General features: G+C 64.4%; 39 protein-coding genes (2 of these 39 running past the window's edge). 11 read left to right on the top strand and 28 right to left on the bottom strand.

All coding sequences use genetic code 11. The annotated features are described in order from the left end of the window. Window positions 1-4897 carry the 5' portion of a DUF7507 domain-containing protein gene (locus R2N11_RS19260; protein WP_316682024.1) on the bottom strand. 563 nt of this gene lie to the left of the window's left edge, so 4897 of the gene's 5460 nt are visible here — the first part of the coding sequence; the start codon lies at window positions 4895-4897; its stop codon lies beyond the left edge, outside the window. A 1409-nt stretch (window positions 4898-6306) separates the two neighbouring features. On the opposite strand from R2N11_RS19260, the gene R2N11_RS19255 reads away from it, so the two are divergent. The 3 genes from R2N11_RS19255 to R2N11_RS19245 all read left to right on the top strand — a co-directional run bounded on the left by R2N11_RS19255 (window position 6307) and on the right by R2N11_RS19245 (window position 11922). Then, entirely contained in the window at window positions 6307-7140 is an 834-nt protein-coding gene (locus tag R2N11_RS19255) for a response regulator transcription factor (RefSeq protein ID WP_316682023.1), read from the top strand. Then, the gene (locus R2N11_RS19250) at window positions 7133-9457 is read left to right on the top strand and encodes a sensor histidine kinase (protein ID WP_430715457.1); all 2325 of its coding nucleotides are present in this window, start codon (window positions 7133-7135) and stop codon (window positions 9455-9457) included. The genes R2N11_RS19255 and R2N11_RS19250 overlap by 8 nt, the downstream gene beginning before the upstream one ends. Window positions 9458-9789: 332 nt before the next feature. Next, window positions 9790-11922, top strand: a complete 2133-nt coding sequence (locus tag R2N11_RS19245) for a TonB-dependent siderophore receptor (RefSeq protein ID WP_316682022.1) — start codon at window positions 9790-9792, stop codon at window positions 11920-11922. A gap of 52 nt (window positions 11923-11974) precedes the next feature. Here R2N11_RS19245 and R2N11_RS19240 read toward each other — a convergent pair whose 3' ends face one another. Further along, window positions 11975-12136 (bottom strand): hypothetical protein, encoded by a 162-nt coding sequence (locus R2N11_RS19240; RefSeq protein ID WP_316682021.1) that lies wholly within the window; start codon window positions 12134-12136, stop codon window positions 11975-11977. Window positions 12137-12230: 94 nt separating this feature from the next. Here R2N11_RS19240 and R2N11_RS19235 point away from each other — a divergent pair, with 94 nt between their 5' ends. Further along, a complete protein-coding gene (locus R2N11_RS19235; protein ID WP_199033261.1) occupies window positions 12231-13058 on the top strand; it encodes a crotonase/enoyl-CoA hydratase family protein in 828 nt (275 codons plus the stop codon). Window positions 13059-13073: 15 nt separating this feature from the next. Here the strand turns inward: R2N11_RS19235 and R2N11_RS19230 are convergent, their stop codons facing one another. Next, on the bottom strand, window positions 13074-13610 hold the full coding sequence (locus R2N11_RS19230; protein WP_199031798.1) for an Mpo1 family 2-hydroxy fatty acid dioxygenase: 537 nt from the start codon (window positions 13608-13610) through the stop codon (window positions 13074-13076). A gap of 152 nt (window positions 13611-13762) precedes the next feature. Between R2N11_RS19230 and R2N11_RS19225 the strand changes: the two genes are divergently transcribed. Together R2N11_RS19225 and fusA are read left to right on the top strand one after the other, a co-directional pair. Further along, complete coding sequence (locus R2N11_RS19225) at window positions 13763-14488, top strand: Crp/Fnr family transcriptional regulator (protein ID WP_316682020.1); 726 nt, start codon at window positions 13763-13765, stop codon at window positions 14486-14488. Between the two features lie 124 nt (window positions 14489-14612). Continuing rightward, entirely contained in the window at window positions 14613-16715 is a 2103-nt protein-coding gene (fusA, locus tag R2N11_RS19220) for an elongation factor G (RefSeq protein ID WP_199031800.1), read from the top strand. A 54-nt stretch (window positions 16716-16769) separates the two neighbouring features. Here the strand turns inward: fusA and R2N11_RS19215 are convergent, their stop codons facing one another. Next, window positions 16770-17675, bottom strand: coding sequence for a LysR family transcriptional regulator (locus R2N11_RS19215; protein ID WP_316682019.1), 906 nt, complete (start codon window positions 17673-17675; stop codon window positions 16770-16772). A gap of 152 nt (window positions 17676-17827) precedes the next feature. On the opposite strand from R2N11_RS19215, the gene R2N11_RS19210 reads away from it, so the two are divergent. Further along, window positions 17828-18661: an aldo/keto reductase gene (locus R2N11_RS19210; protein ID WP_316682018.1), complete on the top strand. Its 834-nt coding sequence runs from the start codon at window positions 17828-17830 to the stop codon at window positions 18659-18661. 4 nt (window positions 18662-18665) lie between these two features. Here the strand turns inward: R2N11_RS19210 and R2N11_RS19205 are convergent, their stop codons facing one another. From R2N11_RS19205 to imuA, 5 genes are all read right to left on the bottom strand, one after another. After that, window positions 18666-19856: an SLC13 family permease gene (locus R2N11_RS19205; protein ID WP_316682017.1), complete on the bottom strand. Its 1191-nt coding sequence runs from the start codon at window positions 19854-19856 to the stop codon at window positions 18666-18668. A gap of 160 nt (window positions 19857-20016) precedes the next feature. Next, window positions 20017-20493 carry a helix-turn-helix transcriptional regulator gene (locus R2N11_RS19200; RefSeq protein WP_199031804.1) on the bottom strand — a complete coding sequence of 159 codons (477 nt, stop codon included), beginning with the start codon at window positions 20491-20493 and terminating at the stop codon, window positions 20017-20019. A 560-nt stretch (window positions 20494-21053) separates the two neighbouring features. Then, window positions 21054-24290: an error-prone DNA polymerase gene (locus tag R2N11_RS19195; protein WP_316682016.1), complete on the bottom strand. Its 3237-nt coding sequence runs from the start codon at window positions 24288-24290 to the stop codon at window positions 21054-21056. Window positions 24291-24297: 7 nt separating this feature from the next. Then, window positions 24298-25872: a Y-family DNA polymerase gene (locus tag R2N11_RS19190; protein WP_316682015.1), complete on the bottom strand. Its 1575-nt coding sequence runs from the start codon at window positions 25870-25872 to the stop codon at window positions 24298-24300. Further along, window positions 25805-26749: a translesion DNA synthesis-associated protein ImuA gene (imuA, locus tag R2N11_RS19185; protein ID WP_316682014.1), complete on the bottom strand. Its 945-nt coding sequence runs from the start codon at window positions 26747-26749 to the stop codon at window positions 25805-25807. The genes R2N11_RS19190 and imuA overlap by 68 nt, the downstream gene beginning before the upstream one ends. Window positions 26750-26896: 147 nt before the next feature. On the opposite strand from imuA, the gene R2N11_RS19180 reads away from it, so the two are divergent. Both R2N11_RS19180 and dbpA read left to right on the top strand, forming a co-directional pair. Next, the gene (locus R2N11_RS19180) at window positions 26897-27082 is read left to right on the top strand and encodes a hypothetical protein (RefSeq protein ID WP_199031808.1); all 186 of its coding nucleotides are present in this window, start codon (window positions 26897-26899) and stop codon (window positions 27080-27082) included. A 14-nt stretch (window positions 27083-27096) separates the two neighbouring features. Beyond that, a complete protein-coding gene (dbpA, locus tag R2N11_RS19175; protein WP_199031809.1) occupies window positions 27097-28494 on the top strand; it encodes an ATP-dependent RNA helicase DbpA in 1398 nt (465 codons plus the stop codon). Window positions 28495-28523: 29 nt separating this feature from the next. On the opposite strand, the gene R2N11_RS19170 is transcribed toward dbpA, so the two are convergent. Together R2N11_RS19170 and R2N11_RS19165 are read right to left on the bottom strand one after the other, a co-directional pair. Continuing rightward, on the bottom strand, window positions 28524-29216 hold the full coding sequence (locus R2N11_RS19170) for a hypothetical protein (RefSeq protein WP_316682084.1): 693 nt from the start codon (window positions 29214-29216) through the stop codon (window positions 28524-28526). A gap of 132 nt (window positions 29217-29348) precedes the next feature. Beyond that, the gene (locus tag R2N11_RS19165) at window positions 29349-29921 is read right to left on the bottom strand and encodes a DUF4337 domain-containing protein (protein WP_199031810.1); all 573 of its coding nucleotides are present in this window, start codon (window positions 29919-29921) and stop codon (window positions 29349-29351) included. 584 nt (window positions 29922-30505) lie between these two features. Between R2N11_RS19165 and R2N11_RS19160 the strand changes: the two genes are divergently transcribed. Then, a complete protein-coding gene (locus R2N11_RS19160; RefSeq protein WP_199031812.1) occupies window positions 30506-31153 on the top strand; it encodes a response regulator in 648 nt (215 codons plus the stop codon). Window positions 31154-31255: 102 nt separating this feature from the next. On the opposite strand, the gene R2N11_RS19155 is transcribed toward R2N11_RS19160, so the two are convergent. The 3 genes from R2N11_RS19155 to R2N11_RS19145 form a co-directional block, all read right to left on the bottom strand. Then, entirely contained in the window at window positions 31256-33139 is a 1884-nt protein-coding gene (locus tag R2N11_RS19155) for an eCIS core domain-containing protein (protein ID WP_316682013.1), read from the bottom strand. A 61-nt stretch (window positions 33140-33200) separates the two neighbouring features. Further along, window positions 33201-34787 (bottom strand): eCIS core domain-containing protein, encoded by a 1587-nt coding sequence (locus R2N11_RS19150; RefSeq protein ID WP_199033152.1) that lies wholly within the window; start codon window positions 34785-34787, stop codon window positions 33201-33203. Between the two features lie 15 nt (window positions 34788-34802). Beyond that, complete coding sequence (locus R2N11_RS19145; RefSeq protein WP_316682012.1) at window positions 34803-37133, bottom strand: Ig domain-containing protein; 2331 nt, start codon at window positions 37131-37133, stop codon at window positions 34803-34805. 49 nt (window positions 37134-37182) lie between these two features. Between R2N11_RS19145 and R2N11_RS19140 the strand changes: the two genes are divergently transcribed. Continuing rightward, a complete protein-coding gene (locus R2N11_RS19140; RefSeq protein ID WP_316682011.1) occupies window positions 37183-37458 on the top strand; it encodes a hypothetical protein in 276 nt (91 codons plus the stop codon). Window positions 37459-37642: 184 nt separating this feature from the next. On the opposite strand, the gene R2N11_RS19135 is transcribed toward R2N11_RS19140, so the two are convergent. The 14 genes in view from R2N11_RS19135 to R2N11_RS19070 are tightly spaced (at most 52 nt apart) and all read right to left on the bottom strand, a layout consistent with a single transcriptional unit that may run on beyond the window. Next, window positions 37643-38998: an ATP-binding protein gene (locus R2N11_RS19135; protein WP_316682010.1), complete on the bottom strand. Its 1356-nt coding sequence runs from the start codon at window positions 38996-38998 to the stop codon at window positions 37643-37645. Beyond that, window positions 38982-43661, bottom strand: a complete 4680-nt coding sequence (locus R2N11_RS19130) for a contractile injection system tape measure protein (RefSeq protein ID WP_316682009.1) — start codon at window positions 43659-43661, stop codon at window positions 38982-38984. Before R2N11_RS19130 ends, R2N11_RS19135 begins: the two co-directional genes overlap by 17 nt. Next, complete coding sequence (locus R2N11_RS19125; protein WP_316682008.1) at window positions 43658-46207, bottom strand: hypothetical protein; 2550 nt, start codon at window positions 46205-46207, stop codon at window positions 43658-43660. Before R2N11_RS19125 ends, R2N11_RS19130 begins: the two co-directional genes overlap by 4 nt. Continuing rightward, window positions 46204-47037, bottom strand: coding sequence for a hypothetical protein (locus R2N11_RS19120; RefSeq protein ID WP_199027894.1), 834 nt, complete (start codon window positions 47035-47037; stop codon window positions 46204-46206). Before R2N11_RS19120 ends, R2N11_RS19125 begins: the two co-directional genes overlap by 4 nt. Continuing rightward, on the bottom strand, window positions 47034-51134 hold the full coding sequence (locus tag R2N11_RS19115; RefSeq protein WP_316682007.1) for a baseplate J/gp47 family protein: 4101 nt from the start codon (window positions 51132-51134) through the stop codon (window positions 47034-47036). The genes R2N11_RS19120 and R2N11_RS19115 overlap by 4 nt, the downstream gene beginning before the upstream one ends. 14 nt (window positions 51135-51148) lie before the next feature. Next, window positions 51149-51574, bottom strand: a complete 426-nt coding sequence (locus tag R2N11_RS19110; RefSeq protein WP_316682006.1) for a GPW/gp25 family protein — start codon at window positions 51572-51574, stop codon at window positions 51149-51151. Next, a complete protein-coding gene (locus R2N11_RS19105; protein WP_199027888.1) occupies window positions 51571-51870 on the bottom strand; it encodes a PAAR domain-containing protein in 300 nt (99 codons plus the stop codon). The genes R2N11_RS19110 and R2N11_RS19105 overlap by 4 nt, the downstream gene beginning before the upstream one ends. Before the next feature lie 21 nt (window positions 51871-51891). Next, complete coding sequence (vgrG, locus tag R2N11_RS19100; RefSeq protein ID WP_199027886.1) at window positions 51892-53679, bottom strand: type VI secretion system tip protein VgrG; 1788 nt, start codon at window positions 53677-53679, stop codon at window positions 51892-51894. A 3-nt stretch (window positions 53680-53682) separates the two neighbouring features. Beyond that, entirely contained in the window at window positions 53683-54372 is a 690-nt protein-coding gene (locus tag R2N11_RS19095; protein ID WP_199027884.1) for a CIS tube protein, read from the bottom strand. Continuing rightward, complete coding sequence (locus R2N11_RS19090) at window positions 54373-54558, bottom strand: hypothetical protein (protein WP_316682005.1); 186 nt, start codon at window positions 54556-54558, stop codon at window positions 54373-54375. 3 nt (window positions 54559-54561) lie between these two features. Beyond that, window positions 54562-55044: a phage tail protein gene (locus R2N11_RS19085; RefSeq protein ID WP_316682004.1), complete on the bottom strand. Its 483-nt coding sequence runs from the start codon at window positions 55042-55044 to the stop codon at window positions 54562-54564. 23 nt (window positions 55045-55067) lie between these two features. Continuing rightward, complete coding sequence (locus R2N11_RS19080; RefSeq protein ID WP_199027877.1) at window positions 55068-55526, bottom strand: phage tail protein; 459 nt, start codon at window positions 55524-55526, stop codon at window positions 55068-55070. A gap of 52 nt (window positions 55527-55578) precedes the next feature. Further along, a complete protein-coding gene (locus R2N11_RS19075) occupies window positions 55579-57138 on the bottom strand; it encodes a phage tail sheath C-terminal domain-containing protein (RefSeq protein WP_316682003.1) in 1560 nt (519 codons plus the stop codon). Between the two features lie 30 nt (window positions 57139-57168). Continuing rightward, window positions 57169-57671, bottom strand: partial view of a hypothetical protein gene (locus R2N11_RS19070; protein ID WP_316682002.1) — the 3' portion only. The gene runs 328 nt beyond the window's last position; 503 of the gene's 831 nt are visible here — the last part of the coding sequence; its start codon lies off the right edge, out of view; its stop codon occupies window positions 57169-57171.

Raw genomic sequence — 57671 nt, 5'->3', positions numbered from 1 at the left:
CCATGCTCAGGCGCCCTGACAGACTGCCCAGTGAGATGCCGTGCAGCAGCGGTGCGCTGGCATCGGCCTCGGGGCGCGGGCCGTCGCCGCGGTCCACCGTGGTGGAACCCGGTACGTAGGCGTCCGGATTGAAACCGCCCTGTACGCGCAGGCTGGTCGCATTGGCGCTGGCTTGCCAGCCGTCACCGTTGCGGTCGTCAAACACGGTACCGAAGACGCGGGTTTCTTCGAACAGCGGATCGGCATCGCGGCGCACGGTTGCCTGTGCCTGGTTACTGACGCGCATGCCGTTGAGCAACAGCAGCGCGGTGTTGACGTACTCACCGCGTGCGGAAGCCCCAGGCCCCACGCGCAGCATGTAGACCACCGTCATCGAGGCACCTGCGGACAGGTCAATGCCTTCGACACGGATCGGGCTGGAACCGACCAGACGGCTGTTGCCGTTGCCACCCGTCACCGTGAGCGAACTGGCGATCAAGCTGAAACCGACGGGCGGCGTATCCACCAGCACCGCGCCGTGGATATCGGTCTTGCTGGGGTTTTGCACGGTCAGCGTGTAGCGCACCACATCGCCGACGTTCACCTTCTGCGGTGCTGCCTGCTTGTTTACACGCAGCAGCGCGTCATCGCTCACGGCAAAGCGGATCGCGGCGTCGCTGCAGTTTGTCGGCGCCATCCGGTCGCAGATGCGATAGCGCAGGGTGTAGCTGCCGCCGGGCGTGCCCGGGGGCACCATCACGGTGCCGTCAGGACGCAGCGACAGGCCCGGCAAGCCGCCGTTGTCCAGCAGCGTCAGGTTGATGTTGGCCGGGTTAGCGATCGGCTTGCCGCCCTGGGTGTCGTTGCCCAGGATGATCCCGATCGGGCCACCGGTCGCGCCGTTCACGGGGGCTTGACGGTAGTCGTCGTCGGTCGCCTGCAGCGGCTGCGATGTCACCGTCACCGAAATGCTGGCCGTGGCGCAGTTGGCGGGGTTCAGCTTCTCGCAAATCTGATAGCCGATCGTGTACGTGCCAGCCGGCGTGCCCGGTGCCACGGATACCAAGCCGGTGTTCGGGTCAAGGCTCACCTTCGGGTTGCTCGACGGCGTTGACACATTTACGTTGACGTTGCCCGGCGTTGCCTTCGCGCCATTGAGCGTGTCGTTGTCCAGCACGTTGCCGACCTGCGGGTTGCCACCCGAGCCATCGACACCGGTGTAGCTGTCATTGCCCGCCGCAATCTTGCCCGGCGCCACCGTCACCGTTGCAGTCGCGTTTGCGCAGTTGCCTGCGTTCAGCTTCTCGCAAATCTGGTAGCCGATGGTGTACGTGCCCGCCGGCGTGCCCGGTGCCACCGACACCACGCCGGTGTTCGGGTCAAGGCTCACCTTCGGGTTGCTCGACGGCGAGGTCACGCTCAGGTTGACCGTGCCCGGCGCCGTCTTCGTGCCATTCAGCGTGTCGTTGTCCAACACGTTGCCCACGCTGCTGTTGCCCCTGTTGCCGTCGATGCCGGTGTAGGTGTCGTTGTTGGCAACGATCTTGCCCGGCACCACCGTCACGGTTTCCGTGGCGGTCGCGCAGTTGGTCGGGTTCAGCTTCTCGCAGATCTGGTAGCCGATGGTGTACGTGCCGGCCGGCGTGCCCGGTGCCACCGACACCAGGCCGGTGTTCGGGTCCAGCGTCACCTTCGGGTTGCTCGATGGCGTCGTCACGCTGACGTTGACGGTGCCCGGCGTAACCTTCGTGCCGTTGAGCGTGTCGTTGTCCAACGCGTTGCCAACGTTGCTGTTGCCGGCGTTGCCGTCAATGCCGGTGTAGGTGTCGTTGCCGGCAATGATCTTGCCCGGCGCCACCGTCACCGTGGCCGTGGTGTTGGCGCAGTTGGTCGGGTTCAGCTTCTCGCAGATCTGGTAGCCGATGGTGTACGTGCCGGCCGGGGTGCCCGGCGCCACCGAGACCACACCGGTTGTCGGATCCAGGGTCACCTTCGGGTTGCTCGACGGCGAGGTCACGCTGATGTTGACCGTGCCCGTTGTCGCCTTGCTGCCGTTGAGCGTGTCGTTGTCCAGCACGTTGCCGACGCTGCCGTTACCGGCGTTACCGTCGATACCCGTATAGCTATCGCTGCCCGCCGTAATCGGGCCCGTCACCACCGTCACCGAGGCGGTAGCGTTTGCGCAGTTGGCCGGATTCAGCTTCTCGCAGATTTGGTAGCCGATCGTGTACGTGCCGGCCGGTGTGCCCGGCGCCACCGACACCACGCCAGTCGTCGGATCGAGGGTTACCTTCGGATTGCTCGACGGCGTGGTCACGCTCACGTTGACGGTGCCCGGCGTGACCTTCGTACCGTTGAGCGTGTCGTTGTCCAGCACGTTGCCGACCTGCGGGTTGCCGGTAGCGCCGTTCGTCCCGGTGTAGGTGTCATTGCTTGCAATGATCTTGCCGGGTGCCACCGTCACGGTAGCCGTGGCACTCGCACAGTTGGTCGGGTTTAGCTTCTCGCAGATCTGGTAGCCGATCGTATACGTGCCCGCCGGCGTGCCCGGTGCCACCGACACCAGGCCGGTGTTCGGGTCCAGCGCCGCCTTCGGGTTGCTCGACGGCGAGGTCACGCTGATGTTGACCGTGCCCGTTGTCGCCTTGGCGCCACTGAGCGTGTCGTTGTCCAGCACATTGCCGACGCTGCTGTTGCCTGCCGTGCCATCGATGCCGGTGTAGCTGTCGTTGCTGGCCGCAATGGGCGCCGCGCCCACCACAATGGTGGCCGTCGCCGCCGCGCAATTGGTCGGGTGCACGGCGTCGCACACCGTGTACGGAATCTTGTAGGTACCCGCCGGCGTGCCGGGCTTGACCGTGATCGTGCCGTCAGGATTGAGCGTGAAGCCCCCGGTCGACGGCGTGGGCGTGGTGGTGCCCCAGGTCAACGTCACGTTGCCCTTGCCGGTTCCGCTCGTCGGCCCCACCGTGCTGCCCAGCGTGTCGTTGACGAGCACGCTGCCAAGCGAGCCCCCTGCCGCGCCGCTGGGCACGGTGTAGTTGTCGTTGTTGGCGGCGATCTTCGGGTCACCAATCGGCGTATCAACAACGCCCGTCGACGTGACGGGGCCACCGCCGCCCGAGGGCGTGGCCGTGACGGTCGCAACGTTGTGGATCGGCACACCGGCGTCCACATCGGCCTGCGTCACCGTGTAGGTAAAGCTGCCGCAATTTGCGGAGGCACCCGGGTTGATGGTTGTTGGCGTACACGCCAGTGCGGTACCGCCGGCTTTGGGGTCCGACACCGTCAGGCCGGTGAGCACGATGCTGCCGCTGTTGACGGCAGTGATGCTGTAGAGGATGGTTTCGCCCACATCCGCCTTGCCGTTGCCATTGGCGTCATTGAGCGAGGCCGTCTTGGTGACCGACATGGCGGGCGTGCCCTGCACGGTGGTTGATACCGTCGCGCTGTTGTTGCCCGTTGCGGGTTCCGCAACCGTGGTATCGGTGGCGGCCAGCTGCACGGTCGCGGTGTTGCTGATGTTTCCTGCCGCGCCAGGCGCATTCACATTGATGGTGATCTGTACGCTGCTGCCGGCCGGCAGGCTCTGCACCGCGCCGGCAATCACGTACCCCGCGGCATCGCTGCCGGTCACGCTGGTACCCAGCGCCCCGCAGATTGCGCCGCCGGTCGGGTTACCGCAGCTCACGTTGCCGGCAGTGACACCCGTAATGCCCACGGGCATCGTGTCTTTGAAGGTGGCGCCAGTGGCGGGGTAGGCGCCAGTGTTGGCGATGGTCAGCGTGTAAGTCATTGGCTGACCCGCCTGCACGGTGGCAGGCGCCGCCTTGGTGATGCCCAGATCCACCACACGCGGGATGTTGGTGAGCGTGCAGTCCACCCGGTCGGCCAGTTGCTGCAGGTTCAGCGTTGGCGGATTGGCCGGATCGAACGAGCCGCTGGGCAGCACCGTGCTCGAAGCCGCATTGCCGTTGGTACAGGCAATCGTTCTGTCGTACTGCGCCAGCGTGTAGCGGCTGCCCGGCGCCATCTGCTCGATCAGGGTGAGCACGTTGCCCGGCATGACAGCCTGGCCGCTGATGTACGGATAGTTGCCGGTACCGGTGCCCGATGTGGACGTGTTGATGATTTCGTTACCGCGGGCATTGAGCACGCGGTAGGTGAACTGGTCTGATGGGTCCAGGCGGCCGCTCGGCAGCGCCTTGCGCAGCCGCACCCCACCCCAGCGCACGCCAAACGCCATGCCCTGCAGGCTGGAGCCGTTGGTGTGGACTTGCCCCATCACGGTAAACGGGGAACCGGTGCGCGTGGTAGAGAACACTGCGGCGTTGGCGGTGCCGCTTTTGCCCACCAGTCGGACGCAGTCCACCATACCAATACAGGCGGATGCGGGCGTAGCTGAGACACCCGGCGTCACGCCCGGCATCCCATAGGTAAGGTTGTTGCTTGGCGACGCGCCCAGCCACTCCACCTGATGAAGCGTGCTCCCCCCGGACACCACCCCGAAATCGAGGTTTTCGCCGGTGTTCGTGCTCTCACCATCCGCCAGCACCATTTCGAAGCTGTTGGTCGCTTCCTGGCCTGCGGGGTTATAGATGTGAATGTCCTGCAGCGTGACCGTGGTGTGGTTCGCGACGCCGCCATTGTTCGTATAGAGCGCGGCCTTGTTCGGCGTATAGATGGTGTAGTAGCCGCTGGTGCCGCTGAACTGGGACCCGGTCCAGGATGGCGCCTGCACGCCGCTCAGGCCAGAACTGGTCCCGACGTTGCTCACGACCGCAGTCAGGGTCATGGTCGAGCCATCGGGCAGATCGAATGTCAGAGGTGTCGAACCGTCTGCCGTCAGTGAAACACCATCCAACTGCAGCCAGCAGATCTCATCGACATGGACCCCCTTCGAGTTCGGATCGGCCATGCGGCAAAGGTTGTTGGCAAATGCTGGCGATGCCAGCAACCATGCCAACGATGCCAGTAAGAACAACCCGCAACGCTTCCACCAGGCACGTCGAAAAGCGCTGTGCCGGCGATAACCCCCACCCTGATATTCCATCTTTGGAACGCCCCGTTATCAACAAACGACCGCCCGTCATGCGTAACCGTTTGATTTAAATATTTCGACGCATGCCCGACGCCGCCGCTAAATGAAATGACAGCAACAAGCAAGGTAAAAACGGGTAGAAACAAAAGGGGAACGGCGAGATGAGGTCTATAAAATGAATGAGCGAATGCTGCCCGCACGATAAAATCGTGCTTGCAAATACCGCCTTCAGATTTAGAACTGCGTTATGAGCGCATTTCGTGACAAAGCAGACAGGCCTGCCCGCGTGCGCGCAGCAATGCCTGCCATTGAGCGCAGACCAAGCACCCTGGCACGAAAGAACCTCTCATTTTGACTCGCTATGAAGGACTGGCGACAGCTCTTGACGATGGCCACACCCCGCCTCTCGCCAACCGCACCAACCCTGGACCGACTCCCGAACCCTTAAAAAGCAGTAGCTCAAGCCGGCTACAGTCAATTTCCCCTACAACCCGCAACGTCGCTTCTGTCTGTTCCTGCGCAGTTTCCCAAAAGACGCTGAGAATCTTTGCAGCCAACCCATTTTTTTACAGCGCTATTCGGCTCAACTTTTTTCTCTTGTACGTAACGCCAGCAGGTCGCACCGGACGGGTTTATGCAACAACACCGTACGACACCACGCTGACATGGCGCGCAATATTACCAATTAAGGAGCAATTAAGAACAAATTCTCCTCGTCTGAAATTTCAAACAATTGTAAACAACGTGGTCAGCGTGTTTTTGAGAAGCAAGAATCCATTCCAAGGAGGCACAACAAATCCCGCCTAAAAATAGACGCTGTGCATTTTGGGAGCATCCGGGTAGGCGCGTTTTTTGATCGGCGGAAAAATACTTTGCCCGAGCGGATGAATCTTCAAAGTTCCCACAAGATCGGATGCCTGCCGGGCTCAACGCTAGGCAAGGACGGTGCGCGCGAACCGGAGATGCATCAATAGAGAGTCCGCTGGACTACTGAGCACACCTCTCGCGTGCGCGGCTGATGTGCTTAGCCACAATAGCGAGGAGGTTATTGGCACAGTCATGGCGGCGTTCACCCTGTCCGGTGTCCTGTGCGGGGTATGGGGTCAGCTCAAGCGGTTGCGCTGTATGCCAGACAACGTTTTCTCCGAAGCGGCATCGCGTTTGGCCAACCGCGCGCAACCTCCCGCTATGTCACAGATGTCCGCTTATACTTGCGCGGAACCATGGCGCATGCGCGGACCACGATGCCCCTCGGTTTGCCCCCCCGTCTCCGCTTGCCCGTCGTCATGCCATCTCGCCCGTCAAATTCGACGTCGCTTCGTGCCGCCCCGGATCTCGCCGGCGCGCACATCCTTGTCGTCGATGATTGCCCGAACGAGCTTCAACTACTGATCGAGATTTTGCGTGTTGCCCGTTGCCGGATCAGTGTTGCATTCGATGGCGTCCAGGCTTATCACCGGGCACAGGCAGTGGCCCCCGACCTGATCCTGATGGATGTGCGTATGCCCCGCATGGATGGCTTTGCCTCGTGCCGGTTGCTTACTGCAACGCCTTCTACACAGGCCATCCCGATCATCATGCTGACGGCAGCGACGGATCTCGATGACCGACTCGAGGGGCTCGAAATCGGAGCGATTGACTATATCGTCAAGCCGTTTGAACCCGCAGAGGTCATTGCACGCATCCGGAATCATCTGAAGAAGGCGCTCAACAGTCGTTCCGAGCACTACCTGCCCGTGCTCCCCGACACGCCGGATGCGTCCTTGGTACGCGCAGCCAGCCAGCTTCTGCTGCGTGACGTGCGCAACCCACCCACCGTCGAAGATCTAGCCAAGCAGGTGGGCACCCACGAAAAGCGCCTGTCTCGGGTATTCCGCGACCATCTCGGAAAGACCGTCTTCGAATATTTGCGCGACACGCGGCTGCAGATGGCGCAGCGTTTTCTCGCTAGAACATCGATGGGCACCGGAGAGATCGCTGAAGAGATCGGTTTTTCCAGCGCCGCCAATTTTGCAACGGCGTTTCGCGACCGCTTCGGTACCACGCCATCCGCCTGGAAGCGGCAGCACCGCGAAGTCGACACCACCGATCCCATCCAGGTCCCGAACACCGATGCGTGAACGATGCAAAGCATGCGCAGTGTTGTTTCGCACTGCACTGTGCTTCCTGCTGCTTGCATGTATGCCCCTTCCGGCAGCCTGGGCCGCCACGGCCGCGGGCCCAGAGCTGCTGGAAGATGTATCGATATTCGAAGACACCACCGCCGCAATGCCGCTCGAAGCGATCGTTGCTCTGCCCAAGAGCGATCGTGGTGGTTTTGTACCGGCCACAAAGGCGAGACTGAATCCTGGATTCTCACGGTCTGCCTGGTGGGTCCGCCTCACATTGGTCAACCACGACAATGTCGAGCGCCCAATCGTGCTGGCGCTGCACGACGCACGTGTCGATCGGGCGGACTTCTACAGCCCCCGCAGCGGCCGCTGGACACTGGATGCCGTATTCCCAATCACCGGCATCGACGCGAATCAAGCACCGCCTCGGTATCCGATGCTCAACGTGACGCTGCATCCAGGCGAGAAGATCCCTGTCATCGTGCGAGTCACGTCCCGCAAGACATTGCAACTGGAGCCCATGGCCTTTGCCCAGGAGGCATGGCAGGCAAAGGAGATTCGCGCTGCCTTGTGGAACTTCGGATTCCTTGGTGGCCTACTGGCATTGGCGTGGTCCGCCTTGCTGATCGGATTCTTTTCTCGCAACAGCGCGTTCTACCTGTTGGCGGGGCTGACCCTGAGTACTGCGCTATTTGAGGCATCCATCCGCGGCTATACCCGTGCGTATCTGTGGCCGCATGCGCCCGAATGGTCGGCGCGTAGCGAAATACTGTTTGTGTATCTTGCCATTGCACTCTTCATTGCGTTCATCCTGAAGATTGCTCGCGGAGAAAAGGTCAGGATGCCAGTGCAGGTCATCTACCTGGCGATACTGTGTCTCGAGTGCATTGGAATGATCGGTGCTGCGTTCGGCGATCTCCTTGTCTTTACGCGGTTCTGCCTGCAACTGAGCGTCGCACTCGGCATCCTCAATATCTGCATTGCGCTGCTGTTCTCCAAGCGCGGTACCCCTACCGGCCGTCTGTTGCTGGTAACGGTCTGCTTTGCTCTGTTCAATTTGCTGATACGGACTGTCGAAGGGCTCGATGCGCTACCTTCGGCGCTGTCATGGCTCAAGTCCGACATTTACCCCAATCCCGTCATTGCGATCATCGGCCTTGCCACGCATCTCGTGGTTCTGGCGGCCTGGATCAACCATGTGGGCCGTCAGCGCACAGAAGCAAGGCAGCGGCTGGAACATTGGCAACTCACGGAACAGGATCGGCTGCGGGACGAAGTCGCCAAACGGACGGTCGCGCTCAACGAAGCGCTGGGCCAAGCGCAAACCAGCATGCAGCAGAAAATCGAAACCCTTGGGTATGTCAGCCACGACTTGCGCGCCCCCCTGTCCACGATCAACGGGTACGCGAAACTCCTGCTGGATAGCGCGACACAGAGTCAGGCCAAGCTGATCCAATCCATCGACCGAAGCATCCGCTACCAACTGACCCTCATTGATGAGCTGCTGGAATATACGAAGGCCGAACTGCAGCCACTCGGCGTTTCTCCCAGCCCCGTAGACTTGCCTGACCTTCTGGATGACATTGCCGGCTATGCCATCGCACTTTGCGCACAGCAGAACAACCAGTTCATCTATCGGCCGCTGACGCCGCTGCCGAAAACGTTGGAGATCGACGGAATCCGACTTCAGCAAGTCTTGCTCAACCTCCTATCCAACGCTTCAAAGTTCACGCGCAGTGGCGTTGTAACGCTAACCATCAAGGCACACAAGCAGGCCGACGGGTATCGCATCGGCCTTGAGGTTGCCGACACCGGCATCGGGATCGACGTCACGAAGAAGACAGACATTTTCGGTGCCTATCAACAAGTCCAGGCAATCAACGGTGGTACCGGACTCGGTCTGTTTATCGCACAGCGCATCGTCAAAGCCATGAGCGGCGAACTGCTTGTCTCCAGCAAACCCGGCGTTGGCACATCGTTCGCTTTCGAAATCACCGCACCGGCCCTTGGACATGCCCTGATCGATGTGGACGACCTCCCCCACCCAACACAGCCCAGGACCGAGCCCGCACGCTCCCGAACCCCAACGCTCAAGCCCCCAGCCCAGGACCTTGATGAACTTGCCCAGTTCGCCAGAAACGGTCGCCTGACAGACGTGGAAGACTGGATCAGCAGATTTGCGAATGTCCCCGGCTATGCCAGCTTTCTCGACGAAGTCCAAAAATGCGTCGATGCCTTGGATTTTGCGGCAATAGAAGCGCTTCTTGGTTCGACACAAGACCAGGTTGATCTGACCTCTGTTGATCTGGACCGCATCCTGACCTAGCGGGTGTAGGCCAATCGACCACGTCACGGTCATCCGGATGCCGTAACGAGGTTGGTGTCGCTCGCCACAGACCTCTGCGCGTCGCCCCGCTACAATCTGCGCGCGCCAATAGGCGTCACACCACCGCCTGCCCGCGGCGACGCGCCTCCACAAGGCCACGCCTGGCATCTTCCTGAACGCATCCAAGTAAAACGAAGCCCTCGTTGAAACTCATGAACTTGCAACCAAGCTCCGGTCAGCGAAATGCAGGGTATTCGGACCTTCGATGTACTTCACGGCAACTGTGCAGCGTAGCGCAACGAAAGAGCGGACGGGCGATCGCCGCTGGAGCCATGCTTTGCGCAACGGCCGCTGGCCATGCATACGCGCAGGCGGCGCAACCAGTGGACGCTACGCAAGCGCCGGTCGCCGCACTGCCGGAGATCGTTGTGAAAGGCGTGGCGAACGTGCCGTCAGTCGGCCTCGTTGGTCAGCGCACCGCAACGGGAACGAAGACCGATACGCCGGTCACCGAGATTCCTCAAACGGCCAACGTCGTCACTGAGCAGCAGATCGAGATGGCCGGCGCGACCGACCTCAACCAGGCACTGCGCTACCTGCCAGGGTTCGCATCGTATGGATCCGACAACCGCTCGGACCTGTATGCGACGCTGCGAGGCTTTAAACCTTCTCTGTTTGTCGACGGGTTGCAAGCGCCAAGCACGACGGTCATCGCGGATTGGCGCGTTGCCCCGTATGCGATCGATAGCGTCACTGTGCTGCGTGGGCCGACGTCGGTGCTGTATGGGGCCGGCGATCCGGGCGCGATCGTCGATGTGCAGACGAAGCAGGCCGACGGCCAGCGCGTGCGCGAGGCTGGTGTGCAGATCGGCAACTACGCGCGGAAGGAGACGATGCTCGACATCGGCGACAAGCTCGACGCCGACGGCAGAGTTGCCTATCGCTTCGTCGGCGTTGCAAGCGACGGTAACGCACTGACCGGCCCGCATGACGAGCAGCGCGTCGCCCTTGCCCCTTCACTGCGCTGGCGGCCAGATGCCGACACCTCGCTGACACTCACGGCGACCTACCTGCAGGACCGGAGTGATTTCTCACACAACTTCCTACCTGCGCAGGGCACCGTGCTGCCGAACCCCAATGGGCAGCTCACGCATGACGTCTACACGGGCGACCCGACATTCAATGACTACCGAAAGAAGCAGTGGTCGCTCGGCTATCAGTTCTCGCACAACCTCAATTCGACGTGGACATTGCGCCAGAACGTACGCTGGATGCACTTGTCGCTTGATGACGCATCGGTCTTCGGCGCCGGCCTCGCCCCGGGCAGCACCACCAACATCACGCGTTACGCAGGGCTGTTCCAGTTCAACTACAGCCGCTTCGATATCGACAACACTGCACAGGCGCGTTTCGGCACAGGGCCGCTCGAACACACCGTGCTGCTTGGCTTCCAGTACAGCCGGCAGACGACGACCGACAGCGAGTGGCTCGCGCTCGCGCCGCGGCTGAATATCTACAATCCGGTCTACACGCCAGTCACGACCGCAATCTTCTCGGGCCCGACGTTCCTGGGCCACCCCAATCTGACCACGGCGATGAGCACGGTCAGTACCTACGCGCAAGACCAGATCAAATGGAACCGCTGGGTCTTGACGCTCGGTGGCCGCGAGGATTGGGCCAACGTGCGCCAGGACGACCGCGGGGCCGGCACGCAGACCAACCAGGACGTCAGCGCGTTCTCGGGCCGCGTCGGCCTCACGTATCGCGGCAACTACGGGCTCTCGCCGTACGTCGGCTATTCGACATCGTTCAACCCGGTCATCGGTGTGAGGATGTTTGGCGGAGGATTGCCGCAGCCAACGCGCGGCACGCAGACCGAGGCAGGCCTGCGCTGGCAGCCGCTTGGCGAGAAGCTGATGTTGAGCGCAGCCGTCTACCAGATCAACCAGACGAACGTCGTGGCACCGGCGCCGAGAAATCTCGACCCCACCGGCATGTCCTCCGTGCAGACTGGCGAGGTGCGTTCGCGCGGCATCGAGTTGAGCGCGGTCGGCAACCTGACGCGCGAGTTATCGGTGATCGCGTCGTACATCTATCAGGATGTGAAGAACGTGAAGGCGAACGACGCGTCGCTGAACCACTGGCCGGTCGATATTCCACGGCCGCGCCAGATGGCGTCGCTGTGGGCTGACTGGACATGGCGTACCGGAGCCCTCGCGGGATTCGGCATTGGCGGCGGGATCCGCTACCAGAGCGCGTCGGCGGGTGCGCCGGACAATTCGCTGACGGTCCCGAGCTATACGCTGTACGACGCAGCGCTGCACTATGGCACGCGCGATTGGCGTTTTTCACTGAACGTGATGAACCTGTTCGACCGTCGCTACATCAGTGGTTGCCAGTCATACGCGGTTTGCGTATTCGGCAACGAGCGCACCGTGCTAGCCAGCGCCAAATACAATTGGTGACGGTTTGGGCCCACGCGCAGAACGACTAACACCTCAATACCCGCTCCGACAGCTAACGTTCCAGCGTCTTGCGAAACTCGGCTCCCCGGCGGACGTCTGCCTCGTGCAGCAGATGGCTACCGAGAGTGCAATCGCCCAACGCCGCAGCCTTGGTCTCCAGCTTCTCCAGCTCGGCCTCGGGCAATGCAGCCAGACTCCTCGACCAGCGCAGCATTCTGTACAGGCTCCGCAGGCAGCCCGTGGCCGCCTTTCGCCCGCGGCAGCACAGGCGATAAGATGCGGCAGTCCCAACTTCCGACATACCCACCATGACAGAACGCATCCTGCTCAGCATCGAGGCCGGCGTGGCCGAAGTCCGGCTCAACCGGCCCGAGAAGATGAACGCCATCGACCCGGCCATGTTTGAGGCCCTGGTCGCAACCGGTGAACGCCTGATGAATGAACCAGACTTGCGCGCCGTGGTGCTGTCCGGTGAAGGTCGCGCGTTCTGCGCCGGGCTGGACATGGGCAGCATGGCAAGCCTCGGCAAGGGCGAAAGCAGCTCAGACATCAGCGCCGGCCGGTTAGCCCGACGCACGCATGGATCGGCCAACCTGCCGCAGTACGCCTGCACGGTCTGGCGCGATCTGCCGGTACCGGTGCTGGCGGCAGTGCATGGCGTCGCTTACGGCGGTGGGCTGCAGATTGCACTGGGCGCAGACGTTCGCTACGTGCGCGCCGACACACGCATGTCCGTCATGGAGATCAAATGGGGGTTGGTGCCCGACATGGGCGGCATGGCCCTCACGCGTGGCCTCGTGCGGCCCGACCGGCTGCGTGAGCTGATCTATAGCGGGCGTGTCGTCAACGGTGAGGAAGCCTGCGCCCTGGGTCTGGCAACCCAGGTGGCTGACGACCCGCGCGCGGCTGCACTGGCGGCAGCACGAGAAATTGCGCAGAAGAGCCCGGACGCGATCCGGGCAGCCAAGCGCCTGATGCGCGTTGTGGAGGACGGCGATACCGCTGCCATCCTGCTGGCCGAATCGATCGAGCAGGACCGCCTGATCGGCGCAGCCAACCAGCGTGAGGCGGTGCTTGCCGGCATGGAGAATCGCTCCCCGGCGTTTCAGCCGGCCGCGAAGCACTCAAGCAATTAAGCCGGAGCGGCGTGCTCAGGCGGCGACGGGCTTGCCGCCGAGCGCCGCACGCATGGCACGCGCGCGGCTGGCCACCTCGTCACGCAGCGGCGCGCGCAGGCCCATCGCAAAGGCGGTCTCGGCCACCAGGAAGAGCGGGCCAACCACCAGCCCCACCAAATCATCGACAAAGGCCGGCTTGCGCCCTTCGTAGTAGTGGCCGACAAACTGGATGATCCAGCCGATTACGAACAGGCCGATGCCCGCCGACAGCCACGCCGCCACCGAATGTCCGGCCACCTGCTGGCCAATCCACACGCACAGGCCAATCAACACAAACATCACAGCGCCAAACGCTGCGTCCAGTCGCAGGTAGAACACCGTAACGGCCGCCAGCAAGAACAGCGCCGGCGTAACAGCCACGCCTCCGGGCAACGCTGCAAACACGGGCCGGGACAACAGAATCGCCACTGCCAGCACAATGGCTGGGATGCCGACAAAGTGCGTGGCGATATTGCGGCCGTCCTGGTGATAGGCCGCGTAGTTGGAAAGGTGGTCTGACAGGCTGCGCATCGTGGTCTCCGGTTTTTGTGCGTTTGCAGCATGGACGCTGCAGTTGCCCCCTCGTTATGATCCTTTCATCTTAGTCAGCGGATGGAACGGCGCTCTGTCACATAGCCGACAAATTCGCGCTTCCGAAGCCCTCTTCAGTTGCCGGCCCCATCATGGACCGCTCCGCGCTCCTCCATCCACCAGCAGATGCTGCGTCGTACCGTGAACGCCTACACGCCAGCAGTTGGTTCGGCTCGCTAGACGCATCGCTGCAAGACGCGTTGCTTTGCATTGCCGCCGCGCGCCGCCTGAGCGCAGGCGATGTGCTGTTCCGGCGCGGTGATCCGCCTGACGGGTTGTATTGCGTGGTGGAAGGCACGATCTGCATCGGCGCCACCAGCGCAGAGGGGCGTGAAGCCCTGTTGGCGGTGCTGGAGCCCGTCAACTGGTTTGGCGAAATTGGTGTTTTCGACCGCCAGCCGCGCACCCACGACGCCCGCGCCGACGCCAATACCACGCTGCTTCACATGCCGCAGGCCGCGCTGATTGCCCTCCTGGACAGCACCCCGGCACTGCTGCATGCCTTCGCCCTGCTGCTGACCCACAAGCTGCGTCTGACCTTCACGGTGCTGGAAGAAACCGCCCTGCTGCCCGCCTCCGTACGCGTGGCCCGGCGCCTGCTGTTGATGGCCGACGGCTACGGCGACCTGCGCCTGGGCACCCGCCGCGTGCTGCGCGTGCCGCAGGAGCAGCTTGCGCAACTGCTGGCGCTGTCCCGCCAGACCGTCAATCAGGTGCTCAAAGACCTGCAGGCACGCGGCATCCTCAAGGTGGCTTATGGCGAGATTGAACTGCTGGACTTCGCCGGATTGCGTGATCTTGCCCGGGGTGAGGGTTGAATCACCAACCAATACCCCTACATGCGGTGAGATAGGACCAATCCTATAATGTGTTCCCACTCGCACATTCGCCCTTCGCATGGTGCGGAGATGGCGATGCGAGTCTTTCTCCAAGAGATCCATCATGCCCCGCCAGACCCCCATCGAGCGCTATCGCAACATCGGCATCTCGGCGCACATCGACGCCGGCAAAACCACCACGACCGAGCGCATCCTGTTCTACACCGGGGTCAATCACAAGATTGGCGAGGTGCATGACGGCGCTGCCACCATGGACTGGATGGAGCAGGAGCAGGAACGCGGCATCACCATCACATCGGCGGCCACGCACTGCATGTGGCGCGGCATGGCCGGTAACTACCCCGAGCACCGCATCAACATCATCGACACCCCGGGCCACGTCGACTTCACCATCGAGGTGGAACGCTCCATGCGCGTGCTCGACGGCGCGTGCATGGTCTATGACTCGGTGGGCGGCGTGCAGCCGCAGTCGGAAACTGTCTGGCGCCAGGCCAACAAGTACAAGGTGCCGCGCATCGCGTTCGTCAACAAGATGGACCGCGTCGGCGCGGATTTCTTTCGCGTCGAGCGCCAGATGCGCGAGCGCCTGAAGGGCAACCCGGTGCCGATTCAGATTCCTGTCGGCGCCGAAGACGGTTTCCGCGGCGTGGTCGACCTCGTCAAGATGAAAGAGATCCTGTGGGACGATGCCTCGCAGGGCGTGAAGTTCGAGTACACCGACATTGACCCGGCCCTGCTACCCATCGCGCAGGAATGGCGCGAAAAAATGGTCGAAGCTGCTGCAGAGGCGGATGAAGAGCTGCTCAACAAATACCTCGGCGGCGAAGAGCTGACCGAGGAAGAGATCAAGCGCGCCCTGCGCAAACGCACCATTGCGGGTGAAATCCAGCCGATGCTGTGCGGCTCCGCGTTCAAGAACAAGGGCGTGCAAGCCATGCTCGACGCCGTGGTCGACTACCTGCCCTCGCCGGTCGACATTCCCGCCATTGAAGGCCACGGCGAGAAGGACGAGCCGCTGGAGCGCCACCCCAGCGACAGTGAGCCGTTCTCCGCGCTCGCCTTCAAGATCATGACCGACCCGTTCGTCGGCCAGTTGGCGTTCTTCCGCGTGTACTCGGGCAAGATCAACTCGGGCGACACGGTCTACAACTCGGTCAAGCAGAAGAAGGAGCGCCTGGGCCGCATCCTGCAGATGCACGCCAACCAGCGTGAAGAGATCAAGGAAGTGCTGGCCGGCGACATCGCCGCCGCCGTGGGCCTGAAGGACGTGACGACCGGAGAGACGTTGTGCGATCCCGAGAACGTCATCGTGCTGGAGCGCATGGAGTTCCCCGAGCCCGTCATCAGCCAGGCCGTGGAGCCCAAGACCAAGGCTGACCAGGAAAAGATGGGCATTGCGCTCAACCGCCTGGCGCAGGAAGACCCGTCGTTCCGCGTGAAGACCGATGAGGAGTCCGGCCAGACCATCATCTCGGGCATGGGCGAGCTGCACCTGGAAATCCTGGTCGACCGCATGAAGCGCGAGTTTGGCGTGGAAGCCACGGTCGGCAAGCCGCAGGTGGCCTACCGCGAGACCATCAAGAAAGCCGCCGAGGATGTCGAAGGCAAGTTCGTCAAGCAATCTGGCGGGCGCGGCCAGTACGGCCATGCGGTCATCACGCTGGAGCCGAACGAGGGCAAGGGCTACGAGTTCATCGACGAGATCAAGGGCGGCGTGATCCCGCGCGAGTTCATCCCGGCGGTGGACAAGGGCATTCGCGACACGCTCAACACGGGCGTGCTGGCCGGCTACCCGGTGGTGGACGTGAAGGTGCGTCTGACCTTCGGCTCGTACCACGACGTCGACTCGAACGAAAACGCATTCCGCATGGCCGGCTCGATGGCCTTCAAAGATGCGATGCGCAAGGCCGGCCCCATCCTGCTCGAACCGATGATGGCCGTGGAGGTGGAAACGCCCGAAGACTACATGGGCAACGTGATGGGGGATTTGTCTTCCCGGCGCGGCATGGTGCAAGGCACGGAAGACATTGCGGGTGGTGGCGGCAAGATCGTCAAGGCTGAGGTGCCGCTGGCCGAGATGTTCGGGTATTCGACCGCGCTGCGCTCCGCCACACAAGGCCGCGCGACGTACACGATGGAGTTCAAGCATTACGCTGAAGCCCCGCGCAATGTGTCTGAAGCGGTGATCTCGGCCAAGAGGACCTGACGCTGTTTGCTTTGTCCGCTGCGGCCGCCTAGTGCGGCCGCAGTGCTTTGCGGGCTAACCCGCGGGTAAGTTCTCAAGGCAGAAATCGATGAACGCATGCACCTTGGCCGGCAGGTGGCGCCGCGATGGGTACAGCGCGTACAGGGCGAAGCGTTCGTCCGGCCAGTCGGGAAACAGGTCGACAAGCTGGCCGCTGCCACGCAGCTCTTCTGTGCCAAGCGCCATCACCTGGGCAATGCCCGCCCCCGCCACACACGCGGCGTGCATCGTGCGTACGTCCGACACCATCAACCGCCCGGCGGGCCGGATCTCGATGCGCTCATCCTTGCGCCAGAACTCCCACTCGTAGGGGCGCCCCGTGACCGGGTTGTAGAACAGGATGCGCTCGTGTGACGGCACATCGCGCGGGTGCGCGGGTTTTCCGTGGCGGGCGATGTAGCCCGGGGAAGCCACGGTCACGATGCGCGTGTCGATCAATTTGCGCGCCACGAACGAGCCCACCGGCGGCGGCCCGAAGCGGATGGCCAGATCAAAGCCATCGGCCACCAGATCGCCCACGTCGTCGCGCATGATGAGCTCCAGCGACAGATCCGGATGGCGCTCCAAAAAGCCCGCCACCGGTGTCGCCAATGCCATCCGCGAGAAAAACGGATCGACGTTCACTCGCAGTCGGCCCTGCACGGCGCCCGCTGCGCCTGAAGCCATGGCAGCAGCTTCAGTAATGCCCATCAGGTGTGGCCCCACCTGCTCGTAGAGACGGCGCCCCTCGTCAGTCAGTGTGAGCGAACGCGTAGTCCGCTCGATCAGACGCACACCAATGCGCGTCTCCAGCCGGCTGACCGCACGGCTCACCCCGGACGGCGACAACCCCAGCGCATCAGCCGCGCGTACGAAGCTACCGCTTTCTGCCACGGCAGCCAGCAGCGTGATACCGGAGAACAATTGTCCATCAAACGTCATGCAAACCCCTTTTTCCCTTGCCTATTACGGGAGTTTTTTCACGAATGATTTGCATGTTACGCACTTTATTCAAAGCTGAGCGATCGGCACCATGGCGGCCTGTTCACCCGTTGGTCCCCCGTTCATCCATCTGGCAACCCAAGGAGCCGCACATGCAGCACACATTGAAGACGCAGGGTGTTTCCATCCCCCGACTGGGGCTCGGCACATTCCGCGTGCCCAACGAAGATTGCCAGCCCGTGGTCGAAAGCGCATTGGCGCTTGGCTACCGGCACATCGACACCGCGGCCATGTATGCCAACGAGGCCGCCGTGGGCGCGGCCATCGCTGCCTCGGGCCTGCCACGCGACGAGATCTTCGTCACCACCAAGGTCTGGCATGACCAGCTCGCACCACACGCCGTACCGCTGGCACTCGAACACAGCCTCGCCAAGCTGAAGCTGGATTACGTCGACCTGTATCTCGTCCATTGGCCGGCACCGGGCATGGACATGGCGGCCACCATGGAAGCCATGATGGCGCTGCGTGACAGCGGCCGCGTACGTGCCATCGGCGTCTGCAACTTCAATCTGCCAATGCTCAAGACCGCCGTCGACACCATCGGCGCGCCGATCGCCTGCGTGCAGGTGGAATACCACCCGTTCCTGGATCAGTCTGCGCTGCTAGCTTATCTCGGCGGCAAAGGGATTCCGCTCACAGCCTACGCGCCACTGGCGCAGGGGCGTGTTGCGCAAGATGCCACGTTGCAGGCAATCGGCCGCAAGCATGGTGCATCGGCAGCACAGGTGGCCATTGCGTGGTTGCTTGATCAGCCGAATGTGATGGCCATTCCCAAGGCACAGCGCCGTGAAAGCCAGCAGGCGAACCTCAATGCACTGAACGTGCGCCTGGACGATGCAGACCGCGCCGCCATCGCCGCCCTGCCCAAGGCACTGCGTTACGTGCAGCCGGCCTTTGCGCCGGATTGGGATGCCGCACCGGCCTGACGCTTCAGCGTAGCCAAGTCAGCCACGCGTACACGGCCCCGGCCGCAATCACCAGGAACGGGATCGAGTACGCGTGAAATGTGAGCCAGGCACGCCGGTCCCCCGCCATGCGCAACGCAATCAGGTTGGCCAGCGAGCCCACAAGCGTGCCAAACCCGCCCACGCTCACCGCGAAGGCGATCATCGGCCAATCGTGGGAATACTCGGCCAGCAGGATCGCGGCCGGCACGTTGCTGATGACCTGCGACACGCCAATGCCGGCCCAGTACAGATGCATCGGGTCGGCCAACGACAATGCGCCCAGCACCTGCCGCACCACGCCAAGCTGTGCCACCAGGCGCAGGTCGATGAACATCAGTACGAACACCAGCAGCAGGCCCCAGTCCACCCGCGCCAGCACATAACGCGCACCGATGAGATACAGCACGACCAGTCCAGCCAACGCTGCGAGCGGATACCCCAGGTCAGTCAGCACCAGAAACGGCACGTACAGCGCCAGCGCAGGCAGCAGCAGGCGCTTGTGCACCTCCACCTCACCGGTTTCGGCATGCAGATGAATTTCGTGCGATGGGAACGCCAGCCAAGTGGCCACCAGCAACAGCGCCATCAACAACATGACCATCGGCGCCATCTGCCAGACGAACGCGCCGAACGCCAACCCCGACTGGTGCCACAGGAAGAGGTTCTGCGGGTTGCCGATCGGCGTAAGCGCCGAGCCCGCATTGACGGCCAGCGCCTCAAAAATGACCAGCCGCGTAATGTGTGCCGGAGGCAGCTTCGCCACCTGCCGCAAGCCAACCGTCAGCGGCACGATCACGAACAAGGCGACATCGTTGGTCAACAACGTCGACAGCGCCGCCGACGTGCCCACCAGGCTGAGCGCGAGCACGCGCTCGCTGCTGACGGCATCAACCAGTCGCACACCAAGCAATTGCAGCATGCCGCTGGACTCGACCGCCTTGGTCAGGATCAGCAAGCCTGCCAGCGCGGCAATCGTGTGCCAGTCGACCAGTGATGGATAGCCGGCCATGCGCTGCGGCGACACAACCGAGAACGCACCGCAAACGAGCAGCAGCAGCCAGAAAAAGACGTCGCGTTTGAGGTGGTGCCAGAACGGCGGGTGGTGCGCGGCAGAGGCCGGTGGGGACGCCGGCACGGCTTGCGCCATGCGCGTGCGAGGCGAATCGCCGTGCATACGAGAAAATGGAAGGGAAACGTTGGCGCAAATGCGCACAAACCTGCCGGGCGCGGTTTGCCCAGCCGATTGTACGTGCGGCGGCGTCAGCCGCTCAACTCAAGCGCTCAACCGCAGACCGGGCACGCGGTGCGTACCCGATCAAGGCCCGTTGGCCCGCTTACGACTCGCGCGAGCCGCCGGAACCCGAGCCGCCCGGGCGATCCGAGCTGCCAGACGAACCCGCACCGCCAGCGCTCGGCCGATCGCCAGTGCCGCTGGCACCAGCAGGGTGATAGGTCGACTGCGGCGTACGCTCCGGGCCACGATACTGGCCTGCCAGGCCGTGACCGCCGGTCGAGCCACCCACTGAACCGGACTGGCTGGCCTCGGTGCTCGACACGCCGCCTTGCAGCGGCTGGGTCGGATGGCTGGCGATCACGCGCTCGATCTCGGCAACCGCCTCGCGCGGGGCCAGCACGACTTCCAGCCCCAACGCGCCGGCCACGGCCATCAGCGTCGACAGGCGCGGGTCAGCGCGACCGGATTCCGCGCGCAAATAGGCTTCGCGGGAGATGCCGGCCATCTTGGCGACGTCTTCCTGTTTGAGCTTGCGCGACTTGCGCAGACTGTGCAACTGCTTGAAGGGCTGTTCCATCTGTTCGCTCCTGCACCTGAGATGGGAAACACCGCCGGGTCGAGGAGACCCGCACGATGGACTGAAAACAAAGCGAATGTCGGGTGCACTGCACCTTGATTCGCGGTCGTACACATGTGTGCGGGCGGTGTCATCGTTGTATTGCACACCGTTGCACACGCTTTGGGTGGCGGCCTCCGCGATGTGTTTTCTACAGAGTAGACGTAATTTCGACTGCACCCAACATTGACGCGTGATGAAAGCGCATCCCGTCATCTGTGTTTACCGTGACAAGCCCGGTAAGGGGTCGGTTCCCTCGCAGATGCTGTTTTCTTCGCTTGGTGTGTTGCTTTTGTGACGTTTCATGCGCAAATCCTTGCATCCACACCACATTTCGTCGATCCGCGCTTGCCCTATCCACCAATTGGAGGGGTCTCGGGAGAGCCCCTGAGATTGGAGACCCCGGCATCACGGGTGGGCTCGGGTACCGGGCGGCGCGCACCTTTCGTCTCGCAATTGCCGTGCCGGAAGGTGGCTTGGCGGTCAGTTGGTGCCGGGTGAACAAACCGGCGGGTGCCAATTCAGTGGAAATCGCGGCTGGAGGTGACAAGACGCCCCAGAAGTGGCGTCAGATCGACCAGATGCTGGGCGACCAAGTGCCGCGTCTCGCGCTCGCACTGCCATTTGCCGTAAACGCCCAGGAGTTGGGCATTCAGCACCTCGCGGCGCTGGCGCTCGATCAGGCGCGGCCAGAGCACGACATTGATGGTGCCGGTTTCATCCTCAATCGAGACGAAGATCGTGCCCTTGGCTGTCCCCGGCCGCTGGCGCACCGTGACGATGCCGCAGGCACGCGCGAGCTGTCCGTTACGATACCCCGCCAGCGTAGCGGCGGTGGCAAAACGCATGTCGTCAAGCCGGGGCCGCAGCAGGCTGACCGGATGACGCTGCAATGACAGGCCCAGGCTGCTGTAATCGGCCACCACCTCCTCGCCGATGGGCGGGGCGGGCAGCACGAGCGAGGCTTCCACCGGACGCGCTTGGCGCAGTAGCGCATGGTCATGCCCGGGCTCCTGCAGCGCGAGCGTCTGCCACAACGCTTGGCGGCGATGACCAGCCAGTGGCTTGAGCGCATTGGCGGCGGCGAGCACGTTCAGGTCGTGGCGGTCCAGCGCCGCGCGATATGCCAGGTCATCCACGCTTGTGAAGGGTGCCTCGGCACGGGCCTCGATGATGCGCCGGGCAGCCGGCTCACGCATGCCGCGAATGCGACTGAAACCGAGACGGATATCCGGTTGCGCCCTCTCTTCGCTTACCGCGCCCGGACGTTCGTGCAACGTGCTGTCCCACACGCTGGCCGTGACGTCGACCGGCAGCACGCGCACCCGGCTGCGCCGCGCCTCCTGCACCAGTTGCGACGGCGAATAGAACCCCATCGGCTGGCTGTTGAGCAGCGCAGCAAAGAACGCTGCCGGCTCATGACACTTCAGGTAACTGCTGATGTAAGCCAACTTGGCGAAACCGGCTGCGTGGCTTTCTGGGAAGCCGTATTCGGCAAAGCCCTCCATCTGCTTGCACAACGCCTCGACAAAGGCCCGGTCGTAGCCCTTCTCCTCCACCATCACCTGCACCAGGCGCTCCTGATGCTGCGTGAGGTTCCCCTTGCGCTTCCAGGCCGCCATGTCACGGCGCAAACGGTCAGCCTCATCCGCGGTGAAATCGCCCGCATCCATGGCGATCTGCATGACCTGCTCTTGGAAGATCGGAACGCCCAGCGTGCGCCTCAATACGCCCTCGACCTCTTTGCCGGGATACGTCACGCAATTGGTATCGCCATTGCGCTCCGCTTCACGCCGCTGCAGATACGGATGGACCATGCCCCCTTGGATCGGCCCCGGACGCACGATGGCCACCTGAATCACCAGGTCGTAATACTTGCGCGGGCGCAGGCGCGGCAGCATCGATTGCTGTGCGCGCGATTCGATCTGGAACACGCCGATGGTCTCGGCACGGCAGATCATGTCGTAGGTTTTTTCGTCGTCCTCCGGCAGGTCTTGCATGGCGAGCTTGTCTGCCGTCTTGTAATACGCACGACGACCGGGCAGCGCATCGACCATATCGAGCGTGCGGCGGATGGCGGTCAGCATGCCCAGCGCCAGCACGTCCACCTTCAGCAAGCGCAGCGATTCGAGATCGTCCTTGTCCCACTGGATGACGCGGCGGTTCTCCATGGCCGCGTTCTCGATCGGCACCAGGCGCGAGAGTTTGTGCTGCGCGATCACGAACCCGCCCACATGCTGCGACAGGTGACGCGGAAAACCGCGCAGCTCGCTCACCAGCTCAGCCCAGCGCTGCACCAGCGGAGATGCCGGGTCTAGCCCCTGCTGACCCGCACGCTCGGCAAACTCCTTGCGGCTATCCCACCACGCCTGCCCCTTGGCTACCTGCTCGATGATGCCGAGATCGATGCCGAGCGCGCGGCCAACGTCGCGCAAGGCACTGCGCGTGCGGTACGTAATGAGCGCGGCAGCCAGCGCGGTGCGTGTCACGCCGTATTTCTCGTAGATGTACTGGATGACCTCTTCGCGGCGTTGGTGTTCAAAATCGACGTCGATGTCGGGTGGCTCGCTGCGGGCGCGTGAAAGGAAACGCGCGAACAACGCATTGCCGCTGTCCGGGTCCACTTCGGTGATCCCCAGGCAGTAGCACACCGCCGAATTGGCCGCCGAGCCGCGCCCCTGACAGAGAATGTCTTTCGTGCGGGCAAACTTCACCACGTCGTAGACGGTCAGGAAGAACGGTTCGTAGCCCAGATCGGCAATCAGGTCGAGCTCCATGCTGATCTGCTTGAGCACCTTCTCGGGCACGCCATGTGGGTAGCGCCGCTTGGCACCGGCGTGGACCTCGGCGAGCAGGTACTCGGCGGGTGTCATGCCCTCTGGCACAACCTCGCTCGGGTATTCATATTCGATTTCATCGAGCGAGAACTGACACAAGCCGGCCAACTCGACAGTGCGCTGCAAGGCGCGGGCACCACGCTCGCCCTGGTAGAGAAACGCAAGCTGCATACGCGTACGCATGGCCTGCTCAGCGCTGGGTGCCAACTCCAGCCCGCACTCGGCAATCGGCTTGGATAAACGAATGGCTGTCAGCACATCGTGTAATGGCTTGCGCTGCCGCGTGTGCATCTGCACGCCGCCGGTGGCAACCATGGGTACATCGATCTGCTCGGAGACCGCAGCCACCGTGCCGCGATGGCGGTCATCCGCATGACGCAGTGGCAACTCCAGCGCAATCGATAACCGATCGCCAAACACACGCTGACACCACAACGCCTGCATCAGCAAGTGTTGCGGGTCGGCGTCATAGTCAGGCAACAGAATCGCCAGGCAGTCAGGCACACCACGCAGATGGGCCAGCTCGCCCCTGGGCGCAGCCAAGTCATCGGCCTGCAGGCGGTATTCCCCTTTGGGCGCCGCCAGTCGCGCGTGTGTGATGACCTCGCTCAGGTTGCCGTAGCCTTCGATGTTCTGCGCCAGCAGCACCAAGCGCAGCCATGGCTCGCCCTGTGCATTGCGCACGGTAAAGCGGCTGCCGATGATGAGTTTGAAGTCCTGCTCCTTAGCCGCCACGAGCGCACGCGCGGTGCCGGCCACGGAGCATTCGTCGGTCAACGCCAAGGCCTGATAGCCGTATTGCTTGGCGCGCTCCACCAGTTCTTTGGGATGCGACGCGCCGGTCAGGAACGTGAAGTTGCTGATGCAATGCAACTCGGCATAGTCAGGCAGGCCGATAGGAAGTGATGCGGTTGTCGCCATGACACGCTTAGCCGAACAGGCCGTGCAGATACCAGCGGGCGTCTTCCTCGCTGGCCGATGCAGAAACACGCTCGCGGTAGACCCAGTAGCGCACGGCTTCCTCGCCTTCTGCGATGAAGTAGTCGCGCTTGATGAGAGCATCGTCCCACCAGCCGGATTCAATGCGCTCGGGCAAGGACACCAGCCGCAATGGTCCACGGTAATACGGATAGTGCTGGCGCGTCAGCAGCGGGATGGGCTTCTCCAACAGCCACAGCGGCCGCTCGGGCTGCTGCGCGTGCCATTGCGCCAGCGCTAGACGCACAGCGGCGCGGCTGTGCGCGGTGGTGGCGGCGTTCACCTCCACCCAGTGGTTGGCGCGCTCGGGGCGGTGATCAGCGCACGGCTGTGGGTGGCGCACGTTGCCCGCACCTAGCCGGGCGATGAGCGTGTCGATCAGGCGAGCTGCATCTTCTGCACGGCCACCGGGCTCGGGGAACAAGGATTCGGTGGGCGGAGCCAGCGGTGTTGCGTCTGTCACCGTCAAACGTAGCTCGACCACCGGAGCGATCAGCGTGAGCCGGTGCACGCGCTCGTGCAGCACGCGTGACAGATGCGCCAGCGTGCGGACCGGCTGCGCCAGTGCGATCTCCACCGGCGTGGAGGACACGGCATCGTCACTGCCCCGGCCGCGCCGTCGCTCGTGCTCCAGCGTGAGCCGGTAGGTCTTGGCACCCAGTTGATGCGCCGACAGCCAGCCGACCAGTTGCAGCAGCAGTTGCTCAGATGCGGCCAGCACACCTTCGGCGCTGTCGATGCGACCGGGCAACTCCAACGGCACATCAAAGCGCAGCGGTGCAGCAAACCATGTGAAGCTCTCGTGCCCATCGCCATAGGCCGCATCAAGCGTATCGACCAGCAGCGGCCCACAGCGGCGGCGCAGGCCCGCACGTGGCAGCGCTCGCAAATCGGCCAGCCTGCGGCAACCGAGGCCCTCAAGCCAGTCCGGGCGTGTCAGGCGAACCACGGCATCGATCGACAATGCATCCAGCAGGGTCGACATGCGCTCCAGTCGCACCGCCCGCCGTACGCCACCGTGCAGGCCGCCTGAAGTTGCTGTGCGATGCCCGCGCAACGATCGCGTGCTCGCCAGCCATGCGGCACCGCGTGCCGTCGGTCCGGCGCCGAGCACCGGCACGGCACCCAGCCGGTACGCACAATACTTCACAGCCCGACACAGCGCGCGATGCCCACCGAACAGGCGCAGGCTTGCCTCCACCTCCAGCAGCACGGTCGCCTCGTCAGCCACATCCAGTGTCACGTGCGGTGTGAATGCCAGCAGCGCCAGCGCCAGCGATTGCATCAGCCGCGCCTCGGCCGCTAAGTCGCGCTCAAGCTGTACGGCGTGCGGCACCAGCGCCTGCGCGCCCGCCCGGCGCAGGCCTACGTGCACGCCTTCTCGCACCGCCAGACGGTTGGCCGACACCACGCGCTCCTGCTCCAGCACTAACACCGGCAGGGGCAGTGCGGCCGGATCAGACCACCGGGGTCGAAGCGCGTCCAGCGGCAGCCGGGGCAGATGCACCGCGATCCAGAACGGCATGATCAGAAGCATCCGACAATGCATCGAACGCAGAAGAAGACGACAGCGCAGCCAACAGCGACGCGGTGGCCGGGTCCATGGTGAATGGCTCGGCAGGTTGTATTGGCAACGAACGAACGGAAGCGCGTCCCGCCTGCAGCGGATCCGCCAACGGCAGCAGCAACGGCGTGTCCCGCAGCGGCCCGCGCCGCTTGTGAAAGAGGATGGACAACGCATCGCCACCCGCCGGCACCAACCCAAGGCGCAGCACCGCAGGCGATGACTCCCGCAGCGCCTGGGTCGGCCGGAACACCCAGATGGCGCTCTCGCCTGCCTGTGCCAGCACCTGCAGCCGGCGCAGTGCTCCAGGGCGCGCCTGGTTCAGCCAGATCAGCACGCCACCGAATGCCTGGCTGCGCACGACCTGCTCGGCCGCCCACAGCAGGTCTGCGGGCTTGTCGGCGCGCACCCAGACGATCTGTTCAGGAGAGAAGTCCCAGCCGACCAGCCGTACTGCGTTGGGCAGATGTGGGGGGCCAACCAGAGCAATCCGTCCACCATTCGGCCCTGCTCCCGTGCATAGCGTGGACAGAGCCGGGCGCAGCAGGCGACATTCGCCAATGCCGGGTTGGGGGCACAGCAGTTCAGTCAGCCCGCCAAGCGGCCAGCCGCCACTGGGCAACTCGGTGTTCAGCGCGTCATAACCGGTGGCCAGGACGCGCCCGTTGGCCCGTGCCAGACTGCCTGCACGCCACAGCGCCGGATGTAGCGTCTCGGGCGCTGGTACTATCCGGGCTCTTTGCGCAGACTGGCGCGACCCGTACACCGCCGGCCCAGTGGCGGTGAGGCGTTCCGCCACACCTTCGGCGGGAAAAAGAGACGGGGACGACGCAAACATGGGAGGCGCAAGGCAAGCTGCGAATACTGTATGGATATACAGTATCACAACTTCTGCTCTGCGCTAGCCTGTTTCTAAACGTCCTTGTCGCCGCCCCGCCCTTCCTCGCCACCAACGGTGCGCAACCGAACTCACCCGGAGAAAACCGTGTTCACTTGCAAAAACCAGAGCTGCGGCACGCAGTGGGAACTGTCCGACGTCGTCATCAAGGACGAAGGCCAGGGACCGCTGTTCCGCTGCACGCTCTGTGGCGCACGAAATTACGTCGAGCGTTTCGAAGCCGACGACGGCACGGTCGTCTACGAGCAAATCGAAGGCCGGCCGCTCAATTGACCCGACGCAACGATATGACCACCGAACCGACCGCCACGCCCTTCAGCACCCTTGTGCTCTCCCCCGCCGTGCTCGCGAACCTCGCGCAGCTCGGTTACAACGACATGACGCCGATCCAGGCAGCGAGCCTGCCAATCACGCTTGCTGGCCACGACCTGATCGCGCAGGCGAAGACCGGTAGCGGCAAGACCGCGGCGTTCTCACTCCCGCTGCTCGCGCGGCTCGACGCACGCCGCTTTGATGTGCAAGCGATGGTGCTCTGCCCGACGCGCGAACTCGCCGATCAGGTCACGCAGGAAATCCGCCGCCTCGCGCGCGCCGAAGAGAACGTGAAGGTGCTGACGCTCTGCGGCGGCACGCCGATGCGCCCGCAAGCGGAGAGCCTCGAGCACGGCGCGCATATCGTCGTCGGCACGCCGGGGCGCATCATGGACCATCTCGAACGCGGCAACCTCGTGCTCGGCGCGCTGAAGACGCTCGTGCTCGACGAAGCGGACCGGATGCTCGACATGGGCTTCTTCGACGATATCGCAACGGTCGTACGCCAGTGCCCGACCGACCGGCAGACGCTGCTGTTCTCGGCCACTTACCCGGACGGGATTGCCAAACTGTGTCGGCAGATCCTGCGCAATCCGAAAGAGGTGAAACTCGAAGAGCGCCACGACGACAGCAAGATCCGCCAGCGCTTCTATGAGGTGACCGATAACGAGCGGCTGCATGCGGTCGGGCGGTTGCTCAAGCACTATCGGCCGGTCAGCACGCTCGCGTTCTGCAACACGAAGCAGCAATGCCGCGACCTGCTCGACGTGCTGCGTGCGCAGGGCATCCACGCACTTGCGCTGCATGGCGAACTGGAGCAGCGCGAGCGCGATCAGGTGCTGATCCAGTTCGCGAACCGCAGTTGCTCAGTGCTCGTCGCAACCGACGTCGCCGCGCGCGGGCTCGACATCGCGCAGCTCGAAGCGGTGATCAACGTTGACGTCACGCCCGATCCCGAAGTGCACGTGCACCGGATCGGCCGCACAGGCCGCGCCGATCAGGACGGCTGGGCGCTGAGCCTGGCGAGCATGGATGAGATGGGGCGTGTCGGCAACATCGAGGAGGTGCTCGGGCGCGAGGTCGAATGGCATAAGCTCGCCGAACTCGACACCGGCAGCGACGCACCACTGCTGCCGCCAATGGAGACGCTGCAGATTCTCGGCGGACGCAAGGACAAGATCCGCCCCGGCGACGTACTTGGCGCGCTGACCGGCGACGCGGGCTTTCGCGGCGACCAGATCGGCAAGATCAACGTGACCGAATTCTCAACCTACGTTGCGGTTGAGCGGGGCATCGCACGCGACGCGCTGCGCAAGCTCAACGGCGGCATGGTGAAAGGCAAGAAGGTCAGAGTTCGGCTGATGGACGAATGACGCCGGCGGCCGTCCTCAAGGCTGCACTGTCAGTGCTTGGCCGGCGCCTTGCACAGCCCCTGGTTGTAGAGGATGGCCTTGCCGGTAGCCGCGTAGTTGTCGGCATCGCACGGCGGCAAGAAGCTTGAGCTGTCGCCCTGCATGCGCACGGCAACGGTATCGGACAACGCCGCCAGGCACTGTTCGTTGTCGCCACGGTGGTATTCCGTCACGGCCAGGCCGCTACGGGCCTTATCGCGCTCGATCCAATCCATGAAGGTGTCGCATTCGGAGAGCAACGCGCGCAGCGTTGTGCGGGCAGCGTCATAGTCCTTGGCGGCGTATTGCTTATGCGCTTGGCCGATGCGAACCGACCGTTGGCGATCGGTGCACGCAGCAGGTGGGCGCCGATACTCGCCATCGAACCCAGCGCGCATGCCGCAAAAATCGCGACACGCGTCTTGCGTGGCAGACGTATCGAGCTTGAGCGCGCCATTGCTGCCCGACACCGCGATACGGCAAGCGTCAGCGACGCCGGTGCGGCCCTTGAACGTACCGCTAACTGCGCAGGTATGGCAGTTGGCGCCAATGGTTTCGATGTTGAAGCTGTTGCCCTTGACCGACATCGTGCCGTGGCCGCTACCGCCTTCAACATAGACGTATTCACCGGGCTCGATTGCCGGGCCGGATGCCACGGCCAGTACGCTGACCGACAAGCCCAGGATTGCCACTGCGCGCCGCATCCACATGCCGAATGTCATGGTGTTCGTATCCAGGTTCGCGGAGGCGGACTGCCTCCTGCACGGGCGATATTCTGGCGGCCGCATACATGACAGTGCAACCGCCGCGTGATGAACGATTGTGTCGACCCCAGCCTAGATATGCAGCATCGCCAGCACAGCCAGCACGCCACCCACCCCACCCACGCAGTACGAGATCACCTGCAGCCAGCGCCGGCGTGACAGCAACGTGATCGCCGCCAGTGCAATCGACACTTGCATGGCGACCACCGCCTGCGCCCAGCGATGATGATGGTGCACAGCGCGTTCACTGGCTTCGTCCGCCTCCTTGGCCAGACGCTCCTGGTCTTCGGCCTGGCGGCGGATGTCTTCCTTCTCGGTGGCATAGCGCTGGGCTTCGCGCTTGGCGGCAGCCTGGTCGGTGCCGGGCAGTTGTGCGGTCAGCTCGGCAATCGCCTGCTTCTGGCCCTTGGCCTGATAGTAGGCCCAGCGGTTGGCGGCCTCCGTCTTGTGGATGGCGGCTTCATTCTTGGCAAGCAACGCTTCGTTTTGCGTGGCGCCGCCCTGATAGCCAAAGATGGCGCCGGCCGTCGACAAAATAGCCGTCATGACGGCGATGCGGCCGGCAAAGCTGTCGGCGTGGCCGGTTTCTGCGGCGTGCTCCAGCACATGGTCGTGTGCGCCGTGCACGTGAAATCCTTCAGACATCGTTGCTCCCCGTTTTGATCTTGTGTGGTCATGCGCCCCGTCCGGCGCGGGCCTCACAATGCATGGACTTGTACGGAAACGCAACGGCATGGTCGTGCTGCGATGTACATGGGGCCGCTCGCCTGTCACGCGTGCCGGCCACGCTTGCGAACATTGTGTCTAAAACGTTACGAAAAAGACAATTCAATATTGTTAAGTGCGCGAATCGGCCGGCTGCGTCAGACTCCGGAAAAACTCCACCCAGCCTGCACGCCACACTCCTGGCGGCATGCTGGTCAAGGTGATGACCGGCGGCTTGCGGGAGCTGTCTGGCGAGGGGATACGCCGCACTATCAACGCCATCGGGCCGGAACGCTTCGGACCGCTGGACGAGAAAGACAGTGGCGCACAGACCAACAAATACAGATGTAATCGGGGCAAAGCATCATGTCTACCGATGGGGCGGGAAGCGGGTTTCCGGCAATGAATGGATGCCGGCTGTTGGTGCGTGTGGAGGCCATGGCGCCTTCCCGCATCAGGTCGTTGCTTGAAAGCCTGGTGCGACGCCCGGCCACCATTTGTTATGCCGGAAAGGCGGAACGGCCATGAGAATCCGCATCGTGCTCGGCGACAACCACGCAATGGTGCGTGAAGGTCTGATTGCGCTACTGCAGCGAGAGCCAGACATGGAGGTGCTGGCGCAGGCCAAGAACGGCCTGGAACTGGTGCAACTCGCCCGTACGCTGAAACCGGATGTGGTGATCACGGACATGGCGATGCCCATCCTGAACGGCCTGGAAGTGATCCGCCGCCTGCATGGTGAGGCCACGCCCTGCAAGCTGCTGTGTCTGTCGGTCAACGATGGCCTGCAGCAGGTGATGGCCGCGCTGCAGGCCGGCGCGGCCGGCTACGTGTTGAAGGAGAACCCCTACGAAGAACTGGTCCGCGGCATCCGGCGCATCATGGCCAACCAGATCTTCCTGAGCGGCGAGCTGATCGGCTCCGTGATCCATGCCAGCCGAACGCCGGCCCCGGCTGCCGTTGAAACCATCCGCCTGCCGCAACTGACCACGCGCGAGCGTCAGATCGCGCAACTCTTTGCTGAAGGGCACACGACGAACGACATCGCCGGCATGCTGTTCCTCTCCGCCAAGACCATCGCCAGCCACCGCGAGAACACGTTCCGCAAGCTGGGGATTCGCAGCATCGCGGAGCTGACGCGGTATGCGATTCGTGAGGGGTTGAGCTCGTAGGCGATCCGGCCTACACAATTCGTTTTCCCTGCTACCCCACTTCATGCCGGACCAGACCGTTTGCTCAGGACTCAGGAGCACACGCAGGTCGTCGCCGCCGCATCAGATGCCGGTTAGTTTGCCGGTAGCCTGCATGTGTCCAATCATCGCCTCGACGGCCAACGCGCCCTGCGTCTTCTTGGGAGCCTTCGTGTAGTGGTAGGCCCCCAGCCGTTTGGTCTTGATCTTCTTCCCTTTCTTGGCTACCCGCGCTTGCGCCGAGTACACGTAGCCGGGCACCCCTGGATCGAAGCCCCGTTTCGCCCCCTTGCGCTTGAAGATCTGCGTATTGCGATGATGAAGGTTGCGATAGCTGCCAATCTGCCGCAAGCGATTCACGGGCTTCGTGAGATCGAGATAGGAATGCTGTCCCGACACGGAATAGTCCTGTCCCTTCGTCTGGGTCAGCATGAAATCCATGTCGCGATAAGCCGCCAGCGCGGGATAATTGGCATCCGTCTTCACGCGCTTCATGGACGTGCCGCCCATCACGTCATCAATGCCGTTATTGTGCGAATTGTCAGTGCCAAACGTCGGACTGTGAGGCTGATGCATCTCAGGGTTCGGGATCGCGATGGTAAAGCCCTGGTTGTAGGCCTGTCCGTCGCCGCGCTGTTTCAGCGACTCTCCCGACGGCAAGTGATCTCGGTTCACGTCCTGACACGATGTCGTCCACGCCGATATGCCGCTGAGCTTGGGATAGGTCCGCTCGACCCCGGTCATCGAATCGCTGTCCATCGTCACGTTGGATTTGTATGGCCCCACGTCGAATGGCGACAAGTCCTCGCTGCTGCGGTCATCGCGGCGCCTGTCCAGCAGTTCGCCTTTGTTGAGCTTGTCGATCAGCGCCGCGTTCGGACTGGCCCCTCCTGAGGGTGCGGTCGCGCTGATCTTGGCGCCACGCCGGTTGTCCTTCGATTTGTCCCATGTGAAGAACTGCTTTGCCACATCGTCATAGCTATATTTTTCAAGTGTGGTGGGATCCATGATCTTCGTGCTGGCGCCGCGCTTTCCCGCGCTCTTGAACACAGAGAACATGTCGGGTTCCATCTCGTAGTACTTGCCTGCGAACGCCACCCGGTTTGCTTGCGTGTTGGCCAGATACTCCAGCTTGCCCGTCTGCTGGATATTGAACAGTATGTTCTTGGGATCATGGGTCAACGCCGTTGGAGCGACGCTCTTGGCTTTCGGCGACAGCACCCTTGATCCCGGCACGCTTGAATCTGTCGCGCCTGCATCGTGATAGACAATGCCCGTGGCGCTGTGCGTGAACGTACCGTCGCGATTGTCCTTGAGGTTGCAATGGCGCAGCTTCCCAGCGTTCTCCACATACTCCCACGCCGGCTGGAACGGCATTGCCGTTCCCAGCGAACCGGCGCTTGTGTAGCGTGCCGAGACCGATGGTCCATGGGAACCAACAGCCTGGATCGCCCGCGCACTCTGGCGATCGGCATCGGCCTCCAGACTGTGATCGTCGAGAATGCCGGCGCCTTGCCGCACGCGCCCCATCCGCTGCTGCACCACGTGACCCAGTTCATGACCGATCAGGCGCCTGCCTGATTCGCTGCCGGGCTGGTAGTGACGCGCCGGCATCGTGATGTCATCACCGCGAGTCAACGCGCGGGCGCCGATCTCCGTCGGTATGTCGCTCAACTGCACCCGCACCTTTGAAAAATCGTGGCCGAACGCCGCCTCCATCGATTCGCGCAGCGCAGGCGGCAGTGCCTGATGCGAGCCGCCCATGCGCGCTGACGGCGACGGCATCGGTACGCCCACGTCCGGCGCAAGCTGCAATAGCTGCGGAGCATCCACCAGTTGCGCCAGACGGGCGGACTGCGCGGCCATGCGCGTGCTGCCATCCACCGCACGCTGGACTGCCCCGTTGGGAAACCGGGTATCCGTGTGCGCTTCGCGTGTAGTGGCAGCCGGCGGCTTCTTCTCTTTCATGTACAACTCTCCGTGGACCCAGGACACTACACGCGCGGCTTTCTATCGCCGCCCCTGATGGCTAGTCGTCATCGTCACCGTCATAGTCCTCGAGATTCATGTCCTCGTTATCGGACATCTCGGCTTCACTGTCTTCATCGGTCCGACGCAGATCCTCCGGGATATCGAACTTGTACTGCGCGTTGTTTGCCGGAATCTGGACCTTGGTGTACACAGGCGCCGCACCCTCACCAGACGGCTTGTAATACGCCAGCGCCTTGCGCGAGGTCTGACGGGCGACATGCTTGCGATAGTAGGCTTCGTTGACCTCTTTCACACTGGCAACCAAGGGCACCTTGGCCGGAGCGATTCCAGCCGCCCCCGGCTTCACCAGGACCTCCTTGTCGGCGACCGCCAGTTGTTGCGCCTTGTCGCGGCGCGCCTGGCTGCCAAGGGCTTCCGCCCCCAGCGCTGCCGCAGCCTTGGGCGCCGTGGAGACGTCGAGCCGCTCCGTTCCGGCATCGGCGGGAATGCCCCCGACGTAGCCGATGCGCTTGGCATTGGGATGTCGCCGGCGCGACGCACGGGTATATGATTTTTCCTGCTTCAGGAACCCATCAGCGTTTTGCACCACATCGTGGGGCTTGTTGTTGGCATCAACGGGTTTCGGCGCATATTTGCCTGCGCTGATACCCAGCCCCCCAGCCTCGAACGACAGATAGGGGGACTCGGGGCTATCGTCGACGATATGATCAACCGCATTGGCCGCGCCCGTCGGTGCCTGTGCGGTGAACACCGCGGGCTCGCCGCGTTGCAGGTTGCGAATATTGTTCACGCTCATGCCACGATAGACCAGGTCGGCAGGTGCGTTGTCTTCTTGCTTGACCACCGCCGGGGCCTTGATCTGCTTGCCAGCGTGTGCGGCGGGCATTTGTCCTGGCGTGACGCGCGCGCGCCGAGCCGCCCGTGCCTGCTTGCGTGCCTCCTTCGCGCGTCGCGTTCGGATCTCAGTGACATGCGCGTTTTCAAGGCCTTGTTTCTGACAATATGCCAAGAATTCATCTTCACTGAAAACCTTCTCCTTCGGCTTCTTGGCATAGTCATCCGGGACTTGATCAAATGTGCCGTTTTTTTTCCGACGGTATTTCACCATCTGAACTACGGATGTCGCGGCCGGGGCAACCGGCAAATCCACAGGCCCGCTGGCCTGTCTCTGCAGCGCCAAAGCCCCCATCGCGTCCGCTTCCCGCTCGAGCCCGGCATCTTCATTGATGGCGACTTCGCCCTTGCGCTGCACCGTCGCCCTGACCCGCCCCTGCTTCTGCTGCACCACATGCCACGCCTCGTGCGGCAGGTGCCTCTCCTGCCCCGGCGCGAGATGGATATCGCTACCCTGGGCATACGCATGCGCCTGCAGTTGCGCCGGCCTTGCCGAGTTGCGATGCACGCGCACGTCGCTCATATCCAGTCCGGACAGCGACTCGATGCCGCTCTTCAACGCTTGCGGCAAACCGTTGCGGTTGCCGTCCGCCTGCAACTGCGCCAGCCGATCGCGCTGAGCCTGCTGGCGCGGCCCCTCGTCCACTCGACGTTGGACGGCGCCCTCCGGCTCGTGCGTGTCAGGCCTCGCCTGTACTGCCTCTGACTGACTTTCCTTCGGCGCTTTCATGATCCTCTCCAGGGTTCAGGGCTTCTCCGCCTTCGGCTTCAACAACGGAAACAACAGGCTCAGGATCACCGCCACCAGCACGCCAACCAGCAACTGTCGACTCAGCCCCGTATTGGCGATATCCGGATCGCACCGCAACAGCAACCCACCGATGACAAGCGGCACGATGCCGGCCAGCAGCAGGTAAAGCTGGTATGGCCGCCCCAGCGCGCGGATGCGGCACGACGTCAGGTAGAGCAGTAGCGACAGCAGCGCATTGCCAAGCAGCAGCCCGAATACGAAGCGCAGCAGCCAGCGCCAGTCGCAGACCAGGTTGCACAGCGAGCTCTCCGTGGGCTCGCCAACCAGCAGCGTGCTGCGCACGGTCTTCTCCACCATGCTGGTCAGCTCGGCGTCCGCTTCGGGCTGCGGCCACAGCACCACGCCGCCAAAGTTATCGTTGAAGTAGGCCATGTCGTCAGCAAACTGCTTCGGTGTGGCACTGCCAACAGACACCAGCGGCAACACGCGCCGCAGGAAAATCGCACGGTTGGTACCCAGCAGCTCCGGCGTAGTCTCAACGCTCTCGATGGTTTCTCGCAGCACCTTCTTGTTGATCTTGCTGGGCTCGGGCAGCAGCACCACGTAGTTGAGCGTGACGTTGGTGTTGCTGCGGTATCCGTTTGCATTGGAGCTGATGCGACCACCCTCGAAATGCGGGGCCTCGGCCTCCACCATCAGATCGAACAGGCGCTCAATCGTCCAGCTTGTCTGCTTCGGTGCCGCGCTCCGGTCCTTGACCGGCCCGATCGGGCTACCCTCGCGCAGCGCCGGAATCAGGTCGCGGCCGTTGATCATCAAGTTCAATGTGTACGGCCGCCCGCCGCGGCGCAACTCAGCAATCAGCGCAGAGAGCAGTTGCCGGCGGAATGCATCAAACACCGCATAGCCGCTATCGCCAGGAGCCGGCAGATTGTCGAGGTACACCGTCAGGCCGTGGCCCAGGTGCTTGTCGCCGGTGAGACCGGGCACGCGGTCTTGCCAGCGCTGGCCGAACGATTCGAGCGGCGTGTCGATCATCTGTACTGCCTGCTTGGCAATCTGCGCTGCAATGCGGGGCTGGTGATCGGCCGGCAAGCGCTGCAGGAACTGCCAATCCTTGCGGTAGATCGTCAGGTCGATCTTGGTACCGAAGCGACGCGCCGCGCGAAAAAACTCGATCTGGCTTTCCTGCGGCTGGAGCGGTGTGACGTTGCCATCGTCGTCAAACGGCTGCGCAAACATGAGCAGTCGGTCATACAGGCTGAAATCGATCTTCGGCCCCTTCTGCGGATCGCTCCAGTTCGGCACCACGCCGATGACCTGCCCGCTCGACGGACCCACCAGGCAATTGCAGCCGGTGCCGGACCAGCCGAGCGCGCTACCGGCTTCCGCGTCGCGCTCCTGTCTGGCCTCGTCGATCAGCCACGTGCGTACGCGCACCGGCAGCAGCGTGACCGGCAGGTCTTGCCACTTGACCTGCGCAGTAGCCGGCAGCGTTGCAGGATTGGACGACGGTGACCCTTGCCACGCAACGGCGCAGCGCTGGCGCCACTGCTCGGCCGTTGGCGAGGCCTGCTTGCCGTCCACCGCTGCCCGATCGGTCAGCGCGGCGGCGTAAGTGCAAACCCGCGCATCGAGGGCTGCTGCGAACAGCGCACGCGTGGGGTATTCCACACCAATGAGCGGCTCCAGCAACGCTGCCAACTGCGTCGCGCCAGCATCGTCCAGCGCATCGAGGGCATCGCCTTCTGAACCGGCGGCAGCTTGAGGTTGCTGGGGCTGGGGCACCGCTGCCGTTGCCGGAGCGGCATTGACCACTGTCACCGCACCGGCCTGCACGCCGGAGGCGGCATCCGTGGCCGGCGCCGCCTCCGCAGCGGCCGGGTGAATCAATTTCAGCACATCGTCGGTCAGCACATAGGTGGTGATCAATCCCCGCTGGGCGAGTGGTGTCTGCGCAGCGGCAACTGGCAGCGTTTCGATCGGTGTCAGTGCGGCGGGAGCGGAAGCCGGCTTGACGGATGGCTTCTGCGATGCACGCGGCTCGATCACGTTCAGCACGAAGCGCTGGCGTAGCGCCTGCCCCGATTGGTCGCGCAGCTCCAGCGTGAACGTCTTGCGGCCTCGCTGGCCGGCAGTACCGGCAACGCTGCCATCCGGCGCCAGCGTGATCCCGTCGGGCAGATCGTGACCAATCTCCGCGAACGTGTAAGGCGGCTGGCCACCGCTTGCCTGGAAGCGGTACAGGTAGGGCTGGTTGACAACCGCGCTCGGCAACGTGGGCACGGTGGTCTTTTGCAGCGTCAGCGGATCGTTGGCCGGCATGCAGGCCCCGGCACGGGCACGTGCTGTATCGACCGTTGGGCAAGCCTGCGTGTCCGCATTCAACGGTGACGGCTTGCCCTTGCCGGTAGCGGGCGCGGCAAGGACAGCCGCGGTGGCGGTGGTGGCGGTTGCCGAAGCACCGGATGCGCCTGCAACTGCTGACCCAGGAGCAGTGCCGGAAGCTGCAGAAGCCGCAGTAGCACCCGATGTGCCCGCGCCGGCCAAGGCTGCCGCGGAAGCGGCAGGCGCAGAAGCACTAGGCTTTTGCGAGGCACCAGGGGCCGTAGGCGCTGTAGAGGCGGCAGAAGTCAGCACAGGGCCGTAGGCAGTGGAAACGCCGGAAACCACCGCCGCATCGGAAGCTGCAGCAACCCCGGAAGCCGCGCCGTTGGCCCGCGCCGGAGTGGGGTTCCCTCCAGCAGCGGACACCATGCCGGAGTGCGGTGCAGGCACTGCCAAGCAAAGGCTCAGAACCAGCCCCCAGCGGGCCAGCGTATGCCAAGCGCGGCTCATGCCGTCCTCCCTTCCTTGCGCAGTTCACGCGCCAGGCCCTGGCGCAGATGCTCGGCGGTGAGTTGCGCGTGCCCGTGGCGCTCGGCCAGCAGCACCGCAAAGCGCACCACGTTCACCATGGCGCCGCCTGACAGTTCGTGCTGCTCCGCCAGCGCCAACAGGTCGATAGTGCTGGCCAGCCGCTCGGGCCGGCACAGCAGGCTGCGCCACAGCCGCAGGCGCTGGGCCGCGTCGGGCATCGGGAAATAGATCATGGATTGAAAGCGCCGAGAGAAGGCGTCGTCGATATTGCCGCGCAGGTTGCTGGCGAGGATCACCATGCCGGGAAAGTCCTCCACGCGCTGCAGCAGGTAGGCCACTTCCTGATTGGCGTACCGGTCGTTGCTGTTGTTGGTGGCCGAGCGCTTGCCGAACAGCGCGTCCGCCTCGTCGAAGAAGAGAATCCAGCGCCGGCTCTGCGCCTGGTCGAACACGCGCGCAAGATTCTTCTCCGTTTCACCGATGTACTTGGAGACCACCATCGACAGGTCGATGCGGTACACATCCATGCCGATGCCCTGGCCGAGCAGCGTTGCCGTCAGCGTCTTGCCGGTGCCTGGCGGCCCGTAGAACAGGCAGCGGTAGCCTGGCCGGACCGCCTTGTCGAGCCCCCAGTCCTCCATCAGCTCCGGGCCCACGCGCAGCCAGGACTGCACAATCGCGATTTCGTCCATGACCTCGGGGGCTAAGATCAGGTCGTCCCATCCGAGTGCCGAGCTGATGCGCTTGGCCGGGAACTGCGCGTTGTAGTCGGGCTTGTGCCAGACGCCGGTCTGGAGCCGTTGCAGCGCTTCTGCGCTGACCTGCAGGTTTCCCGAGAGTTGCGGCTCACCGCCGACTTCACCATCCAGTTGCACAAGGCCACCACGCGCAAAGGCGTGCTGCGCGTCGAACAGTTCCAGAACTGCGATGCGAGCCGCCAGGTCGTCGCCCGCCACCAGAAAGACGGCGGTCTCGCCGGTGGGGAGGAAACCGCCGTGGCGGACCGCCTTGCCGCCGCCGAATTCGCTGAAACCGCGGTCAAAATTGCGGTTCTTGACGAAGAAGAGGTCCAGCGCAGCCGGGCGCAGGTGTGGCGCACAGGCCAGCGCAAGCACCAGCCGCTCGCGCGGTCCGAGCGCATATTGCGTGACAACCTCAGCCAACGCGCTGGCCTCGGGCAGCGCAGGCGGTGGCGGCATGGTGGCTACCGTGCTGTCGTGGTCGAAGTGCTGCTTGAAGCGCAGGTCCAGCATGACCTCCAGCCAATCCAGCTCGCGCTGCAGCGCCTCGGCGTGCACAGCAATGGAAGCTGCCCTAGCGCCAGTCGACATACAGCACCTCCTCCATCCAGGGCAGCTTGATCGTGGCGTAGGACCATGGCAGTCGATCAAGCAACATGTCGAACGGCCCCGGCCTTACTACGAGCCGCCAATGCGCGCCGGCTTGGGCCGTCTCGCGCTGCAGCCGTCCCTCACGGCGCAGGAAGGTCTCCCGCAGCCCGGCCATCGAGGTACGGCCGAGCGCGGTCCAGTGTGCAATCACCGCTTGCAAGAGGCTGTCGAGCAATGCTCGCGTGTCGTGATCCAGCCCCGGCTCGTCCGTGAGCGGCTGTGCCAGCGGCATGCCGCACAGCAGCTTGGGCAGCACCCACTCTGGCTCGCTCCCCGCTTCGTTGCCGTCGACGAGGTAAGCCAGGCAGCGCACCGCACGAGATTGCGACGCGGCATCGCGCAAGTGCGGACCATCGCGCAGGTCAAGCATGTCGAACAGGCGCTGGGTGTAGTTGGCCAGCAGCACAAGGCCCGCGTTGCCGATGTAGTGGCTGTCAGCGGCGGCAGGGTCGGGGGGCACTGGCCGTGAGACCGGTAAGGGTGGTGCGGTGCGCGCGCCGAATGGAGCGGCGGGCGGCGGCGTTTGCGGTGGCGTGCGTGGCGAAACTGCATGGCCGGTTGGTGTGCCGGGGCCAGTCTGCTCGGACGACGTCGCCCGCGGCGGCGCCATCTGTTGCCTGACAGCCGGGCCAGATACCTTGTCCGGGTTGGCTTGTGTGTGCGCTGATCTCGGTGGCGCCTGCAGTGCCGTGTGCGCGACAGCTGATGCGACGGTGCCGGTGCCGGTGCCGGCCGACTCCAGTATCTGGCGCGCTTCCCATTGCTCTGCGGCATCCGGAGGCTGGCGCAGCATCTGAGCATCAAGGCACATCGTCGTGCGGTGCGAACGCGATGCGACGGGCGCACGTACGGCATCAGCGCTGGAGACAACCCGCTCTGGATGTCCGCTCACATCGAGCGCCTGCGCAAGACGTGCCCGCCAATGCTCAAATGACATCGCAGCGATACCACGTGCGACGTGGTCTTCCCGATACAGGTGCATCGCATAGCGGCGCACCAGTAGCGGTGCCGATGCAGGCAGGCCAGACAGCAGCAGATGATCGACAAGAAACGCCCAATGGCTGTCAGCACGCACGCTCGCCGGCAAGTCCGGCAGCAGGTGCGCGTGGGCAATCCGCAGCATGCGACTGCTCCTGCGCAGCGTGGCGATGTCGGCGGGAAACAGCATCGCGAGCAGCGTCCAGCGTTCTGTGGGGCGTGTTGCTGCAAGCCACTCGCTGCAGACGGCCGCGTCCGCAAGCCAGCCCGCCACCTGACGCTGGACAGTCCACGCGAGCGGTGCGGGGGATTGAGCGGGCAACGCCAGGATGCGGGCCAGCCTGGCCACCGGTGATGACAGCGCGGCGACCTCGGCAAACGCCTCCCAGTCCTGCCGCTGTGGCGACGTTGATTCGCTCGGCAGACGCCCGGTAGGCGTGCGCGATAGGTCAACGCGATGCGTTCGTACCAGCCGCGCAGCGGGCAACCACGGCGCGGCGCGACACATACCGTTGCCGAGCGTGATATGCCTTGTTCGGGCGGATTGGCACTGAACATTGGCCAGTCCTCGCATTGCCGCTACGGCGCTGGCGAAGCGCATCGGTTGCTTCCGGTGCAACACACGCGCATAGCGAAGTGCCAGCGCGCGCCATGCCGGTGCGCCACCGGCAACGGCCTGGGCGTACAGGTGCGCGTGCAGCACAGCGCGGTCAGCGGCCGGTAATGCTGGGAGCACGCCGGCCAGCGCATCGGCAAGCCATCGCGCCGACGTTGCTGGCTGCATTGGCATCGCTGTGGAAACGGCATTGCCTACGCTGGCGCTGTCCGCTGCTCCCGCTGGCGAGGAACCACGCAGGGACGGTGTAACGGCGCGCGTTCTGTGGCGGATGCCACCCGCTCTCCCCTCGCCCGCCTGCGAGCGACGTGAAACTGCCGTAGGTGAATCCGGCCGTGGTTCCAACGTCCGCGTCGTTCGTGCGGGTGCCGCACCCACACCGCCAACGGCCTCCACTCTCAATCGCGGGAGAGTGGCCACCCCGAACCGAAGACCCGGCCGGATCGACAACCTCTGCAGCGCACCACGAACAGCATCGGTTGTCGCAGGCAACGACATCGCCCAATTGCCGGCATCCGCAATGTTGGTCGGCTCCCCAAGCCTGCACAGCCAGTAGGCAAACAGGTCACCCTCAGCGGTGGTGTCAGCGGAGCGCAACCCCGGCTCTGCGGCCCATTGCAGAGTGGTCTCCCACAGCCATGCCTTCTGCAGCCGGTTGATCGTCGCGCGGTCGGATGGTGCTGGGCGTATCGTGCACGCTGCGATTGCCCGTGGCAGCCATTGCCAGCGTTCCAGTGCCGCTTGCCAGTGCGTCAGGCGCTCATGGCCCTTTGCCGCATCAATCAATACGAGCAGTTCCAGCTTTCGCGTTATGGTCCAGTGCCGCGCAACGTGCACGCGCCAAGCGCGGCGGCGAACGCGGGGAAGCAGCGCGGCGTGCAGGCGGTCCGGCGTCCTCAGCAGGGTGGCCCATGCCGCAGCGGAGCCAGGACTGGCAGCGCCGTCCAGCCAACGCGCAAGCAGTCGTGACTGTGGAGGCAGAGACGCGCTTGTCGCTCCCACCATATGTGCCGCCTCCGCTGGCGTGCCGTCTCCCGCCAGCTCACTGCGCCACATGTCACGGCTGGCCGCGAAGTGCGCGACGCCAAGCCCATCCGGCTGCGCCTCGACAAAGCGGCGCAAGCGTGCGCGCCAGCGTGCAAACAGTGCCGATGGCGGCACCGCGCGACTTTGGGCCGCCAGTTCCCGCATGGCCCGCCCATAGCGCTCAGATAGCGTGGGACCTAGCGAAGCGACGCTGACGTCGTTTGTGGACCGCGTCATCTCGTGTGCAGACAACGACGACGGCGGCGTGCGATCCGCCTGCCGCACGGCGCCGGTTCGCTGCTGACCGCCTACCGTTTGCTGTAGCCTTTCGGCAGCATCGTCCGCCTCGTCAATCTCCATCGTGTACGCGCCAATACCGTTGTGCTCACCTTGCGACAAGCGGCTCGCTCCGGTCTTGGCCGCACGCCGTTCGCGCACTTGCCCGCCTTGCGATATGACTGTGGCTGGCGTCTGCCCGCGCCACTCAGCCAACGCCCGGCTCCAGAGCAACCGCCAGCCACGAGGATCGCGCGGCATCTGACCGCCGAGCAGCCATTCGCGCAGGCAGTAGTCGGCAAGCCACGCCTGCAGCGCCGACAAGCCCGCCTTCCGCCCACCGCCCGGCTGCTCTCCACCGGCCAGCGCCGCCAACGCGAACTGCCGTAGCGATTCCGCCCAGCTCGCGCCGGCAGCAGCCGGTGATTCACCAACTACGCGCACATTGGCGGCAGTCGCCTGCATGACCTCCCACACCGTCTCGGCACCCAGCCTTTCAAACCAGGCCTGCCGCGACTGATGGCGCAGTCCTTCCACGCGCAGTCGCGCCCGCACGCGCTCTGCATCATGCAAGCGCATGCCTCGCAGCAGTGCGCGGAGCGCCGGTGCGTCCAGCGGATGGCGTCCGTCCAGTGCCGTGCAGATGCGCTGCCAATCCGTATCCAATCGTGTTGAGGGATCAGTGCCCGCGGCATCCGAGGAGAACAGCGAAGGCTCTGCAGATGACAACAACGTGCCGTTGCCATCCGTCCCGCGCGGCATCGTCGTCATTGCATCCGCACCTTGGACTGCATCGCCGTGCTGCCCGGAAGGCGATGCCACCACATCAAGCACGCCCAGCAGCAAGCGCTGCCCGAACTCATTGCCCTCACCCGCCTGCGGCCGCCAGGCGCCGAAGCCACCGCGCCCCAACTGCATCGCCAGCGCAAGCCCCAACTCGCGCTGCAGCCGGCGCAACGCGTCTGCGCCCAGGGTGCCAGCGTGCTCTGCCCACAGCACGCGAAATCCGGCCACACGCCACCGCTGCCGCAGTTGCCGGACCTGATAGGCCGAGAGGCGTCCCCTTGCCTGCAGCGGCGCCAGCAATTGCGCATCGAGACTGTCGAGACTGTCGGCCAGTTCACGGTGCCTGACCGCGAGCAAGGCCTGCAGCCCCTCGCAGGGCGCGATCTGGCTGAGCCGGGCCTCCACGTAGTCGGCCGGCTGCAGCTGCCGCAGCCGTGTCCATAGTGCGGCTCCGGTGCGCCGCGCCAGCCGTGCGAGCCACGCTGACAGCTCGCGCCCCGCCAGCGTGCTTCGTGCCCATGGCAGGTGGCCGTGCTGGAGGTAGTACAGAAAATGCTCGAGCGCGTGGTCGTCTGCAGACAGCACGCCAGCCGGCCGCGTGCATCCCTGTTCGTGCCTGGCACGCCAGAGCGTGTTCCACAGTTGGTGCTCCAGCACCTCAGACCACTGTGCGAAGCTGCCATCCGCCTGCATCGGTCCGGTGTCGATCTCTAGGCTGTCCAACTGCCATACCTCGCCGGGCGGCGAGAGTCGCGAGAACACCCGCTCGATTGTCTGCAGCCCCGGCCCGTTCAGGAATGCGCTGAGCCTCGCCTGGTGCGCGTGCGCGTGTTCGCGGTCCGACATGCCGCGACTGTTCCACTGCAGGGTTTCGATGGCGTGCCGCATGCCGGCGGCACCTTGCTGGAGAGGCTTCGTCATGTACGTTCCCCATCATGGTGCGCATCTGGGTCGTGGAGTTGTCCGCGCAACGTCGCGGCACACGCGTCGAGATGTCCGGCCAGCCTGCCGCGCTCCGTCGCATCGGCGCCGGCCGGTGCTCGCGCGAGTGCCACGCGGGCGTGGAGCCAAGCTTCGAACGCTTGCTCGAAGCGCGCGAGGCTGGCCGTATCGAGCCACAGCACCCTCGGCGCGATATGCGCCGGACAGCTGCGTGCGATGGTCTCCTCGGCCAGATCGCGAAAGCTGCGGTCAGCGCCGCGTGCGGTCCAGCCAGGCAGGATCACGCTGATCCTGTTCGGGTAGAACTCCGGCAGTGTGTCGGCCTTGTTGACCTTATTGCCCTCTCCAGCGGTCTCGCCCTGCGGCCGCAGGAGGATGTGCTCGACGAGATGCAGCCCCTCGGCCTCGCGCTGCACATGGCAGGCAAACGCATGCAGGTACATGGCAGGGGCAAGCACGCCGTCCGCCCCGCCGCGCACCGCCAGCGGCCACCAGCGGCCTTGCTCGTCCGGCCCCAGCCAGAGCGGGTGCTCTGCGTCAGAAGCCACGCGGCGGTAACGCTCGGCATACGCCGCGCATCGTAGTAACGCGGCAGGAAATGCCTTCAGGTCAAGCCCTGTGTAGTAGTGCCCAAGGCGTGCCGCCACGCGCCCTACGCTTCGATCGTCGTCGTAGTGCGCCTGGATGCGTGCGCGCGACGCGTCCCACATCGTCAGCGCCTCGGCATCGTCGGGCAACCGCGCGCGCAATCCCGGCCCAGCCTGTTCGTCCAGCGCCATACCGTACGCAGCGAGACCACCACTGAGCAGTCGACTGTGTGCCTGCGCAAAGCCAAGCAGCAGGCTCACGCGCTCCTGCAACGGCGCCGTGTTTCCCTTGCGGCCGAGCGAGGGCTTGCCGTAATCGAAGCCGCCGGCACGATCGCGCGTGTGGCGCACAACGCGTTGCGCAAGGCGCCGCTTGCAGTCGTACAGGTGCGCCTGCCATTGGTCCGCGTCGTAATAGCAGCCAAAGCCCTGGATGCTGTGCTGGCCCCAGCTCTCGCCGTGCAGTGCCAGCAGCAGGTCGAGCACGCGCGAGCGGCGCTCCAGTACGTTGTCGCTGTTCGTCACTGCGCCCGCTGGCGCCTGCGCGGCATCGAGCGGTGCCCACCAGTAGCTCTGCACGGGTTTCGCTTCGAGGCTGAACAGTTGCCGCAGGTGCAGCGACTGCGCATCGCCATGTGCGATCCACTGCTCAAGCAGCGCAAGGTATGCGCTGAAGCGCGCAGCATCGTCAGCCGGCGCCCGCGGCACGGCATGCATGTCCCGATAGAGCGGCGGCAGGTGATGCCAGATGGAGTAGTACGGCGCATCCGGCAAGTAATGTCCCATTGGCCGGGCCAGCAGGACTTCTGCGGCCCGGTGCACCTGGGTGGCAGCCCGCGGCACATCAGCCGATTGCATTGCCATGCGTTCGTCGGCAAGCCGCGCCAGCAGAGCTGCTTCGTCGATCGGCAGCAGGCTGCCGCGCCGCGTTACCTGCCAGTCGGCCAGCGCATCGTGGCTGTCCGGCCAGCGCAACTGCAGCGCCCAATCCGGGCCATGCCAGGCGAGGCTGTCGGCGGTACCACCAGCAGCATCCTCCGTGGCGAGCAGGTCGAGCCGCAGTGTGCTGATCTCGGCGATGCCGGCAATCTCGCTCAGCTCGCGAGCCAGGTCGCTGAAGTAGAGCTGGCTGGCCGGATCGCGCTGCAGATCGGCGGCATCGATCCAGCCGTAGCGCACAGCCGGCCCCTCGAATTGCCCGGCGGGGTCGAGCGCACGACCCTGCGCATCACGCTGGTCCAGCCGCGCACGCAACGGCTGGCGCGGCGGCGCGCCACTGATTAGTGCAGCACAGCGCTGGACGAGTTCGACCAGAATATCGCCTGCGTCACGCGTGCCATCCACGGACAGATGAACCCGCAGCGCACACCACCGTGGCTGCAGCACCAGCGGCGCCCCAGCCAGGTCTTCACAGAGGTTGCGCTGCGCGCGATAGGCCCGTGCCGCCGCGTCGGCGGCAGCGGCCTCCTGGCCCGCGTGCGCTCGCAGGGCCATGTGCCACCGGCCGTCTGCGCCGGGCATCCGCATGCGCAGATGGCGCACTGTGGGCACGCAATCGAGCAGATAGCGCAACAAGTCTGCCTCCGTACCGGGCCGACACGGCAGCGCTTCCTCTGCGCCGTGCAGTGCGTGGCGCCGGTAGTGGATACGCCCGTCCGCCTCGGTCAGCAGGTCAGCCACATCGGCTTCGGCGCCGAACACAGATTCGGTCAGCGCATAGCAAAGCGCTTCGAGCAGCGTAACGCCGGGGTCGTGGTGGTTGTAGTCGGTCCACAACTCGCCGGAAAGCGCCTGCGCCAGCGCAATGCCGCGTCGGCGCAGGTCGACGAAGCCATGCGCTGGGTCATCGAGCAGCCGCGGGATAGATGCCGACTCGGCCTCGCCAGCCGGGGCGGTGTGCTCAGCAAACGCATCCGCGAGGGACAACCGCCGGTTCATGGCTGCCCCTCACTCATGTGGGGATCGAACCACAACTGCGTCAACTGCGCCTGGATGCGCACGCCGGTACCAAAGTCACAGCCGGTGCGGATTTGCAGGCGATAGCTGGCATTGCGCCCGCTGGTGCCATCCCAGCGCAGCAGCAGGCGGTCGCAGCGCCGGCTGTAGTAGCCGTGCGTGGCCCGGATGCCGCGTTTGCGGTTGAACAGGTTCAGGAGCCCGAGCGTCGGGTTGTAGGTGTTGACTGCGATGGCATGCATCAGCCCAAAACGTCCTTCCCCACGGTGGCCAGCGCCCGCCACGACCTCGAAGGCCTGACAACCTTCCAGCGCGTCCGTCAGGTCCTGCCACTTGCCGTTGGCGAGCAGCGGCACTTCCACTGCACGTGCATGGGCCCCCTGCCGCCCGCTGCTGCGCACTACGCCGGCCACATCCAACGCCACCCGCGGCGACTCGGTGCCGATGCCAACGCGGCGCTCCTGGTCCAGGCATAGCAACGCAGGCGCAGCGCTCCCGGTGTTCGCACCCGATGGCGCGCCAGGCTGCGCTGCATCACTGGGTGGTGTGCGGCCGTGCACCAGCAGCGCATCGCGGGCGCCGCCGAGCTCGAAATGCCAAGCCGGTGTCTCAGGCTCCTGCTCGCGGAAAAAGCTGACCAGCGCATCGTGCCCCTGCGGCGAGTACACCTCGAAGCCATGCTCGACCGTCTTGCGAAAGCCCTCGTCGCTCATGTTGAGCATCGAGTCGATCAGGTCGGCGAAATGGTCCTCATTGGGCAGCGCGCCATCGCGGAAGTAGCGCTTGAGGGATTCTCGGCTCCGGCTCGTCATCTCGTTCCTGCAGCAGGTTTGTCCGGCTGCGGCCGGCCCACAATGAAAGTCCCGCCCACCTCGAGCCGGTCGATGCCAGTCGTCACAGGGGCGAGGATGCGCGAATCGTCCTGCAACTCAAGCAGGTGCTGGCGCGTCGGTAGCACCAGGCTCCACGGCTGTGCCGGCAGTACCATTTCCGATCCCGCACCATTGGCACGCATCGCCGTGTCGTGCAGTGCATAGAACTGCTGGTCGTTGCGAATGATGTGCAGCAGCGATAGCCGCCCGACAGCCGTCACGCTGGGCTGGGCACGTAGAAAGGCCTCCAGCGCGTCGCCGCGTACCCTCCAGTTGAAATCCGCGCCCAGACCCGTCGTGTGCCACGGCGACAGGTACTCGACGAGCGCCTGATTGAGCCGTCGCAGCGTCGCCCCCGGGTGGCTGCCTGTAGCAAGCTGCAGCGAACAGCGCACCTGCACGCGCTCATACGCCGCGTTGCGCACCAGCACGCTTGCGCCCGGCGGCGCGCAGGCCTGGATGTAACGCCGCATGGCGTCAAGCGAAGCGGCATCCAGGCGTGGCCCCTCGGTACTGCTGAACAGTTCCCCCGCGTGCGGATACGGCACGACCACCAGCAGCACGTGGCCCGGCAAACTGGCAAGCCTCCGGTGCTGCAGGCCGTTGCCGTCACCGAGTGTGGCCTGATGGTGTGCAAAACACTTGACTTTGTAGACGGCCGGGAAGGCATCAAGCAGCAGGCGTTCGTAGTCCCACGTGGTGATGGCACGCGCTTTGTGGCGCAGCCGTTCGGCGCCGCGCAGGCGCAGCGCCTCGGGCGGGTCGGCGGGGCGGCCACCTTCGGACGGCCCCACCTGCAGCACGCGGCGCAGCCCCGGCACGCTCCGCGCCGGCGCCTGAATCACGCCGGGCGGCAGCGGCTCGCTCATCGCTTCGTTGCCGGCTTCGTTGCCACCAGCCGCTGCCTGCAGGCAGCGCGTGGCACTGATCGCATTTGCGTGCACGCCATAGAGCCCGGCTAACTGCGCAAAACCCCAGTCGGCAGACAGGCGCAGCCAGTACGCAGGCTCCGGAAGCGCGCCGCGTTCGGTGCGCATGCCGGCCGGCAGATTCAGTTGCACAATGCCTGAACGCAGCAGCCCCTGCGTGCTGTCGGCCAGTTGCTGGTGCGGCTCCAATTGCCGCCAGCCGTCTTCACGCCAGACGGACCAATGCAGCACCGGCGGCGCGTCGATCCAGCGCTCAGCAGCCTCTTCCTTGCGCAGGTGGAAGAACAGGTTCAGCGCGCCCTGTGGATCGCCGCCGGACAGGCCGATATACAGACAGCCATCGTTCGGATGGCGCGGCAGCAGCGTCGGGTGCTGGCCGACACGATTGCGCTGCACCGGCAACACACCGAACGCATTCAGGTGATACACACCCTGGCGCAGGCCGTCGGCGCCGGACGCGCCGTCGCCCGTCAGCAACAGATCCTGAGTGGCCTGGTAGTTCACCGTCAGGCTTTCCAGCGTCGGGGTATAGGGCTCGCGCGGCAAAGCACCGGCACGCTTGAGCCGCGCGTTGCGGGTCAGCGCGGCGGCAAGCAGCGTCGGATACGCTGCGTGGCCAAAGGCGCCTTCCGGCTCGGCCAGGTCGAAACGGAAGAATCCGTTGCGCGTGCTCAGTCCAAACACGAAAGGCTGACCAGACGGGCGCGGCGGCGTTGCGCGATGCAGGCGGCGCAGTTCCGTCGCCGGAAACCGCAGGCGCTGGCCGGCCGCAATATGCATGTCGTTGTCCGTGCCCGCGAACAGCGGCAAAGGCTCGCCCTCGCCCGCCTGCCATTGACCATCCACCAGCACCTGGGCGCGCAACCGGAATGCGCCTGTGTGCCAGTCACCCGGGTAGCCCGCGTAGTGCGTCGTGAAACCGCCGGGCCGCGTCGGCAGGCCAGCCCAACGCAGGCGCGCCTGCAGCGCTGTCAGCGGCTTGCAGGCCAACTCCGGGCTGCCGAGGATCAGGTAGCTTCCCGTTGACGGCATCGGGCCGAACGGTTGGAACGGCCGGGACGGATCAAGACGGCCAAGCTGGTTGTAGAGCACCACGTCGCGCAGGTCATGCACGAAAACCGAGAGATTGATCTCCAGCAGTGGGTACTGCTGCAGCATGCTGTAGGCATACATGCGCGTCTGCGTCCGCAGCCCCAACTGCAGCACGGCCTGCGCGGGCCATTGCGCGCCGTGCACCGCGGCGTCGCACGGCACCACGGCGGGCTCTTCCGGCCCCAGCCTGACGACCAACTCGATGCCGCCGCCGCGCGGTGATGTGCCGCCGGCTGGCGACCGCCGGCATATGAACACCTTGTCGACCGTCAGCCAACCCTCCTGCGTGCTAAGCCGCGCCTCCCACACACCCGCGAAGACACGCCCGAAGATCAACGCACGATCCGGCAGCGCCGCCGCCTCGTCATGATTGCGTGGCGGATAGATCAGTACCAGCGGGTCGTCGATCTCGACCCGGCGGCCGGCGCCTTGTCCGGGCAATGTGGCCGCATGCGCGCGCAGCGCAGCAATATCCACCGCGCGCAGTGCTTCCTCGCCCGCCACCAACCAAACCGCGAACAGGCGACCCAGGCGTTCAGCAAACACAGCGGCGTTATCGCAGGCAAGGCAGGCCGCCAGCAGGAAGCTCAACTGCACATCCGCCTCGAACTCGGGGGAACGCTGCCATGCGGCCTGCGCCAGCGCAGCGGCATCGGGCGCCGACGCAACCGACCCTGAGCGCGGGCGCGGCGGGAAGTGCTGCGCTTCGAATGCCGCGTAGCGCGCATAGACCTGCGCCAGCCACTCCGGCGTGCGCGCACTGGCTGGCGTACGCAGCGCGTTCTGCAGCCAGCCATCGTCGTCGGATGGGTGCGCGAACTGCATGCGGATGCGCACCTCGCGCCGCCCCTCCTTCAGCCGCAGCAGCGGTGACGCCAGCGCGATGCCAAGTTGGGCATCCTGCGCGTGCGAGGCCGATCCGCGCGCGCGGCCACCAAGCAGCGGCCACCATGCGGGGCGCGCCGCATAGGCGGCTTCCGGCGCTTGCAGCGGCAGCTTCTCGACCTTCACGCTTGTCGCGTACTCAAACTCGCGCTCGGGCGAGATCAGCGGATTGCGCTCCACGCGCAGCGTATAGAGCGCCGCCACGCGCGTGTCGGTCACCTCCAGCGGGCCGTCCGCCGCAAACGCGATCGGACGGCCTGCGTCATCCTTACCGCCGACAAACTGTGTGCCCGTCTCGATCTGCACCGCCCCGTCAAAGCGCGGCTCACGCTCCAACAGAAGGAACACGCGATCGGGCGATGCGGCGCGCGGCTGCAGCCGCAGCACATCACGGTAGTAGAAGTCGATCAGCCGCTCGGGAAAGCGGTTGAGCGGCGCACGACTGTACTGGACCAGCGCATGCGCCGCCAGCAACAGACCCATCGCCGGATCATGACGACCGCTTTTCAGACTCTCGTCGAGCGCCGCCCTCGCCAGTGGCTGCAACTTCTCGATTGCCAACGTCAGCGCGAGCCAGCTGCGCCGCAACCATTGGCGGCGCACTGGCGCGTTGCCGGACGGCAGATCCTGCACGCCGGCCGCTTCCGCCGTGTACCGGGCCCAGGCCGGATGCAGCGTACCGCCGCCATGGCCGAACGCCCGTACACCGGGTGCAAGCATCCCGGCCAGCCCTTGCTCCAGTTGCGTGAGCAACGCCTGGCCCAACGCGCGCGCAGCCTCCGGCCCCGCGTCGCTCAGTTGCTGGCACCACCCGTCAAAACTGCGCACGAGCCGCCAGACCCGTTGCCACAGCGCGGCCTCACCTTCGCGCTCGAGCGCGGCGAGAAACTCCTGCTGCAGCCGTTCCAGCGGAAACGCGGCAAGCTCGGCCAGCACGATGGCCTCGTCGCGACGCAGCACGTTGTCCCAGTGGCCGCCTGTGCCCTGCTCACCGCCTTCGCTGAAGCGCAGGTCGCCCGCCTGCGCCAGTGTCAGCGCCAACCGCTGCGCAAGACTCAGTTCGTCCGGCAGCACATAGCCGGGCCGCAGTGCATCGGCCAACCGCTGGTCTTGTCGCGTACCGTATCCCATGCCGCCCCGTTTGCTCAGTAGCCGTCAACCGGCTGGGTGGCCTGGTCGAGGTAGAGGGGATAGACGAGGTTGTGGCGCGTATTGGTGGTCCGCACGATGTAGTCGATCCGGATGTCGAGACGGCCCTCAAGGGGATCAATCAACGCCGTGTCGATACGCTCGACCAGGATGCGCGGCTCGAAAAACAAGATCGCCTTGCGGATCATCTCCTTGAGTTCAGTCACCGTGCTCTCGGAGAGCGTATCGAACACGACACGGCGCAGGGCACATCCGTAGGCCGGCAACATCACGCGCTCGCCGGGGTTGGTGCCAAACAGGATGCGTAGGCTCTCTTCGATGTCTTCCACGCCGGCCACCATGCCGGTCTGCCCACTGCGCGGGTCGAAGCGCAGCGGAAACTGCCAGCCGCGGCCAAGGAACGGGCTGGAACGCATCGTCATCCCCCGATCAATACCGTGGGCAGGCCCATGACCACGCTACCGCCGTGCGCGGTGGCATCGCCCACGCGTGCGGCTGGTCGACCACCGATCAGCACCGTGCTGGAGCCCTGCACGATCACGTCGGGCGGCCCGACGCAGACCGCGTTATCACCGACCACGGCTGCGGGCAGGCTGCCAATCAGCACGGTAGGCACGCCGGGGCCCACCACCGGACCACCAACGTGCGGCACAGGCGGCAACCCTGGTGTCTGCATCGGGCACGTGTGCATGTCAGTCAAGCGCGCAGCGGGGGGCATCGAATGGCACTCCTAGTTGATCTAGTTGATCATGACCACACCGCCCCGGACCGTCGTCTGCCCGGACGCAGACAGCTCGGCAGTGGCGGCACCCTTGCCGGTAAAGCCGGCCTGGGCCTCGCAGCCAATGTTGATGGCGCTGGCCTTGATGTCGACCTGCGCAGAGATTTCGATCGACGCCGCGGCCTTGAGCTGGATGTTTCCCTTCGCGTTGGCCGTGATGTCGTAGGGGCTGTCGAGTGCGATGCCGCTGCCCGACAACTTCATGCTGTTGCCGTTCTGGTCCTGGACGAGGATCGACTTGTCTTTGTCGTCGAGCACCACCTTGTTGTTGCCGGGTGTGGTGATGGTCACGATCTTGTCTTTCTCGTTGAACTCGATCTTGTGTTGTGCCCGCGTGACAATCGCCTTGGTGTCGTTCTCCGCCGCAATCGCGTAAGGCGGTGTGTGCCCGGCGCTATAGAGCGAGCCAAGCACGACCGGGTGGCTGGGATCGTCGTTCAGGTAGCCAACGATGACCTCATCGCCCACTTCGGGAAGGAAGAACATGCCGAAGGTATTGGACGCGTAGCCCTGCACGAGCCGTGCCCAGAGGCCCTCGGTCTGCGCCTGCATCACCGGCAGTGCCACCTGGATACGCTGCGCGTTCTGTGGATCGCCGTCGAGCTTCTTCACAACGCCGATCTGCAGCCCGCCCACGCCGGGCAGAAGACCAGACGCCAGCGGTGCCGCCACGTCGTCGCGCATCATGTGCCAGCGCGGGTCCAGCCCGAATTCGACATCGGCAAACCACTGGCCGCCGGCCATCGTATGCTCGACGGCGCTGACGAACACGTTGCCCTGAAAACGTAAGCCCACCCCGCTGGCCGCAACCAGCGCGCCCGGCACCACAAGGGCGTTGCCCTGGCAGCGTAACCGGCCGCGAATGCGTGCCAGCGTCGCTTTCAACTGCAAGGCCTTTGCCCAGGTGGTCAACGTGGACTGTTCCTGCGTGGTGGCCGTCTGCAACCGCATTACATCTGGGCCTGCCACAGCCGCCAGCGCCGCCGGCTTCAGGTTGCCTTGCGCATTGAGCGTGCCCGGCGCCGCAGCCTCACCCACCACAACCTGCTGCTGTGCGGGATCCCACGCCACGGCCTGCGCCGACTTGAACTGCTGGCGCGCGTCGATCTCTGCGTCGAATTCGTACAGATTGCTGCCCCAGGTGACCGTCACCACGGCATCGCCATCCGCCGTTGGCGATTGCACGTTCACGGTGCCCGCATCCACATTGACGAGCATGCCGTTGACCTCGGCGCGCGCGAGCAGGAAATCCCAATCGCTGCAGTAGTACTGCACAAGCTCGTCGTGCTGCTGCGTCGTGCTCGCCACGTTTGCCGTCAGCCCATGTGTGCCAATCAGCGCCGACAGGATGTCGCTGTCCTTCTGCTGGACGTAGTTGGCGTTGTTGCGGCCGATGGTCATCCGGGTGGTCTTGTCGCGGCACTCAACGACGAGGCGCGATTCATTCTGCCCCTCGATCCTGATGCCGTAGCGCACGACGATGCCGCTGAAGAGCTGCGCCGAATCGCTGCCAAAGCCGGCCGAGATGGTGACAACAGCGCCCGGCTCAAAGGCCGACGTGTCCGCATACTCAAACTTGCCGGTGGTCATGTCGCCGTCCTGGATCACCAGTTCGGCCCACGGAATGCGGTTGAAGGCCCGGCGCACGGTCACCGTCATCAGCGGCAGGTTCTTCAGGACTTTGCCGTTGCTGTTGACGGTGACGTTCAGTACGCCATCGGTGTCGACCGTTGGTGACGTTGCCATGGGCTACTCCAGCGGCGGAAAGTGCAACACCATGCCCGGCGGCAACGCGCGGAAGTGGCGCAAGCCGTTGAAGCGCGCGACCTCGGCGTAATAGCGGCCATCACCGTAGATCTGCTCGCAGAGCAGCGGCAGCGTGTCGCCGGCGCGCACCGTCACGACGTGGCTCAAGTCGGGCGAGCTGGCGTCCGCCTCCAGCTGGGCCTCCTTGCTGCTCCGGTACGAATCAAAAGCGAGCGCAGCGGTGGCGCGCAACGGAATGCCGCTCGGGCGGAACAGCGTGTAGTCGGTTGTGAAGCTCGTCAGGCGTCCAGTGAAGATGAGCTGACCCCAGAGGATCTGCACGATGCTCGGTTGGTGCGATACGCCCTTGTACTCGTAGATGACCTTGGCCAACGACGCCAACTGCTCCTCCACCTCCTGCTGTGGCACACCGGTCGGGCGCGGGATCACACCCGTGCCGTCGAATATGGCCGAGAAGGACAGCTTGCCCGGCTGCATGTGGCTGTACTGGCGGCCCGAGCCGGTGTCACCCAGTGGCTTCTCCTGCGTGAAGCACGTGCTGCGCTCATGCTTGAACTGCGACGGGTTGATCTGCAACGAGATCGACTTACCAGGAACGGGCGAAATGCGCCCTTTCTCGTCCTGGCAGGCAGATATCTTCAGGGGCGTGAGGTCGGCGCCAGACAGCGGCATCTAGCGCTCCCGAAGCCGATCGAGCTGCGCGTGCAGTTGCCGCAGCTGCGCGCGCTGCGCACGGTGGCCGGCGGCCGCCTTCTCGTCGTCAACGCAGCAAGACTCCTGTTTCGGCGTTTGCTGGTCCTTGCTCTGGGCCTCGTCCAACTCCGAGCGGATCACCATCTGGCGGACTTCGATCGTCATCGCTCACAGCTCCCGGACGCAGTTGAGATAGGCCATCTCGATCGTCTCGATTACCACGTTGTTCTTCGTCGCGTTGAACTCGTCAACGCCCCAGCGCACCGGATACGCCGACTGGAACGTCCAGCCACGGATCTTGTCGCCCTCCTCATCCAGCAGATAGACGCTCACGTCCATCGGCGTGACCGGCTGGGCCAGCCCGCCGCTCATCACGGCCTTGCACCAGCGCATCAACGGCGAGCGGATGTCGGCCACGCCGCGTTTGAGCACCAGCTTCTCCTGGCGGATGCCCTTGGGCAGCTTGTAGATGAAGCGATTCTCGCCACCGCACTGCACGTCTTCGGTCTCCATGACTTGGTCCATGCCGGAGACCTCCTGAAACGAGGCATCCACACCGGTGGCGATGTTGCTGAACCCGACCACGAACGAGAACGACACCGGCATGAAGTCGGTACTGCTGCCAGTGCCATAGTGCGTCGATTTCCGCATGCGTGCGAACCCGCGTCGGGGCCTCAGCTGTTGGCGATCGTCAGGCCTTCGTGGGCGATCTCGATGGTCTCGACCGCCACTTCGTTGCCCTGCGCCTTCAGGTCCGTACCGGTGATCTTGGCCGGCCACGCATTGGCGAGCGTCCAGACCATCGTTGGGCTACCCGACTCATCAAGCAGGCTGATGGTGATCGGCACGCGCTTGATCGTGTTCATCTTGATCTGGTTGAACCAGTCCCAGAACTTGTTGTCGGCCTTGAACACGCCCTTCTTCATGGTCACGTTGCCGTACTTCTTGAGCCCGGGCATCTTGACGGTGGAAAACACCGGGTTGTCGCCGCTGCGGTACTCGATTTGCTGCGCCTCCACGTCCAGTCCCGAAACCTCCTCGAACGACATCACCGTGGAGTCCCACTTCACCTGGAAGTGGAACTTGGGAATGGGCCATACATTCTTCGACTGTGCCGAACCATCGTCTGCCATGACGATCTCCTTGTTTACGCAATCAGGTTATCGGGCCGGGAACGCTGCCCCATCAGGACTTCTGCATCTGTTGCTGGAACGTGATCTCGATGAACTCGGCCGGCCGAACCATCGCCACCAGCACGGTCACGCGCAAGATGCCCTCGAGGATGTCATCGGGCGTCATCGTCTCGCCAAGCCCGACGTGCACGCTAAATGCGTCGTCCGGCACCGCACCGGCCAGGCCGCCGCGCTTCCAGATGCTGGTGAGGAAGTTCTGGATCATGCTTTTGATCGTGACCCACGTATTGGCAACGTTGGGCTCGAACACCAGCGCCTTGGCGGCAAGGCGGCACGATTCTTCGATCATGATCATCGTGCGGCGTACGTTGATATAGCGCCAGTCAAGGCTGTTGCCGTCCAGCGTGCGCGCACCCCAGACCAGAACGCCTTCACCGATAAAGCTGCGGATCGCGTTGATCGACTTGCCCTGCGTCGTCACGTTCAGGTCTTCCTGATCCTCCGCTGAGATGCTGACGGACGGCGAGACCACGCCAGCGAGGCTCACGTTGGCCGGCGCCTTCCAGACGCCGCGCGAGTTGTCGACCATCGTGTAGATGCCGGCCATCGCCGCGCTGGGCGGCAGCAGGTTCAGTTGGTACTTGATCTCGCCCAGCACCGTATTGAACAGTGGGCTGATCGACACCAGCGTCTTGTTCAGCAGCGCCTTGTTGCTGAGGATGGCGTCCTTTGACAGCGGCTGACCGTCCTTGTCCTTGACTGTGGTCCAGTCCTTCGCAATATCGGCGACAGCACCAAAGGTGTCCTTCGTCTTCTGCGGTGCATCGTCCGGCAGCGTATCGGGCAGATCGAGGTCTGCGCGCAGCAGCGGCATCAGCACATCGGTGTTGGCGATGTTCTCGTAGCTGATGTCCTTGTCGCCAACCACGGTGGTGTTAAGCCACGGGTAATAGGCCGACGCGAAGTCGAGATAGTTGATGCCGAGCGCGTTGCGGAAGTTGACTATGGGATCGCCGCCCGGGTCGTTGCGCGGCTTGTCGCCGCCCCAGATGTCGAGAATCGAAACGCGGTTGCGCATCTTGTCACCACAGTGCGCGAGCATTTCCTGCTGCAGGTCGTTACAAACCTCGGCCTTGAACTTCACCGCCTCCGGTACCACCAGCATCGTCGGCTCCTGCTCCTTGAGCAGCTCTCCGATGCCGTCCTTGAACTTCTGGACATCCAGGTCATCGGTGTAGCTGCCGACCGAGACGATGTAGCACGGCCCGCCGCCGTTCTGGAAGAAGTGGCGCAACGCCGAGTACAGCAGGTAGCCCCCGCCGTCCTTGCCGTCCGGCATTTGCAGCACGTAGTCCTTGCCTGCCACACGAAACGCGGCAATCGCCGACGGATCGGTCTTCTCCGCGATATTGAAACGCGGAAACGGCGCATAGCCGAAGTACTGGTGGTATTCGGCCATCGAACTGATGCGCCATGGCTTCATGGCGAGCGGCTTGTTGCGGTTGTCCGCGATCTCCGTATGGCCGATAAAAGCAGGCACTGCCGTCGCCACCTCCACCACGGAGTTGGGGAAGGCATTCTTCTCCACGATATAGACGCCTGGCGTCTTCATTGCACCCATTGCAAGCTCCCGATGAAATGGTTACCGACTGACAAAGATCTCCGATACATCGCACGGCGCACCGTCAACGACTTCACGTCGTAGTCCGTCAGGCGCGGCCATTGGCATGCGTGTCATCAGCACGCGCTCGGCGTTGCCTGTTCCGCGGCGCAACTGGAACCGGTGTGGCGGACGCTCCTGCAGCGCAATCGGCGCGAGCGAGCGGATCGTGATCGCTTCGCGTCCGTCCGGCAGCGTCTCGCGCGCCGGCTCGCCAAACGCGACGGCGTCGCCCAGATCGACAAGGCGTACGTCGTCCGCCCAGTCGCCGAGCAGAAGGTATTTCCAAGTCGTGGCACGTACCGGCAACTCCAGCGTCCAGGATTCGGCGGTCGCCCCTATCCACGCCGCAAGACTGTCGCAGCCCGACGGCGCGAGCGGCAGTTGCAACCGCGCCAGCACGCCGGCCCTGCCGCCCGCCTCGCTCGCCGCGTCTTGGCGCAACTGGCCCACCTGCTCGGGCGACGGCCGGAACGTGCCACCGG

This window comes from Ralstonia flaminis, from assembly GCF_958415495.1.
GTDB classification, from domain to species: domain Bacteria; phylum Pseudomonadota; class Gammaproteobacteria; order Burkholderiales; family Burkholderiaceae; genus Ralstonia; species Ralstonia flaminis.
The sequence above is the reverse complement of the archived record's forward strand: the minus strand, read 5'-3'. Positions and strand labels throughout refer to the sequence as shown.

Coding starts and splice junctions, on each gene's coding strand:
- R2N11_RS19155 (WP_316682013.1), bottom strand. CDS start 33,139: ATGAAAGAGAAGAAGCCGCCGGCTGCCACTACACGCGAAGCGCACACG.
- R2N11_RS19160 (WP_199031812.1), top strand. CDS start 30,506: ATGAGAATCCGCATCGTGCTCGGCGACAACCACGCAATGGTGCGTGAA.
- R2N11_RS19235 (WP_199033261.1), top strand. CDS start 12,231: ATGACAGAACGCATCCTGCTCAGCATCGAGGCCGGCGTGGCCGAAGTC.
- dbpA (WP_199031809.1), top strand. CDS start 27,097: ATGACCACCGAACCGACCGCCACGCCCTTCAGCACCCTTGTGCTCTCC.
- imuA (WP_316682014.1), bottom strand. CDS start 26,749: ATGTTTGCGTCGTCCCCGTCTCTTTTTCCCGCCGAAGGTGTGGCGGAA.
- R2N11_RS19115 (WP_316682007.1), bottom strand. CDS start 51,134: ATGGGATACGGTACGCGACAAGACCAGCGGTTGGCCGATGCACTGCGG.
- R2N11_RS19240 (WP_316682021.1), bottom strand. CDS start 12,136: ATGCTGCGCTGGTCGAGGAGTCTGGCTGCATTGCCCGAGGCCGAGCTG.
- R2N11_RS19150 (WP_199033152.1), bottom strand. CDS start 34,787: ATGAAAGCGCCGAAGGAAAGTCAGTCAGAGGCAGTACAGGCGAGGCCT.
- R2N11_RS19090 (WP_316682005.1), bottom strand. CDS start 54,558: ATGACGATCGAAGTCCGCCAGATGGTGATCCGCTCGGAGTTGGACGAG.
- R2N11_RS19205 (WP_316682017.1), bottom strand. CDS start 19,856: ATGCACGGCGATTCGCCTCGCACGCGCATGGCGCAAGCCGTGCCGGCG.
- R2N11_RS19200 (WP_199031804.1), bottom strand. CDS start 20,493: ATGGAACAGCCCTTCAAGCAGTTGCACAGTCTGCGCAAGTCGCGCAAG.
- R2N11_RS19135 (WP_316682010.1), bottom strand. CDS start 38,998: ATGTCGACTGGCGCTAGGGCAGCTTCCATTGCTGTGCACGCCGAGGCG.
- R2N11_RS19255 (WP_316682023.1), top strand. CDS start 6,307: ATGCCATCTCGCCCGTCAAATTCGACGTCGCTTCGTGCCGCCCCGGAT.
- R2N11_RS19190 (WP_316682015.1), bottom strand. CDS start 25,872: ATGCCGTTCTGGATCGCGGTGCATCTGCCCCGGCTGCCGCTGGACGCG.
- R2N11_RS19195 (WP_316682016.1), bottom strand. CDS start 24,290: ATGGCGACAACCGCATCACTTCCTATCGGCCTGCCTGACTATGCCGAG.
- R2N11_RS19215 (WP_316682019.1), bottom strand. CDS start 17,675: ATGACGTTTGATGGACAATTGTTCTCCGGTATCACGCTGCTGGCTGCC.
- R2N11_RS19085 (WP_316682004.1), bottom strand. CDS start 55,044: ATGCGGAAATCGACGCACTATGGCACTGGCAGCAGTACCGACTTCATG.
- R2N11_RS19145 (WP_316682012.1), bottom strand. CDS start 37,133: ATGCCGGCCAACGATCCGCTGACGCTGCAAAAGACCACCGTGCCCACG.
- R2N11_RS19165 (WP_199031810.1), bottom strand. CDS start 29,921: ATGTCTGAAGGATTTCACGTGCACGGCGCACACGACCATGTGCTGGAG.
- R2N11_RS19170 (WP_316682084.1), bottom strand. CDS start 29,216: ATGCGGCGCGCAGTGGCAATCCTGGGCTTGTCGGTCAGCGTACTGGCC.
- R2N11_RS19110 (WP_316682006.1), bottom strand. CDS start 51,574: ATGACGATGCGTTCCAGCCCGTTCCTTGGCCGCGGCTGGCAGTTTCCG.
- R2N11_RS19130 (WP_316682009.1), bottom strand. CDS start 43,661: ATGACGAAGCCTCTCCAGCAAGGTGCCGCCGGCATGCGGCACGCCATC.
- R2N11_RS19250 (WP_430715457.1), top strand. CDS start 7,133: ATGCGTGAACGATGCAAAGCATGCGCAGTGTTGTTTCGCACTGCACTG.
- R2N11_RS19120 (WP_199027894.1), bottom strand. CDS start 47,037: ATGACGAGCCGGAGCCGAGAATCCCTCAAGCGCTACTTCCGCGATGGC.
- R2N11_RS19080 (WP_199027877.1), bottom strand. CDS start 55,526: ATGGCAGACGATGGTTCGGCACAGTCGAAGAATGTATGGCCCATTCCC.
- R2N11_RS19095 (WP_199027884.1), bottom strand. CDS start 54,372: ATGCCGCTGTCTGGCGCCGACCTCACGCCCCTGAAGATATCTGCCTGC.
- R2N11_RS19125 (WP_316682008.1), bottom strand. CDS start 46,207: ATGAACCGGCGGTTGTCCCTCGCGGATGCGTTTGCTGAGCACACCGCC.
- R2N11_RS19075 (WP_316682003.1), bottom strand. CDS start 57,138: ATGAAGACGCCAGGCGTCTATATCGTGGAGAAGAATGCCTTCCCCAAC.
- R2N11_RS19210 (WP_316682018.1), top strand. CDS start 17,828: ATGCAGCACACATTGAAGACGCAGGGTGTTTCCATCCCCCGACTGGGG.
- R2N11_RS19245 (WP_316682022.1), top strand. CDS start 9,790: ATGCTTTGCGCAACGGCCGCTGGCCATGCATACGCGCAGGCGGCGCAA.
- fusA (WP_199031800.1), top strand. CDS start 14,613: ATGCCCCGCCAGACCCCCATCGAGCGCTATCGCAACATCGGCATCTCG.
- R2N11_RS19230 (WP_199031798.1), bottom strand. CDS start 13,610: ATGCGCAGCCTGTCAGACCACCTTTCCAACTACGCGGCCTATCACCAG.
- vgrG (WP_199027886.1), bottom strand. CDS start 53,679: ATGGCAACGTCACCAACGGTCGACACCGATGGCGTACTGAACGTCACC.
- R2N11_RS19225 (WP_316682020.1), top strand. CDS start 13,763: ATGGACCGCTCCGCGCTCCTCCATCCACCAGCAGATGCTGCGTCGTAC.
- R2N11_RS19105 (WP_199027888.1), bottom strand. CDS start 51,870: ATGCCCCCCGCTGCGCGCTTGACTGACATGCACACGTGCCCGATGCAG.